Source organism: Streptomyces longispororuber, from assembly GCF_014656095.1.
GTDB classification, from domain to species: Bacteria; Actinomycetota; Actinomycetes; order Streptomycetales; family Streptomycetaceae; genus Streptomyces; species Streptomyces longispororuber.
This window is the reverse complement of record NZ_BNBT01000036.1, coordinates 1-56,305: the sequence shown is the minus strand read 5'-3', so window position 1 is coordinate 56,305 and position 56,305 is coordinate 1. Positions and strand designations below refer to the sequence as shown.

Here is a 56,305-nt window from a genome sequence, read left to right as displayed (position 1 = left end):
CAGCGGCGGACAGCCGACGACGGCGGGACAGCGCTCCGCGTCGGGGCCGCGCCTGGAGGCGGGGTGAGACGGGCGGGGGGTGGGCAAGCATTGCCGCGCAGCGGCGGCGCGGCCCCGCCCAGCGGCGGCGCGGCCCGGCCCCGCCAAGGGCCCGCGCTCGGCGGCAGGCCCGGCTGGGCAGGCCCCGCCGAGGGTGCGCGGCCAGGGGTGGCCGCGCTAAGCCTCGCCGTCGCGCCGTGGCGCGGCCGCGTCGTGCCAGCGTGGGTCCCCCTCCCACTCCAGGTTCCGCTCCGCCGCGATCTCCATCGCATGCGCCGCCTCCTCGCGGGAGGCGTACGGACCGAACCGGTCCTTGCCGGGGCAGTCGGGCCCTTCCTCGACCTTCCGGTGCTCCAGGCAGTAGTACCACTCGCCCGGCTTGCCGGTGGTCCGCCGCTTGAACAGGGGCATGTCGGCTCCTTCCTTCCCCGCCATGCTGCCCCGTCCCCGCTCGTTAGACTCGCTGGCATGTCTGGCCAGTCACTGCTCGTACCAGGGGAGCTCTCTCCCACCCGTTCCGTGCCCGGGAACATCCGGCGTCCGGAGTACGTCGGCAAGCCCGCGCCGACGCCGTACACCGGGCCGGAGGTGCAGACCCCGGAGACCGTCGAGCTGATGCGCACGGCGGGCCGCATCGCCGCGCGGGCGATGGAGGAGGCGGCGAAGGCCATCGCGCCCGGCGTGACCACCGACGAGCTCGACCGGATCGCGCACGAGTACATGTGCGACCACGGCGCCTACCCCTCGACGCTGGGCTACCGCGGCTTCCCCAAGTCGCTGTGCGCCTCGGTCAACGAGGTCATCTGCCACGGCATCCCCGACTCGACCGTGCTGCGCGACGGCGACATCGTGAACCTCGACGTGACGGCGTACATCGGCGGCGTGCACGGCGACAACAACGCGACGTACCTGGTCGGCGACGTGGACGAGGAGTCGCGGCTGCTCGTGGAGCGCACCCGCGAGTCCCTGAACCGCGCCATCAAGGCCGTCAAGCCGGGCCGCCAGGTCAACATCATCGGCCGCGTCATCGAGTCGTACGCCAAGCGCTTCGGCTACGGCGTGGTCCGCGACTTCACCGGCCACGGCATCAACACGTCCTTCCACTCCGGGTTGATCATCCCGCACTACGACAGCCCGCACGCGACGACGGTCATGCAGCCGGGCATGACCTTCACGATCGAGCCGATGCTGACGCTCGGGACGCACGAGTACGACATGTGGGACGACGGCTGGACCGTCGTGACGAAGGACCGCAAGCGCACCGCGCAGTTCGAGCACACGCTGGTGGTGACGGAGAGCGGGGCGGAGATCCTCACGCTGCCGTGAGCCCGCGGGGCGGGTAACGTTTTTGCCGACAGGGTGTCGGGAACCAGTTGACTTAGGTAAGCCTAACTCGGATGATCGGTACGGCCACACTGGTTCCCCGCCCTTCTCGGCACCCGGAGGTCCGCATGGACTCGGCGATCCCCCAGCCCACCGCACCGTCCCCCTCCCCGTCCTCCCCGTCCTCCCCGGCCTCGTCGTCCTCGTCGGTCCCGTCGCCGTTCTCGGCCGTCATCCGTACCGCCTCCCACGAGCAGCACACGGAGGCGGAGACCTCGACGTTCATGAGCGATCTGCTGGGCGGCCACCTCGGCGTGGAGGCGTACGCGCGGTACACCGAACAGCTCTGGTTCGTGTACCGGGCGCTCGAGGACGGCGTCGAGGCCCTGCGGGAGGACCCCGTCGCCGGGCCGTTCCTCAAGGCCGAGCTGGAGCGCGTCGCCGAGCTGGAGCGGGACCTCGCCCACCTGCGCGGCGCGGGGTGGCGCGAGCGGGCCACCCCGCTGCCCGCGACGGCCGCGTACGCGGCGCGGATCGAGGAGTGCGTGCGGACCTGGCCCGGCGGCTACGTCGCGCACCACTACACCCGCTACCTCGGCGACCTCTCCGGCGGGCAGATCATCCGGGGCCGGGCCGAGAAGGCGTGGGGCTTCGCGCGCAAGGGGGACGGCGTGCGGTTCTACGTCTTCAAGGGGATCGCCAACCCGGCGGCGTTCAAGCGGAGTTACCGGGAGCTCCTCGACCGCCTGGACGTGGTGGTCCCCGACGAACTGGAGCGGCACCGGATCGTGGACGAGTGCAAGCGCGCGTTCGCCCTGAACACGGCCGTCTTCCGCGCCCTGGGCGAGGAGTTCCCCCGGGCCGCCTAGGACCGGCCGCCCCGGGCCGGGCCCCCGTTCACAGGGCCGGATGCCCGGGCAGGGCCACGCGGCCGCCCACCTCGATGAGCCCGCCCGGCCCGGGCGCCGTGAGGATCTGCGAACCGCGGCCCTGCGTGATGTTGAGGGCGCGGCCCAACTGGTGGGTGAGGAGCAGGGCCGCCGCCCCCGTGGCCTCGTCCTCGGCGACGCCGTCGTTCCGCCCGGGGAAGCCGCGCGCCCGCACCCGCCCGGCCGCCTCGTCCTCCCACGCCCAGGCGTAGACCCACTCCCCGGCGGGCGGCACCGCGAGCGCCTCCACCTCGGCCGCGGAGGCGTACGCGCGCAGCGTCCGCGCCGGGGCCCACCGCGCCCGCGCGGCGATCCAGGTGAACTCCCCGTCGTGGCGCGCCGCGACGACCCCTGCCGGGGTGACGAGCTCCGGCAGGTCCAGGAGCCACGCGGCGCCGACGCACGGGTGCCCGGCGAAGGGCAGCCGCGTGGTGGGGGTGTAGATGTCGATGTGCCCGCGCTCGGGGTCGTCGACGAACACCGTCTCGCTGAAGCCGAGTTTCCCGGCGAGGGCCTGCCGGGCCGCGCGGCCGGGCACGCGGCCGCCGTCGCGGACGACGCCGAGCTCGTTGCCGTACCGCCCGTCGGGCCCGCGGAAGACCCGCAGGACGTCGACCCCTTGGTGCACGTCGGGGACGCCGGGGGCCTCGGGAACGCCGGGGCCGCCGGAGGTGCCGGGGACATCAGGTGCGCGTTCGGTCACGCGGGCATTCAAGCACCTGGCGCCGCGTGGACCCGCGGCGCCAGGTGGGGAGTAAGGGGTGTCACACCCGGGCCGCGTGGCCCGGGCCCCACCGCCGCGCCGCGTACACGGCGCCCGCGCCCGTCGCGACGACCGCGCCCGCGACCCCGAGCAGCGCGCCCGAGGGCGCCCCGGTACCGGTCCGCGCCAGGGACCCGGCGCCGCCGCCCACGGACCCCGCCGGAGCGGTGCCGCCGGTGGTTCCGCCGGTGCCGGTCGACGCCGCACCGGCGCCGCCGGAGCCCGCGTCGTCCGGGGCGGACGCGGTGCGCGCCCCCGCGGACAGCTTGAGCTCGACCGTCACCGGGTCGATCCGGTCGCCCGCGCGGTAGGGGGAGCCCATGGTGTCGTTGGCGAACTGCTCGGCACCGGCCGCCGTGAACTTCGCGGGCACCTTGCTCAGCAGCACCACGTCGTTCTTCGCCGCGTACGACACCCGGGAGAGGTCGAGCGTCGCGAACTTCACGTCGCCCGCGGTCCGGCCCTGCGCCTTGACGTCGGCGTACAGCGTGCCCTTGGCGCCCCTGGCCTTGATCCTGAGGTCGCTGAAGGTCATGTCGATGCCGTGCGCCCGGTACCGGAACCGCACGCTGCCGCCGAAGGAGGCGTCCACCGTCTTCGCGCGCGCGTTCCACGTGGCCTTGGCGTACGGGAAGACGTAGCCGTTGGCCTTCTTCTTGGCGCCGCCGGCCGTGGTGACCGTGCCCCCGGCGGCGATGTACCGGCGGAAGCTCTCCTTCAGGCCCCAGGACAGGGTGCCGCCGACGACCTTCTTCGGCCTGGCCGGTGCCGTGGTCGGCCCGGCCGTCGGGGTGGGCTTCGCGGTCGGGGTCTTGGTGGGGCGCGGCTTCGCCGGGGTGCTCGGCGACGGCTTCGGGTCGGGGTCGGGGACGGGCGCGCCGGGCTTCACGGTGAGGGTGGCCGGGTCGAGCACCTCGCCCTCCTGGTACATGCCGTCGAAGGCCTTCGCCCCGGCGGCGGTCAGCTTCGCCGGGATGTCCTTGAGTACGGTCGTGCCGCCCTCGCCCTGGCCGGGGCGGACGCCGGTCAGGTCGAGCGTGGCGAGGTCGATGTCGTTCTGCCGGGCGCCGTTGAGCGCCACGTCCGCCTGGATGGCCCCGGTCGTGCCGCGGGTGCGCACCTTCACGTCCGCGAGGGTGATGTCGAAGCGGTGCGCGGTGGAGGTGAAGCGGACACCGCCCTGGAAGGCGGCCGTCAGGGCGTGGCTGCCGAGGTCGTACGTGCCCTTGGCGCCGCCGAAGGTGAACGCGCCGTTGCCCGGGGCCTGCGTGGCACCGCCGCTGGTGGTGATCTCACCCGCGGCCACCCTCTTCACGTACGTGCGGAACGACTTCTTCAGCCCCCAGTCCAGGGTGCCGCCCGCGAGGCTGAACACGGTCGGCGCCTGCGGGGCGCGGGCGGCGGGCTCGTCGGCCGCGGACTTGTGGGCCGCGGGCTTCTCGCGTGCGGACTTGTCGGCCGCGGACGTGTCGGGGGTCGCTCCGGCGGTGGGCTCATCGGCCGCGAACGCGGGCAGCGCGAGGGCGCTCGCGCCGAGCGTGGCGGCCGTCGCTATGGCGGCGGCGCGGATGAGGGGGCGGCGGATGGCTGCCATGGTCGGTCTTCTCCTCGGGGGACGGAGGGATGGGGTGGGGGTGGGGGTGGGGGCGCGAGTACGAGTGCGGGTGCGGATGCGGGTGCAGGAGTACGGGTGCGGGTGCGGGTGCGCGAGGGTGTGCGGGGCGGAGGCGCGGGCCGCGGGCGTCGCCGGGCGGAGACAGCCCCGTCCCGCGCGGCCGCCCCCGCGAGGGGGCCGCTACTCCCGTGGCGGAGCCGGAGCCCCGTCGCCGGGCTCAGCCACCCCGCCCGCCACAGCCGCCCCGTCAACGCCAGCCCCGGCCCCGGCCCCGGCGTCGGCCCGGCCCGCGCCCCGGCGCCGCGTGACGCCGAAGCCGAGCGCGCCCGCCACCAGCAGGGCGGCGACGGCCGTGAGCGTGATCGGGAGGGCGGGTGACGCGTCGTCGGCGGAGGCCTCCCCGGCGGCGGCCTCCTCCGACCGCGGCTGCCCGGCCTTGTCGGGCGCGGCCTGCCCGGATCCGGCCCGCGCGGACGAGCCGAGGTCCGGCAGCGCGGGCAGCTCCGCCTTCTCGTCGACGGCGACGGCCAGCGAGACGGGGTCCATCGCGGTGCCCGCCTTGTAAAGGGAGCCGAAGGCCCTGGACCCGTCGGCGGTGAGCTTCGCGGGCGCCTCGGTGACGGCGATCAGGCCGTCGCGGGGCGTGAGCCGGGCGAGTGCCGGGCCGGTGAAGGTGACGAGCGGGGCCTTCTTCCGCGTGAAGTCCGCGCTGGTGACGTCGGCGTAGAGGGTGCCCTTGCCGTCCTTCACGCCGACGGCGACCCGGTCGATGCGGAGGTCGAGCCCGTGGCGGCCGGTGAAGCGGACGGCTCCGGCGAAGCGCGCGTCGAGGGTGCGCCTCTTCGTGTCGTACGTGCCCTCGCCGCGCGGGAAGCGGAAGAGCGCGCCGCCGTCCTGGGCGCCGCCGGACAGCGTCCACCCGCCCTTGGCGAGGGAGCCGGAGTCGTACTCGCGGAACGTGCGGCGCACGCCCCAGTCGACGACGGCGGCGTCCTCGAAGCGCCCGGCCGCCCCGGTCCGCCGCCCCTCGGTGCCGTCGGTGCCGTCGCGCTTCTCCCCCGCGGACTTCCCGGGGTTCCCGGGCTTCCCGGACGGCTCGGCGCGCGGCTCCGTGGCGGCGCGGGCCGCGAGGTCCGTCGACAGGCTCACCGGGTCGAGCTTCGTGCCGGCCGGGTAGTAGCCCGCGAAGGCCTCGGCGCCGCGCGCGGTGAGCGTGGCGGGGACGTTCGTCAGGGCGATCGGTCCCGTGCCGCCCTTCATGGCGATGCCGGACAGGTCGAGCGAGGCGAGCGGCACCTGCCGGGCCGAGGTGAGCTTCCCGGTGGCCTTCTCCTTGCTGACCATGTCGGCGTAGAGCGTGCCGGAACCGCCGGAGACGGCGACCGTGGGCCGGCTGACCGTCAGGTCGAGCTGGTACGCCGAGCCCTTCTTGTGCCCGGTGAAGTGGACCCCGCCCGAGAAGGCGGCGCGGAAGGCGCCGCTCTCCGGGTCGTAGGAGCCCGTCGCCGAGTGGAAGCGGAACTGGCTGCCGCCGACGGTCGCGGCGCCGCCCTGCAGGCTCCAACTGCCGCGCGCCACCGGCCCGGTGACATAGCTCTGGAAGGAGGACCTGATGCCCCAGTCGAGCCTGCCGCCCTGGACGTCCCGGGCGTCGGCGCGGGCCGCGGCCGCCGGGAGCAGGGCCCCGGCGACTCCGGCGAGGGCGGCGACGACGGCCAGGAGACCGCGTGCGCCGGTTCCGGCGCGGGCGCCGCGGTGGCGCGGACGCGACGGTCTGGACGACGGCATGGGGATCCTCCAGTGCTGGCGGGCTAGATCCTTAGGTAAGGCTAACCTAAACTACCCTTGCCTCAGGGGGAACCACGGCAACCACACGACAGGACGGTGGACTTCGGTGCGCAGCCCGCGCAGACCGCGCTCACTCCGGACGGCCGGCACTTCGGCGGCCCTGCTCGCCCTCACCCTCGCCCTCACCCTCACCGGGTGCGGAACCTCCGGTGACGGGGGTTCAGGGAACGCCGGGCCACGGGCGGAAGGCGTCCGCGCCGACCGTGTCGAACCCCTCGCGGACCGGCCGCCGACGGCGCGGCTCCCGGTGACCGTGGACTCCGCCGACGGCAGGAGGGTCACGGTCGAGGACACGCGCCGCGTGGTGCCGCTCAGCGGCGGCCTGAACGAGATCGTGTTCACCCTCGGCCTCGGCGGGCGCGTGGTGGCGCGCGACATCACCGCCACCTTCGACCAGGCCAGGCACCTGCCGGTGGTGACCCGCGCGCACGACGTGTCGGCGGAGAGCGTGCTCTCGCTGAAGCCGGGCGTCGTCCTCGCCGAGACCACCACAGGCCCCGCCGAGGCCCTCGACCAGATCCGCGACGCGGGCGTCCCCGTCGTCGTCCTCGCCCCGGCCAAGGGCCTGAAAGACGTCGGCCCGCGCATCGAAGCCGTCGCCGAGGCCCTCGGCGTACCGAAGGCGGGCCGGGCCCTGACGGCCCGTACGGAACAGCGGATCGCCACGGTGCGCGCGTCCGCGCCGAGCCGGGGGAAGAAGCCGCGCGTGGCCTTCCTCTATCTGCGCGGCTCGGCCTCCGTCTACCTGCTCGGCGGCCGGGACTCCGGCGCGAGCTCGCTCCTGGAGGCGGCGGGCGCCGTCGACGCGGGCGAGGCGTCCGGCCTGCGCAAGGACTTCACGCCCCTCACCAGCGAGGCCCTCGCGAAGGCCGCGCCCGACGCGATCCTGGTGATGTCCAAGGGGCTCGACTCCGTCGGCGGTGTCGACGGCCTGGTGAAGATCCCGGGCGTCGCCGAGACGCCCGCGGGCATGGACCGCCGCGTGGTGTCCGTGGAGGACGGGGTCCTGCTGAACTACGGCCCGCGCACCGACCGGGTGCTCGCCTCGCTCGTCGAGCAGCTCCACGGGAAGGACGCCAGGTGACGGTCGCCGCCGGGCCCGTCGATGCGGCTCCCCCGCAGGACACGGCCGGGGCGCCGCGCGGACGCCGCCGGGCCCCCGTGCTCCTCGCCGCCGCCCTCGCCGCCGCGCTCGCCGTCCTGTGCCTGCTGTCCGCGGGCCTCGGCGCGTACGACATCCCGCTCGGCGACGTCCTGGCCTCCGTCCGGCACCGCGTGGGCCTCGGCGGGCACGCCCTCGACCGGGTGCCGGAGAGCGTGCTGTGGAACGTGCGGCTGCCGCGGGTGGTGCTCGCGCTGCTGGTGGGCGCCGCGCTGGGGTGCGCGGGCGCGCTGACGCAGGGCGTGTTCGGCAACCCGCTCGCCGAACCGGGTGTCATCGGCGTCTCCTCCGGCGCGGCCGTGGGCGCGGTCGCCTCGATCGCGCTCGGCCTGACCTTCCTCGGCACCTGGACGGTCACCGTCTTCGCCTTCGTGGCCGGTCTGGTGACGGTGCTGCTCGTGTACGTCCTGTCCCGCGAGGGCGGCCGTACGGACGTGGTGACGCTGATCCTGACCGGCATCGCCGTGAACGCCTTCGCGGGCGCGCTGATCGGCCTGTTCCTGTTCTTCGCCGACACCGCGCAGGTCTCGCAGATCACGTTCTGGCAGCTCGGTTCGCTCGCCCAGGCCACCTGGCCGAAGGTGCTCGCCGTGCTGCCGTGCGCGGCGGCCGGGCTGCTCCTCGCGCCGCTGTCCGCGCGGAAGCTGGACCTGCTGGCGCTCGGCGAGCGGCCCGCGCGCCACCTGGGCGTGGACGTGGAGCGGCTGCGGATGGTCCTGGTGCTCGTGGTGGCGCTGCTCACGGCCGCCGCCGTGGCGGTGGCCGGGGTCATCACGTTCGTGGGGCTGCTCGTGCCGCACCTGCTGCGGATGGCGGCCGGGCCCGGGCACCGCTTCCTGGTGCCGGGCAGCGCGCTCGGCGGGGCCGTGGTGCTCGTCGGCGCCGACCTCGCGGCCCGGACCGTGGCCGCGCCCGCCGAGCTGCCGCTGGGCGTGCTCACCGCGCTGCTCGGCAGCCCGTTCTTCTTCTGGCTGCTGCGCAGGACCCGCCGCGGGCAAGGGGGTTGGGCATGACCACCGTGATCGGCCGGGCGGGCAGGCGGCTGTTCGGGGCCCGGGAGCGCGCGCTGCCCGAGCCGGCCGCGCCGGGCGACGTCCTCGCCGAGGCCGCCGGCGTTCGGCTCGACCTCGGCGGCGGCGCTGCCCTCCGGGGCGCCTCGGTGGCCGCTCGCGCGGGCGAGGTCCTCGCCCTCGTCGGCCCGAACGGCGCGGGCAAGTCCACGCTGCTGGCCGCGCTCGCCGCCGACCTGCCCGTCGCCTCCGGTGCCGTACGGATCTGCGGCCGGGCCGCCGGTGACTGGTCCGCGGCCGACCTCGCGCTGCGCCGGGCCGTGCTGCCGCAGGCGGCGACGCTGTCGTTCCCCTTCCCCGTCGAGGACGTGGTCCGGATGGGGCGCGCGCCCTGGGCCGGGACGCGCCGCGAGGAGGACGACGACGCGGCCGTCCGCGCGGCGATGGCGGCCACGGAGACCGGCGCGTTCGCCCGGCGGCCGTTCTCCGCGCTCAGCGGCGGCGAGCGGGCCCGGGTCGCGCTGGCCCGCGTCCTCGCCCAGCGGACGCCGCTGCTGCTGCTCGACGAGCCGACGGCCGCGCTCGACCTGCGCCACCAGGAGCTGGTCCTCGGGATCTGCCGGGAGCGGGCCGCCGCGGGCGTGGCCGTGGTCGTCGTCCTGCACGACCTGGGGCTCGCGGCGGCGTACGCGGACCGGGCGGTGGTGCTGTGCGCGGGCCGGGTGGCGGCGGACGGCGCGCCCGGCGACGTCTTCGAGGAGACCCTGCTCTCCGACGTGTACCAGCAGCCCGTCGAGGTGTTCCCGCACCCCCGCACGGGGGCCACGCTGGTCGCGCCCCGGCGCTCCGCCTAGATTCACCTCGTGCGCGCGTTCGACGCCGGGCCGCACGGTCCGGCTCCCGGCGGCGCTGTTCACGGGGGAGGCACGGGGCGATGTGGGGGACGTACGTGACCGGGCTGCGCGGCGGGCTCGAAGCGGCGGTGGCCGTGGGCCTGCTGCTCGCGTACGCGGCGGTGGCCCGGCGGCGGGACGCGCGCGGCCCGGTGGCCGCGGGGGCCGGGGCCGCGGGGGCGCTCTGCCTCGGCTTCGGCTGCGCGTTCACCTTCGGCTCGCGGGAGTTGACGTACCTCGCCCACGAGACCCTGGGCGGCGTCCTGTCGGTGCTCGCGGCCGGGGCGCTGACGTGGCTGGTGGTGCGGGCGCGGCGGGACGCGGCGCCGTGGGCCGCGGCGGCCTTCCTGGGCGTGGCCCGCGAGGGCCTGGTGACCTCCGAGTCCCTGTGGGAGTCGGTGCGGGCGGCACGCGAGGGCACGGGCGCGCCGTCGGCGGGGCTGCTGCTCGGCCTGTTGACCGCGGCGGTGCTCGCGGCGCTGCTCGCCCGCGGGGCGGCCCGCCTGCCCGGGGCCTGGGCGGGGGTGCCGCTCGCCCTGGTGGCGGCGGGCGGCCTGGCCTCCGGGGTGCGCCACCTCCAGGAGGCGGGGCGCGTCGGGGGCCTGGAAACCCGGGCGTTCGACGTGGTGGCCGCGGTCCCGCCGGACAGTTGGTACGGGGCGCTGCTGCAGGGCGTCTGCGGCTTCCAGCCGGGCCCGACGGCGCTCCAGGCGGCGGTGTGGGCGCTGTACCTGGTGCCGGTGCTCGTGCTGGCGCGCTCCCGCATGCTCGCGCCGGACGGGCCACCGGTAGGGTTCGGGCCCGGTAAGGGGTAGGTGAAGGGGTCCCATGATCAGGGTTCGCAGGCTCAGGCGGCTCGGCACCTCGGCGGCAGCGGTGGCCGCCCTGTCGGTGACGGCGAGCGGGTGCGTGACGGTGCACGGCGAGCGGGAGGTCGTCCCCGCGGCGACGAAGCCCGAGGCCGCCCGCGCCGTCAAGGACTTCCTGCGCGCCTACAACGCGGCCGACAAGGCGTACGACCCCGCCCTGGACGCGGCCCGCGTGACCGGTCCGCTCGGGGCCATCAACCAGGCGGGTCTGAAGGCCCGGCAGGCCCAGCACCCGGGCGGCAACCCCCGGCACGTGCCGCTGGCGTTCACGGACGTGCGGTACTCCATCCCCAAGAAGGCGGGCTGGCCCCGGTTCTTCGTCGTGGACGCGCTCGGCAACCGCAAGCCGCACGGCTACCGCTGGCTGATGGTCTTCACCCGCGGCGGCAACGACCAGCCGTGGGAGGCCGCGTACCTGAACCTGGTGCTGCCGGAGCGGATCCCCGCCCTGAAGAAGGACGAGGACGGGTACGCGGAGCCGGTCGCCGCCGGCAGGGCCGGGCTCGCGGTGGCGCCCCGGCGGCTCGGCAAGGAGTACACGGCGTATCTGCGGTCGGGCGGCGACACGTTCGCGCCGGGCCCGCACACCTCGCAGTGGAAGGCGGCCCGTGACCGGAACAAGAAGCGGCTCGGCCTGGCCGTGCAGTACCTGGACCAGCCGCAGAACACCGGCGCGTTCGCGCCCGTGGGGCTGCGCACCCGTGACGGCGGCGCGCTCGTCTTCTTCTCCACCCACCACTACGAGAAGCAGACCGCGTCCAAGGGCCTCACGGTGCCCGTGCAGCCGGACGTCAAGGCCCTGATGAAGGGCGAGGCGAAGCAGTCGGTCACGCTGGAGCGCGTCTCGAACCAGGTCTCCCTGACCCCCGAGGGGTCGGGCGAGGTGAAGATACTCAGCCGCATGCAGGGCCTGGTGGGCGCGACGGGCGAGTAGGCGCACGGACCCGGGAGCGCCGGGGGCTCAGCCCCGCAGCGGCCAGGCCGCGACGTCCTCCCGGGGCTCCCCCGCGTACCGCGCGCACTCGTCCGTGAGGATCTCCAGGAGCGTCAGCGGGTCGGGCAGCGGGAACTCCGGCCCCCGCACCCAGCGGACCCCGAGGTCACCCGGCAGCCGCGCCGGCGGTACGAGCACGTAGGACCCGCGGCAGTGCCAGCGCAGCCCCGGGTGCTCGTCCATCGTCTCGGGGTGGCAGTCCAGCTCGCACGGCCACCACTCGTCCTCGTCCTCCGGCGTGCCCCGCGTCGCCGTGAAGAAGAGCATCCGGCCCTGGTCGTGCGCCCCGTCGGACTCGGCGACGGGCCCCACCTCGACGCCCTGGGCGAGCAGCCGCTCCAGCGCGGCGCGCCCGGCCTCCAGGGGCACGTCGAGGACGTCGTGCACCATGCCGGTGGCGGTGATGAAGTTGGCCTGCGGCTGGTGCCGGGCCCAGCGCTCGATCTGCGCGCGGTCCGTCGTGGACTGCGTCTGCCAGGCGAAGGAGACGGGGTGGCGGGCGGGCGTGGGACAGCCGATGCGGTCGCAGGAGCAGCGGTACCCGGCCGGGTGCGCGGCGGGGGCGAGCGGCAGTCCCGCGGCGGCGACGGCGAGCAGCAGGTCCTCACGGCGCGCGCCCTCGGCCTCACCGTCCGCGTCCGCGCGGGAGCGCCGGCGAAGCCACTGGGAGATCCTGCTCTGCGCGCCGGACGTCCGGCCGAACTCTGCGCCCATCTATCCCCTCACCTCGCCGTCGTGCGGAACAGCATGACCTATGGTCGCACCATCCTGCTCCTCGGGGGGCCGTAGCCCACATCCGGGGTAGCTGGGGTGATGCAAGGCGGTGGGTGACATACCGCGTCAATACGGGCGAAGAGCCGTTTTCCACTCCTACGGTGGTCGCCATGGTCACACGGACTGTGCTGTCAGGCGTCACCGCCCTGGCCCTCACCGGGCCCTCCGCGTTCCTGGCCCCGCTGGAGTGGGGCGGCGGCCCGCTCACCGTGGACGCGCTGCCGCCGCTCGTCTACACCGCCCACCGCGGCGGCGCCCTGGAGGTGCCGGAGAACAGCATGTCGGGCCTGGTCGCGGCGGTCGAGCGGGGCACGGCGCAGGTCATCGACGCCGATACGCGGATGCTGCGCGACGGCACGCTGGTGGTGATGCACGACGCGACCCTGGACCGCACGACGTACGCCCGGGGCCCGGTCCGCGCGCTGACCGCCCGGGACTGGGAGCGCGTACGGCTGCGGCCGCCCGCGCACGTGCCCGGGCGGTGGCGTGAGGAGCGGCCGCCGACGGTGGCGGAGGTCCTGGACCGGTTCGGCGGGCGGGTCATGCTGATGCTGGAGGCGAAGGACCCGCGGAGCCTGTCCCGGCTGAGCGACATGATCCACGCGCGCGGCCTGGCCCGGTCGGTGTTCGTGAACTCCAACCGGCCGTGGGTGGCCCGGCGCGCGCACCGGCTCGGGCTGCTCGCGCAGCTCTGGCGGTCGAGCAGCCAGCTCCGCACGGACCGCCCGGAGCGCTGGGCGCCGTTCGTCGACGTCCTGGACGTGGACTACAAGGCGCGCGACGAGGACCTGCGGCGGGCGGTCAACTCCGGCATCCCGCGCGTGTGGGCGCACACGGTGACCACCCCGGCGCAGCGCGACCGGGTGCTCCGGCTCGGCTGCGACGGGGTCATCACGGACGCGCCCGGGCTGCTGTCCCGGACGCCGGTCGCGGGCGGGGCGAAGGCGGAGCGGCGCCCGCCGGGAAGGGCCGCCGCGGCGGGGGCCGCGCCGCCGGGTGAGCGCGCCGGGCGGCGTCCGCTCAGCGGGGCGTGATCCCGTACAGGGCGTACTCGACGAGCCGGTCGGCGTAGGCGTGGCTGAGCGGGCCGGTGCGCTGCATCCAGCGCTGGGCGAGCGGGCCGGTCCACAGTTCGAGGGCGATGCGCACGTCGACGTGGGGGGCGACCTCGCCGCGCTCCTGGCCGGCGCGCAGCCGCCGCACGTAGTGCTGGAGCTGCGGTTCGAGGAGCTTCTCGACGAAGTCGGCGCCGAGCTGCTCGTTGACGACCCCCTCGGCGGCGAGCGCGCGGGCCGGGGCGTCGAACTTGGGGTCCGTCATCTCGTCGACGGTGGCGCGCAGCACGTACTTGAGGTCGGCCTCCAGGTCACCGGTGTCCGGGATGTCCTGCGCGGGCTCGGCGAGGCCGGCCTTCTCGCTGAGCTGGGCGTTGGCCTGCTCGGCGAGGTCGAGGAAGGCGTCGAGCAGCACGGCGCCCTTGGAGGGCCACCAGCGGTAGATGGTCTGCTTGCCGACGCCGGCGCGGGCGGCGATGGCCTCGATGGTCATCTTGCCGTAGCCGACCTCGCCGACGAGTTCGAGAGCGGCGTCGTAGATCGCGCGGCGCGAACGCTCGCTGCGGCGCGTGGAGTCAGGTGCGGTCTTCTGGGCCATGCCGTCGAATGTAGCAGCGCCACGAGACGCCGCGTCTCACCATGCCCCGCGCGCCTCGGAAATGACTGGACTAGACGATACGTCTCGGCTATCTTCGATGTACGACGAGACGCCCCGTCTCGTCGGTGACGCCCCTACGATCACGGAGGTACCACCATGGCGCGAGGCGGATCCGGCATGCTCGGCGTCGGCGGCACGCGCAGCAACCTGTCGCGCAAGGCACTGCGCGGCGGCAGCGGCGCGGGGCGCCCCGGCGGCGGGCTCAGCCCCCAGGCGCAGAAGCGCGAACTGCTGCGCAGACTCCAGGAGAACCGGGCGGCGGGCGGCGGGTCGTGAGCCCCGGACGTCCCCGCCCGGGCGGGCAATCGTCCGCCGGAACGTTCGATTCGTGAGCAATTCTCCGCCCACACCGCAGTTGGACAGCGACAGAACACTGCGCGAAGGCTCCTCAGACCTCACCATGGGCAGCAACAGCCCCTGCGGTTCGTGAGGAGCCTTCGTTGGATCACGTCGCCCGGCGCGCCACACCCCGGCGCTACCTGATGTGCCCACCCGTGCACTTCAAGGTCACGTACTCCATCAATCCGTGGATGGACCCCGCCAAGCCCGTGGACGTCCCGCTGGCCGTCGCCCAGTGGGAAGACCTGCGCGACCGCTACCGCTCGCTCGGCCATACCGTCGAGGAGCTCGAACCCCGCCCCGACCTGCCGGACATGGTCTTCGCGGCCAACGGCGCCACCGTGGTCGACGGCCGGGTCCTCGGCGCGAGCTTCGCCTACCCCGAGCGGCAGCCGGAGGCCGCGGCGCACCTGGAGTGGTTCCGCGCCCACGGCTTCCGCCACGTCCACGAGCCGACCCACATCAACGAGGGCGAGGGGGACTTCGCCGTCACGTCGTCGTACGTCCTCGCGGGCCGCGGCTTCCGCGCCAGCCCGCTGTCGCACGGCGAGGCCCAGGAGGTCTTCGGCCGCCCCGTCATCGGCCTCGACCTCGTCGACCCGCGCTACTACCACCTGGACACCGCCCTCGCGGTCCTGGACGACGCGACGGACGACGTCATGTACTACCCGGGCGCGTTCTCGCCCGGCAGCCAGGCCGTGCTGCGGCGGCTGTTCCCCGACGCGCTGATCGCCGAGGAGCCGGACGCGGTGGCGCTCGGCCTGAACGCGGTCTCCGACGGCCTGCACGTGCTGCTCCCGCAGGCCGCCGTCGGTCTCTTCCAGCCGCTGCGCGACCGCGGCTACGAGCCGATCGGCATGGACCTGAGCGAGCTGCTCAAGGGCGGCGGCAGCGTCAAGTGCTGCACGCAGGAGCTGCGGCAGCACTGACCTTGCCCGCGCGGGCGGCCCCCGGCCGCCCGCCTCCCCCTCGCCCGGCCGGCGCGGCGGCGCCCTCAGGACCCCAGGTCCGCCGGGCACAGGCGGCGCGGGCGGCCGTCGCCGCGCAGCCTGGCGTCCACACAGCCCCCGGGCAGGCCCCCGCGGGCCTTGCTGCCGAAGTTGGCCGTGACGGTCAGGACGCCGTCGCCGAAGACCGTGCGCTGCAGGGTCCGGTCGGCGGTCAGCCACCGGAAGGACGTGAGGCGCTCGGTGCCCGCGGCCCGGTGCAGCGGCGCGAAGTACCGCTGGAGCGCCGCGAGTTCCCGCCCCTGCCGCGCGCTCTCCGTACCGTCCAGGACGTAGTTCAGGGGCCGGTTGGAGAGCATCGCGAGCAGCGCGCGGCGGGTCTTCTCGGCGGGCAGCTTCCCGTACGACAGCTCCCAGCGCTCGACGCTGACGGTGGAGCCGTGCAGGGCTGTCCCGTACAACGGGACGCGGTAGCGCGGGTCGTACATCGCCGTGGCGAGCGCGGCCGGGAGCCGGACCGGCGTGAAGAAGGCCTTCGGGGCGCCCTCCGGGTAGTAGCCGCCCCATTCCTCCCGGTTCTTCTCCAGTGCCCACAGGCCGTCGGCGGCCGGGGTCGCGCTGCCGTGGTCGAAGGCGAGGACCCGGTTGGCCCACGCCTACGCGGTCTCGGAGCCGAGCACGAGGCCGGAGCCGGTGAGGCGGCGCATCCGGGCCAGGCGGTGGGCGCGGTCCTCGGCCTTGGTCATGGGGTGGCGCGGGGAGTGGTCGCGGAACAGCTCGCCGGTGGCGTCCACGTCCAGGAAGTAGCTGTCGGCGCCGTTGCGCACCATCGCACGGGTGCGGTCCGCCAAGTGGTGGCGCGCGGGCTCGGCGCGCTCGAACGCGGCGGAGCTCAGGTAGCAGCCCCGGCCGCCGAACCCGGTGCGGGGGCGGCCGTCGGCGTCGCGGACGCAGAAGTCCGGGTACACCCGGTCCGGCCACACGGACGTGGGGCTGTCGGCGCCCTTCGGGTCCTGCCCGTTGGCGAACGTGTCGTAAGGGCCGACGAGGTACCCGGCGGCCTTCGCCGCGGCGACGGCCCGCGCGTCCATGGGGCGCGGCCCGGCGTCGTACCCGAGCCACATCCGGTCGACGCCGAGCGCCCGCAGCCGCCGGACGCCCCCGGCGGTGCGGGCCTTCCCCCACACATAGGCGTGGAAGGCGCCGAGCAGCTTGCGGGCGGCCGGGGTCCTGCGGAACTTCTCGCGCAGGCTGCCGAGTTGCCCGCGCTCGGCGAGGTACGCGCGGTAGTCGGCGGCGGGCGCGACCGGGTTGCCGTCGGTCAGGGCGAGGGTGACGGTGTAGGCGCCGGTGCCGTCGGCGCGGCGGAAGTCGTGCCGGGCGGTGGCGCGCAGCCGCCCGCCCGCCGCGGTGAGGGCGAGGGAGGTGCCGAGGTCGGTCGGGGTCAGGTAGCTGACGCCGTACCGCCCGGCGGACCAGCCCCACAGCGGCAGCGTGAGGTCGCCGCCCACGTCGAGGTCCGTGCCCGCGAGGCGGCCCCCGCCGGTGACCCAGAACGGGTCGGCCACCGGAATGTCGAGCCCTTCCCCGCGCGGCAGTTGCAGGCTCGCCGACCGCGGCGCGCCCACCCCGGTGACGGGCCAGCGCAGTGAGGTGTCGCGGCGCGCGCCGAAGCTCAGCGAGAGCCGCCCGTGGTCGGCGCGGGCCGTGACGTCGAGCCCGCGCGCGGGGTAGCTCCAGCGCACGAGCCCGCCGGCCCCCCGGCGCACCGGCCCCGGCTTCCCGAGCGGCGTGGCCGCGGCGGCCGAGAGCAGCCGGTCGTGCCCGCCCCGGGTGCGGGCGCGCACGGCGAGCGTGGCGGTGTCGACGAGGGCGGTCCCCCCACGGACGGCGACCGCGACGGTGCCGCCGCGCGCCACCTCCGGCACGGCGGCCCGGGCGGTGGCCCCGCCGGCGAGGAGCACGAGGGCCAGGCCCAGGGCTGTGGTGGCGGTGGCTGTGGTTGTGGGTGCGGTTGTGGTCGGCATGGTGACGTGGATAGTCGCCGGCCCTAAGGGAGTTATAAGAGGAGGCAGTGGTTCCGCCCCGTCCGGCGCCCGGGGGCGAGGTGCGAAGTGTCCGGCCCGCCTTCCGGCCGCCACCTCCTCGGAAGATTCACAGCATGGTCTAGACCAAGAGGGGTACGCTTCCCTCGCCACGCATGACGACCCCACTCCCATGCGTGACATCGCTTGTCATGTGCATGCTTGTCCGTTTCGTACGGACAAGAACCCACCCCCACGGAGGAGTTGGCATGAAGAGCAAGAAGACGCTGGCCGTCGCCATCGGTGCGGGCATCGCCCCGCTCCTGGCCGTGACCCTGCCCGCCGGCAGCGCGAGCGCGCACGGCTACATCTCCTCGCCGCCCAGCCGGCAGGCCCAGTGCGCCTCCGGCGTCGTCTCGTGCGGCGCCATCAAGTACGAGCCGCAGAGCGTCGAGGGCCCCAAGGGCCTGACCAGTTGCAGCGGCGGCAACGCCGCGTTCGCCGAGCTCGACAACGACGCCAAGGGCTGGAAGGTCACCCCAGTCAGCAGGACGACCAGCTTCAACTGGCGGCTGACCGCCCGCCACGCCACCAGCACCTGGCAGTACTACGCGGGCGGCCGCAAGATCGCCGAGTTCAACGACGGCGGGGCGCGGCCCGGCGAGACCGTCACCCACCAGGTGAACTTCGGCAGCCTCACCGGCAAGCAGAAGGTTCTGGCCGTGTGGAACATCGCCGACACCCCGAACGCCTTCTACGCCTGCGTGGACGTCAACGTGCGCTGACCCGCCACCGCACCACAGCACCACCGTTCCACCGCACCACAGCACCACCGTTCCACCGCATCACAGCACCACCGCACCACCGCACCACCGTTCCACAGCACCACCGTTCGATGCGCACGACCCGGCTCCGCCGGTGCCCGGAGCGGGCGAGCACCGTCCGCTCCGGGCGCCCCCCGGCCCCCGGCCCCCACCGAGATGAGGTCCCATGAACCGCCACCCAGTCACCGCCCGCGCGGCCGCCGTGGCCCTGCTGGCCACCGGTCTCGCCGCAGGTCTCGCCGCAGGCCCTGCCGCCGCGGCTCCCGCCGCCTCCGGGGGCAAGGCTCGTGTCGGCGCCGACTGGGCGACGCAGTCCCTCACCTTCACCGCGGCCCCGGGGCAGGTCAACGACCTCCACGTGGTCCCGATGGATCAGGGCGACGGGGTCCGGCGCATCGGCTTCCGCGACGCGGTCCCGCTCCAGCCGGACGACCACTGCGCGTACCTGGAACCGGGCGACGAGACGTACGTCGTCTGCGAACTGCCCACCGACGGCGCCCGGCCGGACCGGATCGACGTCTTCCTCGGCGACGGCGACGACGAGATCGCCACCAGCGACGCCGGGGTCGCCACCGTCAGCGGCGGGCCCGGTGACGACACCCTGCACGCCCACACCGCCCACACGGTCCGGGGCGACGGGGGAGACGACATGGTCATGGGGCGCGTCGTCCTGGACGGCGGCGACGGCGCGGACCACCTGATGGGCGACGACGGCGACCAGCGGATGTGGGGCGGCCGGGGCGACGACATGGTCGAGGGGTACGGCGGCAAGGACCTCGTGCACGCGGGCTCCGGCCGCGACCACGTCATGGGCGGCGACGGCGACGACGGCCTCCTCGGCGGCTCCGGCGACGACATGCTGCACGGCGAGGGCGGCGACGACCTGATCGTCGGCGGCTCCGGCAAGGACACCGTCCAGGGCGGCCCGGGCCGGGACGTCGTCCTGCCGTAGGCCGGGCCCGGGACGCCCGCCCCGCAACCGGGGTGGAGCCGCGCTAGACCTCCGGCCAGGCATCGCCCCAGTCGGCGTCCCGCGCCTCCCGGTACAGGGCTCCGTGCCGCTTCGTCACCGTCGCCTTGCGCAGGGCCACGTCGGCGTCGCAGAGGTCGAGGAGGACCTGGCCCTTGCGGATCTGGGGCCTGCGGACGACGCGGCGGGCGGCGGGCGCGAGGCCATCGGCGGCGGGGCCGGGGTCGCGGACGGCGGCGACGTAGGAGAACTTCTCGTCCTCGTAGGCCAGGGAGCCGCCCTTGACCCGGCGGTGCAGCGAGGAGCGGCTGACCCGGGCGGAGAAGTGGCACCAGTCGGTGCCCGGCACGATCGGGCAGGTGTCGCTGTGCGGGCAGGGCGCGGCCACGCGGAACCCGGCGGCGACGAGCCGGTCGCGGGCCGCGATGACGCGGGCGTAGCCGTCGGGGGTGCCGGGCTCGACGACCACGACGGCGTCGGTGGCGGCGCGCGCGGCGACGTCCACGACCCGGGCCCGGTCGTCCTCGGTGAGCTCGCCGAGGACGTACGAGATGGTGACGAGGGCGGTGGGCGCCACGGTGAGCGAGGCGTCGATACGGGCCCGCTGCCACCGGGCGCCGGTCAGCCCGGGGTGGTGTGCGGCGAGCTCGCGGCCGAGGGCGAGCGCGGGTTCGGCCCAGTCGAGGACGGTGACGGGCCGCTCGCCCGGCCAGGTGGCGCCGACCGCCCAGGTGGCGGCGCCCGTGCCGCCGCCGATGTCGGTGTGCGCGGCCGGGGCCCAGCCCGCCGGGGCCGCGGCGGCGAACGCCCGCAGCGCGGCGTGGACGGCCTCGAACGTGGCGGGCATGCGGTAGGCCGCGTACGCGGCGACGTCGGCGCGGTCCCGCAGGATGGGGGCCCCGGTCGGGGTGTCGCCCCGGTAGTTCGCGATGAGCCGGTCCACGGCGGTGGCGGCGGCGCGGGGCGGCAGGTCCTCCAGGAGGCCGGTGAGGGCGGCGCGGAGGGTGTCTGCGGGGGAAGGGTGGTCGTGCACCTGGCGATTTTAGACGGCCGGGGGCCGGGCTCCGGCGGGGCGCCCCTTTCCCGGGGCCGGGGGATGCCACCCCTGGAGCCCGTTCTCCCGGCGCTCCGCGCCTCGTCCGCAAGCGCCGGACGGGCTGGGCTACCTCAGCGGACGGCGCGCGCCAGCATCGTGGCGGCCCGGGCGCGAGGTCCGTTGTCCGGCGGGCGCCGCCGCGGGTGCACCGTGTTGGCCAGCAGGATCAGGAACGTGTCCGTGGCGCGGTCGAGGACCAGGGACGTGCCGGTGAAGCCGGTGTGGCCGGCCGCCCCGCGTCCCGCGAGTTCGCCCATGAACCACTCCTGGTCGACGTTGAAGCCGAGGCCGGGCGGCCGGAGCATCAGGTCGACGTGGGCGGGGCCCAGGACCCGGGCGGAGCCGTAGGCGCCGCCGCACAGCAGGGCCCGGCAGAACACGGCCAGGTCCCGGGCCGTGGAGAAGATCCCGGCGTGGCCCGCCACGCCCCCGAGGGCCCACGCGTTCTCGTCGTGGACCTCGCCGCGCAGCATGCCCCGGTCGGCCTTCGCCCAGGGCCTGCGCTGGTCCTCGGTTGCGGCGGCGCCCGGCCGGGGCCCGAAGCCGGTGGCGGTCATGCCGAGCGGCCGGGTGATGCCGTCGCGGACGAGCGCGTCGAGGGGCCGCCGGGTGACGCGCTGGAGCACGTGCTGGAGCAGGAGCAGGTTCAGGTCGGAGTAGCGGTACGTGCCCGGCGGGCCGGACGGCGCCTCGGTGCGCAGCGCGCGCAGCCGCGCCGCCGCGTCCGGCAGGTCGTACAGCGGCAGCTCGGGGCGGAGGCCGGAGGTGTGGGTGAGGAGCTGGCGCACGGTGGTGCCGTGCGCGGCGGCGGCCGTGAACTCCGGGACGTACGCCGCGACCGGCCGGTCGAGCGCGAGGGTGCCGCGCTCCAGTTGCTGCACCGCCGCGACGGTCGTGAACAGCTTCGTCAGCGAGGCCAGGTCGAAGGGCGTGTCCACGGTCGTCGGCACGCGCCGCCCGGGCGGCAGCTCCACCCCGGCGTCGGCCCGCTCGTCGTACGCGGCGTACCGCACCGCCCAGCCCGCCGCCTCGGCCACGGCCACGACGGGGCCCCGGCCGACCAGGACCACGGCGCCCGCGCACCAGGGGCGGGGGCCGCGCGTCGCCTCCCGTACGCCGTCGACGAGGCCGGCCAGCGCGTCGGCGTCGAGTCCGGCGCGGTCGGGCGTGGCCGGACGCAGGGTCCGAGGTGGCGGCGTCAGCGGGGCGTCCCCTCCGACTCCGGCCCCGTTCGGGGCTCCGGTCGCGTTCCGGGTACCGGTCGCGTTCCGGCCACCGGTCCCGCTCCGGGTACCGGTCCTGCTCCGGGCTCCGCCTCCGTCCCCGACTCCGGTTCCGGTTCCGTTTCCGGTCCCGACTCCGTTCCCCTTTCGGGTCCGCTCTTCGTCACCTGCTGCTCGGTGCCGGTGTTCCGCTGCCACGGGCGGCACAGTCCCACGAAGCAGGCGAGGGCCGCCACCCCGCAGACGAGCTGGACGACGGCCATCGGCACGGCCGTGTCCTCGCCCGCGATGCCGACGAGCGGCGAGGCGACGGCGCCGATGAGGAAGGAGGAGGTGCCGAGCAGCGCGGAGGCGGAGCCCGCCGCGTGCCGGGTGCGCATCAGGGCGAGCGCGTTGGTGTTCGGCATGGCGAGGCCCATCGCCGACATCAGCACGAACAGCGCGACGGCGATCGGCGCGAGCCCGATGTCGTCGCCGAAGACCCCGCTGGTCATCAGCAGCAGCGCGGTCGCGGCGAGGGTGATCACGGCGAGGCCGAAGGCGAGGGCCTTGTCCAGGCTGACCCGGCCGACGAGCAGCTTGCCGTTGATCTGGCCGACGACGATCAGGCCGACGGAGTTCACGCCGAAGAGGAGGCTGAAGGTCTGCGGCGAGGCCCCGTAGATCTCCTGGATGACGAAGGGGGACGCGGAGATGTACGCGAACAGCGCGGCGAAGGCGAAGCCGCCCGCGACCATGTAGCCGGTGAAGACGCGGTCCGCGAGCAGCCCGCGCATGGTGCGCAGCGCCTCCGCGGTGCCGCCGTCGTGCCGGTCCCGCGGTGCCAGGGTCTCCGGCAGGCGCCGCCACACGAGCAGCGTCAGGGCGACGCCGACGACCGTCAGGACGACGAAGATGCCGCGCCAGTCCGTCACGCGCAGGACCTGGCCGCCGATGAGCGGCGCGACGACCGGGGCGACGCCGGAGATCAGCATCAGCGTGGAGAAGAACCGGGCCATCTCGACGCCGTCGTACAGGTCGCGCACCACGGCCCTGGCGATCACGATCGCGGCGGCGCCCGCGAGGCCCTGGAGCAGGCGGAAGGCGATGAGCAGCTCGACGGTGGGGGCGAGGGCGCAGATCGCGGTGGCGAGGATGTAGACGAGCAGGCCGGTGAGGAGGGGGCGGCGGCGGCCCCACTTGTCGCTCATGGGGCCGACCACGAGCTGGCCGAGGGCCATGCCGGTGAGGCAGGCGGTGAGGGTGAGCTGGACGGTGGCCGCGGGGGCGTGCAGCGCGTCGGTGACCTCCGGGAGGGCGGGGAGGTACATGTCCATGGAGAGCGGGGGCATGGCGGTGAGGCCGCCGAGGACGAGGGTGACGAGGGCTCCCGTCGCCACGTGCAGGGCCCCGCGGTTCGCGGGGCCCTTGGGGTCGGCTCCCCCCGTGCCGGTGTCCGCCTCTGTCGGTGTCCCGACCCCACGCTCGGCCATCGCGCCCCTCCCGGTAGTTGTCATGTCCCTCTATCGTCGCAGGCGCTGGGGGGTGCCTTCGCCGGGGGCGCCCCAGGCCCACCCCTTCCCCGAAACCGGTGGCTGCCGCCCCCGGCCCCCCGCCGCTCCCGTATGGGGCTCCGCCCCTCTCCCCCGTCATTGGCGCTCCGCGCCTCGTCCTCAAACGCCGGACGGGCTGAATTCCCCCCGACTCGCCGTCGTCGGCCGCCCGCCAGCCGACGACGGCGCCCGGCGGACCATCTCAGCCCGTCCGGCGCTTGAGGACGAGGCCGCCAGGCCGATGAAAGGGCGGGCGGGTGGGGGAACATCCGCCGCGAAGCGGTGGATCACCGGCACCCGACAACGGCGCCGCAAGCCGCCAGGCCGGGGCCGCGGCCCGGCCGCCGGGGCCGTGCGGGTGGGCGGGTGGGAGACACCCACAGCGGAGCGGCAGGACACGGACGGCCCGCGGGGCGGGGCGGGCCTGGCCGGCGGGGCCGCGCGGGTGGGCGGGTGGGCGGCATCCGCCGCGGAGCGGCGGGACAGGGCCCGGGCCCAGGAGGCTAGGCCGGGTGGAGGCCCGGCTCACCCGCGGCCGTACGGAAGGACGCCGCGACCCGCAGCGGAGCCCCGGGCGTCGTCACCGCCGCCACGGTCTTGAAGTCGGCCCGCGCCTCCTCCCGCCCGAGCCGCACGGTCACATAGCCCCGCCGCCCGTTGTAGAACTTCAGGTGCGGGTTGGCCCGCATGTAGGTGTCCCAGTTGGCGGGCTTCTCCGCCCCGTCCTTGCCGCTCGCGACGGACGTGGCCACGATCTCCGTACCGACGGTCCTGGAGGAGGGGTCGTCGAAGTCGGCCTTGATGTCGAAGGCGTACCCGACGTGGACGTCCCCGGTGAGGACCATGAGGTTGTCGACGCCGGCGGCCTTCGCCCCGGCGAGCACCCGGTTGCGGGAGGCCACGTAGCCGTCCCAGGCGTCCATGCTGACCTTGGCGACGGGGTTCAGGTCGAACTTCCGCTGCGAGAACGTGACCTGCTGCGGGACGACGTTCCACAGGGCGCGCGAGCGGCGCCAGCCGTCGATGAGCCACCGCTCCTGCGTGGCGCCGGTGATGGTCCGCTTCGGGTCGAGGGTCTCGGGCCCGGGCACGTGCGCCCCGTCGCCGTACGCCTGGTCGGAGCGGTACTGCCGGGTGTCGAGGATGTCGAACTGCGCGAGGCGCCCCCAGCCGAGGCGCCGGTAGAGCCGCATGTCGGGCCCCGAGGGGCGCTGCGGGCGGCGCAGCGGCTGGTTCTCCCAGTACGCCCGGTACGCGGAGGCGCGGCGCAGCAGGAACTCCTCCGGCGGCACGTCGTTCTCGGGGATGTCGTCCGCGTAGTTGTTCTCGGTCTCGTGGTCGTCCCAGGTGACGACGAAGGGGTGTGCGGCGTGGGCGGCGCGCAGGTCGGGGTCGGACTTGTAGAGCGCGTAGCGGCGCCGGTAGTCGTCGAGGGTGAGCGTCTCGCGGTTGAAGACGTCGGGCAGCACGCGGTCGGTGTACTTGCGGGCGCCGCCGGCGGAGTTCACGGCGTACTCGTAGAGGTAGTCGCCGAGGTGGAAGACGACGTCGACGTCGTCGTCGGCGAGGTGCTTGAGCGCGGTGAAGTAGCCGTCGTGGTACGCCTGGCAGGACACGGCGGCGAGGGTGAGGGAGCCGACGCGGCCGTACGCGGACGGGGCGGTGCGGGTGCGGCCGGTCCCGGAGGTCCACCGGCCGGTGCGGAAGCGGTAGTAGTAGACGCGGCCCTCGTCGAGGTGGTCGACCTGGACGTGCACGGCGTGGTTGAACTCGGGGTGGGCGACGGCGGTGCCGCGTCTGGCGACGCGGCGGAAGCGGGCGTCGTGGGCGAGTTCCCAGTGGACGGTCACGCGCCGGGCGGGCAGGCCGCCGTTCTCCTCGTACGGGCTGGGCGCGAGCCGGGTCCACAGCAGGACGGAGGTGGGCTGCGGGTCGCCGGAGGCGACACCGAGGGTGAACGGGTCGGCGGCGACACGGGCGGCGTCGAGCTCGGCGGCGCCGGCGACGCCCGCCGTGGGCAGGTTGGTGGCGAAGGCGAGCGCGGCGGCCGCGCCGGTCCCGGTCAGGAACCGGCGGCGGCCCAAGTGGCGTGCCGCGGCGCGCAGTTCCGGTGCGTGCTGTCCTGAAGCTGTCATGTGCCCCTCCCCGGACGATGGCTGTACGGTGCATTGGAGTGGCGGGGGACGACGTGGGACTGTCGCGTACACAACAGCCACATGGCGGGCAGATGATGTCCGTGTTGCGGACCCTCCCGTACGCTGCGGGCCCATGAACGCTGAGCGAACAGCATCTCCGCGGGACCCGGGGACAGCCCCGGAAGCGGGCCCGGGGACCCCCTCGGAGATCCCCCGGACGGCCCCGGAGGCGGCCGCGCGGGGCACCTTCGGGGAGGCGGCCGCGCGGGGCGCCACGAGGACGGCCGTGGTCACCGGCGCGGGCTCCGGGATCGGCCGGGCCGTCGCCCTCGAACTCTTGCGCGAGGGCTGGTCGGTGGCGCTCGCGGGACGCCGCGAGGAGCCCCTGCGCGAGACCGCGGAGCTGGCCGCGCGGCAAGCGGCCGAGCGAGCCGCGGAGCAGGCGGGGCCGGGCGGCGGACCTGGCGGTGGACCCAAGGGTGGACCTAACGGTGGGCCTGAGGGTGGACCTGGCGGGGGCGGCCCCGGCAGTGGACCTGCGGGCGGCCCCGCTGCCGGGGAGCGGACGCTCTGCGTGCGTACCGACGTCTCCGCGCCGGACGACGTCGCCGCCCTCTTCGCCGCCGTGCGCGAGCGGTTCGGGCCGCTCGGGCTGCTCTTCAACAACGCGGGCACGTTCGGCCCCGGTGGCGTCCCCGTCGAGGACCTGCCCTACGACGCCTGGCGCCACGTCGTCGACACGAACCTCAACGGCGCCTTCCTGTGCGCCCAGGCCGCGTTCCGGCAGATGAAGGAGCAGCAGCCGCAGGGCGGGCGGATCATCAACAACGGCTCCGTCTCGGCCCACGCCCCGCGCCCGCACTCCGTCGCGTACACCGCCACCAAGCACGCCCTCACGGGCCTGACCAAGTCGCTGTCCCTGGACGGGCGCCCGTACCGCATCGCCGTCGGGCAGATCGACATCGGCAACGCGGCGACCGACATGACCGCGCGGATGCGGTCCGGGGTCCTCCAGGCCGACGGCGAGACGGCGGTCGAGCCGGTCATGGACGTGGCGGACGTGGCCCGGACGGTGCGGCACATGGCGGAGCTGCCGCTGGAGGCGAACGTCCAGTTCGCGACGGTCCTCGCGACGACGATGCCTTACATCGGACGCGGCTGACCGCCTCCGGCCCCCTCTCTCGGCCGCTCCGTCTCCCTGACGAGCGCCCCGGCTCCCCCACGACCACTCCGGCGCACCATCTGCCGCACCGCGGAGCGCACTTGGGCCGGAGGCAGGGCCCGTGACCACCCGGCGTCGTACGGATGACGTACGGCGCCGGGGGCGAATTCCGGTCATGCGCCGGAGTCCCGCCCGGAGCCGGTGGCGCCCGGCTATGCTCAGCAGCTCTCCACACGAACTTCACACATGGAGCACATGTTGCGCATTCGTTCCGCGGCCACGGCCGTCCTCGCCGCCACCGCCGTCACGGCCCCGCTGCTCGCCGCCGCCCCGGCGTCCGCAGCGCCGCGCCACCAGGGTGGCCTGCACATCGGCTACGTCCAGTACGACAGCCCGGGCCGGGACAGCAGCTCCCGGACCTCGGTCAACGGTGAGTGGGTGAACATCCACAACAACGGCCGGAGCGCGATCCAGCTCAAGGGCTACAAGCTGAAGGACAACACCGGCTACACGTACACCTTCGGCAGCTACAGGATAGGCGCGGGCAAGACCGTGAAGGTCCGCACCGGCAAGGGCACCAACGCCTCCGGAGTGCGCTACTGGGGCCGCTCCTGGCACGTGTGGAACAACACCAGCGACAAGGCCCGCCTGATCAAGCCGAACGGCTCGCAGCTCGACTCGTGCGCGTGGACGACCCGCGACCGCGGCTCCAAGAACTGCCACTGAGCTGCCGCCCGCACGACGGCCGCACCACTGCTGTGTGACCGCCGTGCGGCCGCCGTACGACCGCCGCGCCGCCGGGAATGCCCCCGGCCGCGCGGCGGTTGTCGTCCGGCATGACCCACACCGCTGACCAGCACGCCACGCCGCCCGAGGTCCTGCGCTACACCGCGTTCGCCACCGACCCCGCGGGCGGCAACCCGGCGGGCGTCGTCCTCGACGCCACCGGGCTCGACGACGCGCGGATGCTCGCCGTCGCCGCCGACCTCGGCTACAGCGAGTCGGCGTTCCTCACGCCCGGCCCGGCCGGGACCGGCGAACGCGCCTACACCGTCCGGTACTTCAGCCCGAAGGCGGAGGTCCCCTTCTGCGGCCACGCCACGGTGGCGACGGCGGTCGCGCTGGCCGAGCGCGACGGGCCCGGCGACCTGGTGTTCACCACCCCGGCCGGGACCGTCCCGGTGACCGTCACCAAGGCCGACGGCGCGCTGCGCGCCACCCTGACCAGCGTGGAGCCGTACGTGGCCGAGGCCGAGGCCGCCGACGTCACCGAAGCCCTGGCCGCCCTCGACTGGGCGGCGGCCGACCTCGACGCGGCGCTGCCGCCGCGCGTCGCCTTCGCGGGCGCCCGCCACCTCGTCCTCGCGGCGGCGACCCGCGCCCGGCTCGCCGACCTGTCGTACGACTTCGAGCGGCTGAGGGCGCTGATGCTGCGCCTCGACCTGACGACGGTGCAGTTGGTGTGGCGGGACGACTCCCACGCGTCGGGGACCGTCTTCCACGTGCGCGACCCGTTCCCGGTCGGCGGCGTCGTCGAGGACCCGGCGACGGGCGCGGCGGCGGCCGCGTTCGGCGCCTACGCGCGCGAGCTGGGCCTCGTCCCCGCCACGGCGGAGCTGACCCTGCACCAGGGCGCGGACATGGGCCGCCCCGGCCTGCTCACGGTCACCCTGCGCGAGGGCGACGCCCGGGTCCGCGTCTCGGGCACGGCGGTACGCATCCCGGGGTGAGCACACCGGCTCCCCGGGAGGCCCGGTCCGGCCGGACCGGGCTCAGGCCTGGCCGGTCTCGAAGCGGGTGACCTTCCCCTCGGCCACCGTGAACCGCCACCGCGTACGCATCTCGCCCCAGGTGTCGTTGCGGTACCGGGCAATCAGCGTCCGGCCGTCGTCCGACTCCGACTCGACGTCCATGTGGCCGCCGGACGACAAGACCTCGCGCTCCAGCCACTCCTGGAGGTTCCGGTCGGAGCCGTCGTCGGACATGGTGGCGCCCGGCGCGAGCACACGGTGCAGGCCGGACCGGTCGCCGCCGTTCAGGGCGGTGACGAAGTCCCGGACAGCGGGGTCGGCGAGCTGGTCGACGGGGACGGTCATGGCTCCACGGTCACACCGAGGGGCCCGTCCCGCCACCGGCCCGCGCACGCTGCGTGACCGCTCACCCGGACGGCGGGCCGCACCGCGTGCTCGGGCCGGGCCCGGTGGACCGTTGAGGGCGGAGGGGGACGCGCCCCCGCGTCCCCGCTGACCCTCCTGACTCCGAGTCCGCCCGGGAGCTGCCGTGACCTGTCGTCGTCGTACCCCTCAGTCCGCCTGCCGCGGCCGGCAGGACGTCGGCCTGCTGCTGCTCCGCACGGGCGTGGGCGCGGTGCTCGCCGCGCACGGGGCGCAGAAGCTGTTCGGCTGGTTCGGGGGCGGCGGCCTGGAGGGCACCGGCGCGTGGTTCGAGTCCGTCGGGTACCGCCCCGGCCGGACCAACGCCCTGCTCGCGGGGGCCGCGGAGGCGGGCGGCGGGGCGGTGCTCGCGCTCGGGCTCGCCACGCCCGCGGCCAGGGCCGCGGCGGCGGGGGCGATGGCCGGGGCAGCGCCCGTGCACGCGCCGAACGGCTTCTTCAACCAGAGCGGCGGCTTCGAGTACCCCGCGGTCCTCGGCCTGGCCGCGGCGGCCCTGGCGGTCACCGGGCCGGGGCGGCTCTCCGCCGACCACGCGCTCGGCGACGTCCTCAACCGCCCGTGGATGGCCCCGGCCGCCCTGCTCGCCACCGCCGCGGGCACGGCCGCCGTCCTCACCGCCCGCGCCCGGGCCCTGCGCGAGACGCCGCCGTCGGCCTGACCCTGCCGGGGGCCTCCCCACACCCGCCCCTTCCCGGAACCAGGGGCTGCCGCTCCTGGGCCCCGCTCTTTTCGGCGCTCCGCGCCTCGTCCTCAAACGCCGGACGGGCTGATTCCCTGCCGGCGGCGAGACGCGAAGATTTTCAGCCCGTCCGGCGTTTGAGGACGAGCGCGCAGCGCGATCCGGGGGTCCAGGGGGCGGAGCCCCCTGGTTACGGGAAAGGGGCGGGACTGGGGCGCCCCCCGCGAGGGCCACCCCGGCGAAAAACCCAAGGCGCACCACCCCCCGCCGCAGCTACCGTCCCACCCCATGACCGCCACAGACGCCCCACCCCGCCTCACCCACCTCACCTTCCACGGCCCCCTCTCCGAAGCCAGAGCCACCCGCCTCGTACAGCGCGCAGCACACCCCCTGCGCCACGGCGGCACCGTCCTGGACCTCGGCTGCGGCTGGGCCGAACTCACGCTGCGCCTCCTCGCCGCGGCCCCCGCCGCCACCGCCACCGGCGTGGACCTGCACGCCGAGGACCTGGAGCGCGGCCGCGCCGAGGCCCGCGCCCGCGGCCTCGCCGACCGCCTGGAGCTCGTCGCGGAGTCCGCGACCGACACCACCCGCGGCCCCGCCGACGTCGTCCTGTGCCTCGGCGCCGCCCAGGCCCTGCGCCCGGCGGACGCCGAACCCCCGCACACCGCCGAGGCGTTGGCCGTCCTGCGCCGCCTCGTACGGCCGAACGGCCGCGTCGTCCTCGGCGAGGGCTTCTGGCAACGTACGCCCACCCCCGAGGAGTTGGGAGCGATGTGGCCCGGCGCCCGCGTCGGCGAGCACCTGAGCCTGGGCGACCTCGCCGACGCGGCGGTCGCGGCGGGCTTCCGGCCGCTGTGGGTGGAGACGGCGAGCGAGGAGGAGTGGGAGGAGTTCGAGTCCGGGTACCGGGCGGACACCGAGGAGTGGCTGGCCACGCACGCCACGCATCCCCGGGCCGCGGAGGTGCGCGAGCGCGCCGACCGGCACCGCGCGGCCTGGCTGCACGGCTACCGCCGCGTGCTCGGCATCGCCTACCTGACCCTCGTACCGGTGGACTGACCGGACCGAACGGACCGAACGGAGCGAGCAGACCGAGCAGACCAAGCGGATCAATCGGATCGAGCGGCCTGAACGGCCCTACGCCCGTCCGAACCAGCACTCGGCCAGCGCGTCGAGCGTCGGCTCGGGCGGGGCGGGCAGCTCGCGCAGGTACCAGGGCAGGTTGCTGTAGACGTGCAGCAGGGTGTACGCGAGCAGCAGGCGCGGCTCGAAGGTGCGGCCGTACGCCGCCATGAGGCGGGCGAGCAGGCGGGGGTCGGCGCGGGTGACGAAGAGGCCGACGCCGACGAAGTCGTACGCCGGGTCGCCGATCATCGCGGGCTCGAAGTCGAAGAGGCCGGTGAGCTCCCAGCCACCGCCGCCGGGCGCGGGCGCGGCCAGCAGGTGGTCCCGCATGAACTCCGTGTGCAGCAGCGCGCGACGGCCCGCGACGGCGGGCAGCGGCACGGAGGCCAGGAAGTCCGGGATCTGCTCGAGCCAGTGCTCCGGCAGCCCCTTGGCGCGCTGCCGCTCGACCGCGTCGGCCCGCTGCCGCGCGGTGAACGCGGCCCAGTCGCCGGGCCCGACGGCGTCCGCGAGCGGCGCGTGGTCGAGGGCGTGCAGCGCCGCGAGCACCTCACCGGCGCGCGCGACGAGCCGCTCCCGGCCGCCCTCGGGCACGCGCGGCCAGGCGTGGTGCAGCCCCTCGCCGGACAGCCGGGACATCAGGACGTAGCGCCAGCCGTTCTCGTACGCGCCACTGGCGTGCACCTCGGGCGTGGCGACCGGCAGCCTGCCGTGCACATGGGCGAGGACCCGGGCCTCCGTGGCGGCGTCGTCGGCCGCCGCGCCCGGGAAGAGCTTGAGGACGAGGGCGTCCCCGACGGCGTACACCGGCTGTGAGCCCTCTCCGAAGCGGGTCAGGGGCGCCCCGGCGTGGCCGAGCCGCGCGCACAGGTCCTCCGTCCCCGGGAGCATCACGGTCTCGTCCGGGACGACGGCGTCCCATTCCTCGTCGGTGTACACGGGGGGCAGCATGAGCGGCACCGTAGGCGGGCCGCCCGGCGGCGGCAACGGGATTTCGTACGGGGCGGGGGCGTCAGAAGACGAACGGCCCCGGCTTCTGCTCCGACGTGGCGTTGCAGGTCACGGTGATACCGAAGACGACGATCCTGAGGGACTTCGCCGAGAGGCTGTCGCCGGGGGCGACGGTGCCGTTGAGCGGCCCGGTGGAGACCGGACTGCCCGCGGGCAGGGCCGGGTTGGCGTTGCCGGTGAAGGTGGTGGTGCCGGTGCCGTTCTTGGTGAGGGTGAGGGTGGAGTTGACGGCGCCCGCGCCGATGGGGATCGGCGCGGTGATCGCGGCCGTGGAGAGCTCTATGGTCGCGCCGGTGCCGTTCTGGGCGGCCTTGAGCGTCGCCGAGCCGGAACCGTACGAGCCGCACTCGAAGTCGAGGGTCGCCGTCTGCGGGTCCACGGCGCCCGCGGCGGGGGCGAGGACGAGGGCGCTCACCGCGAGCACGCCGGTGCCGAGTGCGGAACGGAGCGCGAGTCTGCCGTGCCTCATGAGGGCCTGCCTTCAATGGGGGGAGTGTGGGGTACCGGCTCGCTCAACGCCCCGCCAGGGAACGCCACCTGACGAAACGTCAGCGAGTCGGGTCGGGGGCATTGAGGCACGGCCCCCCGCAGGCCGCAAGGACCGCCTCCATGATTTTTGTCATGTCACGACCAAAATTGGTCACGGCCGGAACTGGTCACGGCCGGCACACGTCGTGCGCGCGGGGCCGCGCGGGCGGGACGGGCGTCGCCCGGCGGCGAAGGCCCGCTCCCCCATCCGGCGCAGACACCGGAGCCGGTGCCATGAACGAGCCCCGTCATACGATGAACACACCGGTGAACGGCTACGATCTCGGGGACCCCCGTTCCGTCGCACCGCACGGCACCACCACGGCGCCACCACCACAGCACCACCACGGCGCCACCACCCCGGCGGCAGCGGCAGCACGACGACTCGACACCCGACCACGACTCGACCACGACCACGAATCGACCACGAATCGACCTGGAGGCCTCCCCGTGTCCGAACCGCGCCTGGGTGTGGCCATCGTGACCATGGGCAACCGCCCCAAGGACGTCGACGCCCTGCTGGAGTCCGTGGCCAAGCAGGACGTCCCGCCCACCCGCGTGGTCGTCGTGGGCAACGGCACCGAGCTGCCGGACTTCCCCGCCTACCCCGGCGAGGTCACCACGATCGAGCTGGACGAGAACCTGGGCTGCCCCGGCGGCCGCAACGTGGCCCTGCGGCGGCTGCGCGAGTTCGGCGACGTGGACGTGGCCGTCGAGCTGGACGACGACGGCCTGCTCGTCGACCCCGACGTGTTCCGTACGATCCAGCGGCTGTTCGCCGAGGACGCGCGCCTCGGCATCGTCGGCTTCCGCATCGCCGACGAGCACGGCGAGACGCAGCGTCGCCACGTGCCGCGGCTGCGCGCCAAGGACCCGATGCGCCGGGGCCTGGTCACGTCCTTCCTCGGCGGCGGCCACGCCTTCTCCATGGAGATGCTGGCGCGGACCGGCGACTGGCCCGCCGAGTTCTTCTTCACGCACGAGGAGACGGACCTGGCCTGGCGCGCCCTCGACGCGGGCTGGAAGGTCCTCTACGAGCCGGCGCTGCTGCTCCAGCACCCCAAGACGTCCCCGGCCCGGCACGCCGTCTACCACCGCATGACGGCCCGCAACCGCGTCTGGCTCGCCCGCCGCCGCCTGCCCGTCCCGCTCGTCCCCGTCTACCTCGCCGTCTGGACCCTCCTCACCGTCGCCCGCACCCGCTCCCTCGGCGGCCTGCGCGCGTGGGCGGCGGGCTTCGTCGAGGGCGTCCGCACCCCGGCGGGCGAGCGCCGCCCGATGCGCTGGCGGACGGTGTGGCTGATGACCCGCCTGGGCCGCCCGCCCCTCATCTGACCGGCGGCCGAGGCGAGCAGGCGGCCCGGGGGGCCGAGGTGACCGGCGCGGCTACGGCCAGTAGACCCAGCCGGAGCAGCCCTTGTGGTCCTCGCAGGCCCGGAACTGCTTGATGCGGCTGGGGAAGTCGGTCCAGGGCCCCCAGTTCCCGTCGCTGCCGTTGCCGTCCCAGACGTAGGCGTGCCCGCCGGCCTCGGTGTAGACCTCGGCGTACACGCCGTTGCCGTCGCGCTCGCCGTCGTAGGCGCGTGCGCCGTGCGCCCACGCCTCCGCCTGGTCGTCCCCGTGGGAGACCGTGGCGGCCGACGCCGACGTCGTGGTGGCGAGCCCGATCAGACCGGCCGCCGCCAGCACGGTCGCGGACCTGGCGAGCATCCTCGGACGAAATCTCATGACAGTCCTTCCTGTGGCTGTGACCCGGGACCTGCGCCCCTCGGGAGCGCACGGACACCTGCGACAGGGCGGAACGGGCCCGGCACCGTGCGGCGCCGGGCCCCTGGCCCCCCTTGCTCCCCCATCGTTCCGCGCGCCGCCGGCCGCGCGTTGCCTACGCGTGCGACGTCGCTTGACTCTCCGCGCGGCGCGCCTCGCCCCCGGCGGTCCCCGCGCCCGCCGACGGGCCCGATCGCTCCAGGGCGGCCCTGCGCCACTGCCCGGGCGGCGTCCCGTACGCGGCGAGGAAGGCACGGCTGAACGCCGACGGGCTGTGCAGGCCCCACCTGGCGGCGATCGCCTGCACCGTCGACCCGCGCAGCGCGGGGTCCTCCAGGTCCGCCCGGCAGCGCTCCAGGCGGCGGTGGTGGATCGTGGCGGCGACGCTCCGCTCCCGCTGCCGGAAGAGCGTGTGGAGCGTGCGTACGGAGATGTGGTGCCGGGCGGCGACGGCCGAGGGGGTCAGCTCGGGGTCGGCCAGGTTGGCGTCGATGAAGGCGTCGACGCGGGCCAGCAGCATCCGGGTGCGGGCCTCCGGCGGCGCGTACGCGTGCGCGTCGAGCCGGTCCGCGAGGAAGGCGACGGCCAGCTCCCACACGGCCGGGCCCAGCCGCTCCCGCTGCTGGTCCGTCATGCCCGGCGCCTCGGCCACCAGGTGCCGCAGGAACCGCGCGAGGACCGCCGCGGTGCCCCGGTGCGTCGGGGTGGAGGTCGCCAGGAGCCGGTCCGTCGTGGAGTCGAGGAAGGGCAGCTCCGTCCTCGGCAGGTGCACCATCACGGCGCGCGAGCAGCCGTTGTCCGCCCTCTTCAGCCCGCGCCCGTCGAAGGGGCGCGAGGTGTTCCACACTCCCAGGTCACCGGCGCCGAGCCGGGCCTCGCCGCGGGCCTGGGTGATCCACATGTCGCCGCCCGTGTTGAGCGCCAGCTCGTACACGTCGGGGTCGGACCGCCTGATGAGCGCGGGCGTCCGCTCGGACCTGATGGGAGGGAAGGACAGCGTGGTCACCTGGACGCGCCCCAGCCCGATGGCGCCCGCGGTCGCGACGAAGTCGTCGGTGTCCTCGCTGGTGATCCGGGTGGGTGCGACATCCTGGGTGATCAGGTCGCACCACCAGTCGAATCGCTGCTCGGGCGGTACGCAACTGCTGTGGAGCGCCGAGAAGCTCACTGGTCCTCCCCCTGAGAGACAGCACCCACCACACGCGCTGCCCTCCAGTCTCATCGGACCCCCGGCGGGCACAACGCGGCGCACGGACAAAGGCAGAACGCTTCCGGCACCCGAGCGGACCGGGCCGCGGGCGCGGTGCGGCGGACCGGTCCCGCCGTCTTCCTCACGGGCCCCGCGGTGCCATGGTCACAGGGTGAGCAGCCGCCCGAGCACCACCGCCGCCGTCCCCACGGTGAGCACCGTCCCCAGCGCGAGGAACAGCCGGTCGACCACCGTCGAGTCCCAGCCCTCGATCACGAAGCGGTGCGGGGCCTTCGGGTCGTAGCGGACGGTGACGTACGCCCCCACGCCGAACCGGCCGCCGACGGTCCCGCGGCCGAACCGGGACGCGTACGCGCAGGCCGTCCCGTCCCGGGTGGTCCAGGCCGCGACCGGGTGGTGGAACCGGGCGCCTTCCTCGCCCCGCCGGATCTCGTGCCGGACGATCCGGGCGCGGGCGGTCACACCCACGCGGCCGAGCACCCGGGCGCGGCGCAGGCCGTGGGCGCCGAAGCCGAGGAAGGCCGTGCCGATCACGAAGGGGACGAGGGAGAAGAGCCAAGCGCGTTCCATGGGGGAGGCGACGCGTGCGCGGGGGGTGCCGGTTGCGCGAAAGGGCAGGCGGGAGCCCCGGACGGCACATCCGGGCCGTCCCGGCCCCGGGCCGCGGCGCCGGGCTCAGGCGTCGGCGTCCACCAGGCGGCGCTCCGGGGCCGCGGCCGGGGCGCCGGCGCGCTCGGACTCGTCCTGCACGAGCAGGGAGAGCAGTGAGGCCACGGAGAGCCCGGCTTCGGCGGGGTGGCGCAGCACCTTGTCCGGATCGATGCGGTAGGTGTTCGTACGCCCCTCGCGGGTGTGCGACAGGTACCCGTCCTGCTCCAGGTCGGAGATGATCCGCGACACGGCCCGCTCGGTGAGCCGGCAGTGGGCGGCGATCTCGCGGATGCGGATGTTCGGGTTGTCGGCGATGGCTGCCAGCACGCGCGCGTGACTGGTGATGAACGTCCATCCGGTGTGGGACTCAGGTACTCCGGCCATGCCCGGCATTTTAGGGGACGGTGGTTGCCGGAAGTCTGTTACATGACATACTTTTCCGGTAACCGACGACGTGCTCCCGTGCGGGAGCACCACAGAAGGAGCCCGAAGGTGCCCTGGGACAAGGACGCCCTGCAGACGCTGACGAGCACCACCAGCGGGTCACCGGTGCCCGGCCGGGCCGCGGGGCACTCCCCGTACGGTCCGGGGGTGCGGCAGTACGCGTGCGGTGAGGCGTGGGTCGTCGCCGCGGACGGCGAGTACGACATGGGCTCGATCACACCGCTGCGGGAGGCGCTGGAGACCGCGGCGCGGCAGTACCGGAAGGTCGTCCTGGACGCCTCCGCCGTCACCTTCGCCGACTCGACGTTCCTGAACGTCCTGCTCCAGGCCCACCGGACGGGCACGCTGCGCGTCGTCGCACCGTCGCCCCAGGTACGGCGCCTCTGCGAGATCACCGGCGTCGACAGCGTCCTGGACATCCGGCGGACGGTCGAGGAGGCGGCGGCGTCCTGACGCCCCCGGCGCCGGACCGACGCCCCACGCCCCCGGGCGGCCTCGCGATGGGGGCCCGCGAGCGCCCTCGCGGTGACGGGGGCCACGAGCGCCCTCGGCCACGGGGCCCACGCCCCCCCCCGGCGGCGCGTCCCGCGAGCGCCCTTCAAAACACCTTCGAGTGCCCTGAAGTAACGCGGGTATTCCCGTGACGCATGTCACTCCCCGAGGGACGGCCGTGGATGCTGAGCGAGCCCTTGTCCCGTCCCGCCCCTTTGGCCCCAGGGAGCACTCCAGGGCACGGATTCGAAGGCAGATGTCGACCGAATCCGTTCGATGACGAGGCGTCAACTCCCTTACGCAACGTGGTCGATGCACGGAATCACACAGTCCGCGCGACCTCACCGAGATGATGCGAAGGCGCATCGATGAATGCGCCTTTCATTCATGTGGCATGGAACGGCAACCGCTGTTCGATTCCGCATGCCCAGGGGAGGGATCGCACGTGAAGCGTGCTCACCGCATGCTGTCGCTCGCGGCGGCAGGATTCGCAACGACACTGGCCTGTGCGGGTACGGCGGTCGCGGGCACGGGCCCGACGCCCGCGCCGGACCAGCGGCCTCCCGTGTCGACCGTGCCGTCCGAGACGGGGAACCCGCTGACGGCGCGTGCGCAGGCCGCCGGTGTGTGCTCGGACGCCTACCAGATCGGCACCACCTCCTACGCCTACCGGGGCACCGAGAAGATCGCTTCCGTCAAGCAGTTCTACTCGCCCGCGTGCAAGGAGAACTACGGCTACGTGTGGGTGTGGAAGTCCTTCCTGGACAAGGACATCACCTTCGACCTCCAGGTCGGTGTCTGGTCCTACGACCGCGAGTCACTGATCGGCGTCCGCCACGAATTCGACACGCACCAGCAGGAGTTCTGGGGCAACGGCGCGGACACCGTCAACGACTGCACCTCCGGTGACGGCGCGCTGACCATCGCCGGCGAGCAGGGCACCTACGCCGCCAGGACGTCCAAGCGCTGCTGACCCGTCCCCGGCACGGGCCCACCGCACGCCGGTGCCACGGCCGGGGCCGCGGCCGGGGCCGGGGCCCGCAAGGTGCTCGGAGATCAGACGGAGATCCAGGCAGAGGTCCAGCCAGAGACCCCGGCAGAGATCCAGGCAGAGATCCGGCCGGAGACCCTGGCGGAGATCCAGCCAGAGACCCCGGCGGAGATCCAGGCAGGGACCCAGCCGAGACCCCGGCAGAGGTCCAGCCGGAGACCCGGGCGCGGTCCGCCAGGAACGCGGCCCGGGGCGGCCACCCACCGGCTGCCCCCCGCCGAACCCCGGTCATCGCGGCCGGCCATGAGAGTCCGAACGATCCAAGGAGAGTCCCTCGTGCACTTCGTCATGCCCAAGAACAGGCGCATCGGACGCCGCAGACGCTCCGCCACCACCGCCGCGGTCGCCGCGGGAGCGGGCGCCGCCCTGCTGGCCGTCTTACTGCCCGCCCAGGCGTCGGCGTCACCCGGCGCCGGGAAGCGGCCCGTGCCGCCGCAACCGGCCTCCCCGGTGGGGCAGACCAGGGCACCGGCCAGCACTCCCATCGGAGTACCGGGTGAGGACCGGGAGCTGGTGACGGCGGGCATACTGCAGTCCACCTTCCAGGGCCTCGGCATCGGTCAGGTCCCCTGGTCCGAGTTCTACAAGGCGGCGCTGTCGGACAGCGTCGGCGCCCAGGTCAACTACGGCAACGGCAACCTGCTGGTCAGCGTGCACGCCTTCGACATCGCCGACGCGGGGCCCGGCCTGTCCCTGGGCCACGCGTACAACGGTCTGAACACCGGCTGGAAGGCCACCACCGGCAGCGACCACCTGATCCACGAGCCCAACAGCAGCTCGGTCTACGTGCAGGGGCCCTCCGGCACGATCGCCGTGTTCGAGCGCGACGGCTCGAAGTTCACCCCCGCCCCCGGCTACAAGCAGGACCTGACCGAGTCCTCGGACAAGAAGTCCTTCACGCTCACCTCGCGCAAGAACGGGCAGAAGACGACGTTCTCGAGGTCCGGCACGACCGGGGACGCCCGGGTGAGCAAGGTCGAGGACAGGAACGGCAACGCCACCACCGTCACCTACTCCGGCGCCTTCACCGCGAAGGTCACCGCCGCCTCCGGGCGCACCCTGACCTTCGACAACGACGGCAAGAAGATCACCAAGGTCACCGACAACACGGGGCGGTCCGCGTCCTACACGTGGTCCGGTGACGACCTGGAGAAGTTCACCGACACCGACGGCAGGACGACCGCCTTCGACTACGACGCCTCGCACCGCATGACCAAGGTGGTCACGGCGGAAGGCCGCGAGACCCGCTTCACCTGGGACACCAACCGGCTGGCCTCGATCACCCGGGTCGTCGACAGGACGGCCGGCACCGGCGCCACCACCGCCTTCCGCTACATCCTGCCGCAGCCCGGCAGCGAGGCCGAGGGCGTCGTCCGCATCACCGACCCGCGGGGCAAGCACACCCAGAAGACGGTCGACTCCCGCTGGCGCGTCACCAAGACCACCGACCCCCTCGGCCGGGAACGCTCCAGGACGTGGGGGCCGGACAACAACGTCACCAGTGCCGTCGACGGCATGGGCGTGGGCTCGACCCCGGGCAACACCGTCAAGTTCGACTACGACGACGCCTTCAACCCCAAGACCGCCACCCAGCCCACCGGCGCCCAGTCCACGATGGCCTGGACCCAGAAGAGCGGCGGCCACTACCCCGAGACCCTCACCTCCGCCAGCAGCGAGAAGGTCACCAACGGGTACGACACCTCGGGCAACATGACCTCGCAGACGGACACCACCAGCGGCTCCGACGGCGCCAAGTGGACGTACGACCACAACCCGAGGTCCGGCGCCATGGACTGCGGCGGCCTGCCCGGCCAGCGGTGCTCGGCCACCGACCCCGAGGGCAACAAGACGTCCTTCACCCACGACTCCAAGGGCAACCTGACCAAGGTCGACCGGCCCTCCGCGCAGGGCGATCTGACGTACACCTACGACGCCCTGGGCCGCACCGAGACGGTCACCGACGGCCGGGGCGTCAAGACGGTCCACACCTACGACAAGCGCGACCGGCTCAAGACCCGTACCAGCGACGGTACGACGGCGACCTTCACCTATGACGCCGACGGGAACATCAAGACCCGCACCACCCCCGCCGGCACCAGCAGCTACACCTATGACGAGCAGAACCGTGAGCGCACCCGCACCCTGCCGGCGGGCGGCGGCAGTTGGGTCACCTACGACGCCTCCGGCAACGTGAAGACCGCTGCCGACGCCGGCGGCACCCTCACCTACGACTACAACGACGCCAACCAGCTCACCGCCCTCACGCAGCCCGGCGGCGCCAGGACCACCTACGACTACGACAAGAACGGCGACCGCACCACCACCACCTACCCCGGCGGCACGGTCCAGAAGACGGACTACGACAAGTCCAGCCGCACCCAGAAGATCGAAGTCAAGAACGGTTCGACCGTCCTGTCCACGATCACCTACGACTACGACAAGTCCGGCAAGGACAGCGACAAGATCTACCGGCGGACCACCGACGGCGCCGCCCTCGCCTACACCTACGACACCAAGGGCCGTCTGACCAAGGCGGTGGAGACCAAGAACGGTTCGACCACCGCGGGCTGGGCCTACTGCTACGACAAGGCGGGCAACATCACGGGCCGCTCCACCGGAACCAGCCTGCCCGGCTGTGACAACGCCCAGTCGGTCCGCGAGTACAACAACGCCAACGAACTGACCTCGCTCGGCGGCAACAGCGGCTTCACCTACGACGGCGACGGCAACGAGACCTCCGCCGCCTCCCCCACCGGCACCCGCTCGGACGCCCGGTGGACCCCCTTCACCCAGGTGTCCGACCTGACGGCCTCCGGCACGGCCTCGGCCTACACGTACGCCGGCACGGACCACAACGACCGCCTCACCCGCGGCGGTTCGACCTTCACCAACGCCGCCATCGGCATGACGCGGGAGAACACCACCGGTTTCGTCCGCGAACCCACGGGCACCTTGACAGCCATGACGACCGGCGGAGCGAGCCAGTACTACCTCACCGACGTCCAGGGCAGCGTCATCGGCCTCGTCGACGCCGGCGGCAAGCGCACCGCCACCTACAGCTACGGGCCCTACGGCGAGGCCCGCACCACCACCGGCACCAACCAGCCCTACCGCTACACCGGCACCTACCTCGACCCGAGCGGGCTGTACAAGATGGGCGCCCGCTACTACGACCCGCAACTGGGCCGGTTCACCCAACCCGACCCGTCCGGCCGGGAGAGCAACCTGTACGCCTACGCGGCCGGCGACCCCGTCAACCGCGTCGACCCCAGCGGCCTCGACTTCCTCGGCCTGGACAAGAAGCAATGGGGCAACGCCCTGGGCGTCGCCGGCACCGTGGTCGGCGCGGCCGCGCTGCTCCCCGTCGGCGGTGTCGGCGTAGCCGTCGGCGCGTCGGCGCTGAGCACCGGCCTCGGTGTCGCCGGAGGAGCGCTGGAGGGGGATTCCGCCGGCCAGATCGCGGCGACGGGCATCCTGAGCGCGGCCAGCGGCGGCACCGGCGTGGCCATGAAGGCCGCGGGCGTCGGCGGCAAGGCCGCCGCCGCCACCGACATCGGCTACGAGGTGGGCAGCTACGTCGGGGGAGCCGCGATCGGCGGCTGGGACTGGACCTGAGCACCTGCTGACGAGAAAGGGCTATTCCCGTGGAGCACCTCTACTTGGCCGCCAAGGGCGACGGCAGCTTCTGGCCCACCGGCGTCATCATGATCATCGTCATCATCGCCATCAGCGGATCGGTCTGGATGTGGCGGGAGCGCAAGCTCAAGAAGGACAAGTAGAAACCCTGCCCTGACCACGCGAGGGGGGCCTCACCGTCCGCAGACGGCGAGGCCCTCCCCCCCCATCGGCAGACGCCCGGGCCGGGCGGGCCCCCGTGCGGAAGACCGGGTGCGCCGTGCCCGTGTCCAGATCTCAACATCCTCGGTCTCCGCGAAGAAGACCGTTTCAAGCGCCTTCCTGTCACGGGCGTGAAGCGTCGCCCACATGGCGCCAGCCTCTACAACAACGGCAGCCACAACCCCCGCAGCCGTCAAGAAGGTGTCAGGCTCGTACCACTCCCCGCCATCCACATGGCCAACGAGCGAAGCAGGCCCTTCCCGTCCCCACCACATGGCCTCGTGCCACCGTCTATGCAAGGCAGATCGGCCAGGTCCGCAGGCGCGGCGTTCCTGGATCGGCAGGACGAGGCTTGCAGGTCAGTCACGAAGGCCCTGCCGGTACGCGGCCCAAGTTCGGGCAGCCGCCAGGTTCCTCGCCGTCCACGGATCAGGGTCGCTCCCGGCGATCTCCTCCCAGAGGTGCGCCGTGGCCCTGGAGAAGGCGTCAACTCCAGGCGAAGGCGCAGTACGCCACACGGGAATGCTGCCCGCCCAGAGCTCGGCGCCTCGGGGGTCATGACCCCCGGCAGCAATCAGCCAGACGACCCAATAGGCAGCATCCAACCAAGCCGCTCCGCGCGACGCCCAAGCCCAGTCAACGAGATAGGCCCGGGAATCTGTCACGATCACGTTTTCATTGTTCAGGTCCGTATGGACCAAAGACGCCCCTGAGAAGTAGTTCACATCGCCTGGGTCTGTCACATAGGCTTTCAGCCGCTCTTCGACGAGCTTGAGCCCTTCGACAGGACACGAGACATCTGCCAACCGACTCAACAGGTTGGCGACCCGCGGAAGGTCGCAGGACCCGGGCGAGTAGTCCGCGTGATGCCCGTTCAGCGATTCGAAGCACAGGAGTACCCAACCTGAGTCGACGAGCTGCCAGAGCAGCGCGGGGGCAATGCCGCTCAGGAAAGGGTTCACATCTGCTTCGCGCTGCTGTGTCCATACCCGCTTGTGGTCGGCAGGCAGCCCCTTGATGAAACACGTGTCCCCGGTCGATGTGTGGACGAGTGCGGCAATCTCGCTGTTGAAGCCGCTGCTTACGGTTTCGGTCCTAGTGATCGGTCCTGTGCGGCGTTCGACAGCAGCACGCACGGCCTGAGGGAGGTCACCGAATGTGATCCGCGTTGTCACGGTCCCAGAGTCTCACGCATGAGCCCGCGCGGGCTTGCGACGCGTCAACGCCGCGGAGCCCGCGCGGTGTTAGTTGATACCTACCGATACGGGTTGTCGTCGTTGCAGCCCGATGCGCTGTCCTCGGCAAGGGCCTCGATGTCGTCCACCAGGACGACGCCTTCAGGCTCCGGTGAGGCCGCCGCCGGGGGCGGGGTGATCTCCACGGGTATGGCCATCATCTGTCTCCTCCTTGAATCCGTGTCGGCAGTAACTCTGAAGTGGCGCTCTCGCCTCTTGGCGAGCCTTCGCGACGGGTCGGCACACCGCGCACCGTTGTGAGAGTGCACAGCCGCTACAGCCGCCGACGCGAAGCATTTGAGCATCTGCGACGGCAGGCAGACGCAGAAGGCCGTCCAGGCCCTCACTCATCAGCGGGATGGGGTTCTCACGGCCCACTTTGCACATGGTTGCGAATCCGTGCGGGTCGACGTGGAAGAAGGTATGACCAGCCGGGCAGCCTGTGAACACGGAGGACTTGTTCAGGAAGCCCGGTGCTTGAGCGGCAAGCGGCTCAGGGTTGCCGTCGTAGGTCGGGGAGATGCTCGCATACTCGCTGTGCCCCGTTCCGAACTCCGCCGCTATCGACCGCATAGCTGCCAGCTCATGCGCGTTATGCTTCGTGATGATCAGCGCAAGCTCGACAGGCACCCTGTTTTCTTTGGTTGCCGTTAGCCCTTTCATCAGCAGCTTGAACGCGCCCGGCCTGCGAGTCAGAGAGTCGAAGCTCTCGGCGGTGGCACCGTAGAGGGACACCGTGATCTTGTGCGGCGGCATCGAAGTAAGCAGCTCGATGATCTCAGGCCGGTGCAGCCGGGAGCCGTTCGTTAGAACCTCGATCAGCATCCCGCACCCGTATGCCAGGCGGTAGGCGTGGACGAAGTCTCCGTCGATGGTGGGCTCTCCGCCTGTGATCTGTAGCCACAGAATCCCTGCATCGCGCAGAAGGTGAAGGAGTCGTTCCTTCTCCTCTCGCGGCAGGCCCGCGAATTGGCGGCTTGCAAGGTAGCAGTGCTCACAGTTGAAGTTGCAGCCCTTGTTGATCTCCCAGGTTGCGCGGCTGTAGTTGAGTCGGGTGACGGGACGGACCAGCACGGTTTCCAGCGCCGGGCCGCCTCCCAGGGAAAGCCCCCACGCCTGGGCGGCGGCATCAAGTAGCCACCGCGGTGCCGGCTGGCCGCCTTCGACCGCTTCGGCTAGGTCGTCGTACATCGCGCGGGGAATCTGCATCCCCCCGCGTGCACCAGGACGCACAACCACGTACTTGTCCTGCTGTGGACTCGCAATGATCTGGTGCATGTGCCCTCCATATCCTGAGTGCTGACGCGCACCGCACCTTCTTGCCGTTGGGGCCCCGGCTGACGTCCCGTCGTTACGCATCAGCCGGGGCCTGCCCGCTCCGTTGCCCGAGCGGAGCGGGCGGGAAGCTCTCCCCCGCCTGGGTCTGGGGCGGCCCTGATGGAGAGCTGGGCTGGTTATTGGCTTGTTGCTCTACTCGTGCTCTGGCACTCGCACGACTCGGAGCGGCATCGTCTTTTCGCCTTTGTGATACCGCCTCGCCTGTGCCGAGCTAATACACGGCCAAGGCCGCGTCCACGGGCTTTCCGGCAGCGTTCCATTCGCCGCTATGCAGTTGGCTCCGCGTGGTGCCGGTATAGGCCGCGAAGGCTTGCGTAGACGTTTCAGGAGCTGTGCCAATCTCCGCCGCAGCCCAGCCGCCATAAGTCACCACCGCGAGCTGTGGGAAGATATCGGACGCAGGACAGGCGATTGTCCGGTTACGTACAGGTGAAACCCGGCCAGCGCTTGAAGCTGACGAACCTCGTAATCTGTTGGCGGCCGCAGCTTCATCCGGGGTGTCTTCCACCGCATCCCGGATGGCCGCGACAGCGTAACCATTATTGGGTCTGCAAGAGACGCTATGTAGCCCGGCAGACCTCTCCCTTTGTCGAAGACAGCCATGTCGGGGCGCAGCATGATGTCAGCCATATCCGGCTCCCTCACTGCTGCCCAGAGCAGGAGCAACGGCATAAAGCCACTGGCCCCCATATCCATAACAGGTACATGGCCGACATCGGCCAGGCGCAGACGAAACAACTGCGCTTCTGCACTCTCTTCGTTTTCCACCATGTTCCCAGCCGCTTGCTGATGTGCCTCAACTGAGGACCGCTCCGTGATTCATGGGTACGTTTCTGGCTGGCGGAGCCCCGGCCCCCGTACCGGGGCCCCGCGGATGGCCCGTAGGTCATGACGGGCTTAGTGAGCCCCGCCCTCTGCGCGTGGTCCTCCGGGGGAGATCCAGGCAGGAGCACAGCAGAGAGCGGAGCCCGGCCGCCCGGGTGCACCCCACCGTCGGGGCACAGCCGGGCGGGGATCAGTGATGTGCCGGCGCAGGCACGCCGTGCTGATGAAGCGGCGCCCTCATCCCTCGCTCAGCGGCGGAAAGCGCCCGTTCGATCCGTTGCTTCTGGCAGGCGAGAGTGAACTCTCCGAGTTCGTATCGGTGAAGCCATTGGAGGATCCACCCCTTCGGAGGCGTGGCCACCGCTATATCCGTCTCGCCAGGGAGAACGGTCCCCGCGTGGACGACGACGATGAGTTCCGCAGGCTTGTCCTGGCCGTCGTTCGCGGGGGTCTGGTCGATGAGGACCGCGTCCGAGACCTGCCGCGACAGACCGGTGAACTCCTTCGAGCACCGAACCGCGGCGTCAGCGATGGACTCCTCTTGTCCCACTACGCCGCCGGGAAGGTGCCAGCCCATCGAGTCGACGTGTCGGGCGACTAGGAAGCGGCCGTGTCGGTCGTGAAGCAGGAGATCGACCAGCAGGATTGTGCGTGCCGGACTGCTGTCCGTGGACATGTCTTCTCCGTGTTCGATGGGGGTCAGGGGCGGAGGTAGGCAAGGACGAGGAGCGCCAGGCCGCCGACGATGTAGCAGGCACCAACGACCGCGACGCAGCCGCGGGGTTCGGAGCTGTGTGAGCGCGTCATCAGGTCTGCCCCCACAGCTCGAAGGCGCTGAGGTCGATCCGTTCGGCCACGGCCAGGTCGCTGACCGAGACAGCGGGGCTCAGGTTCCTGCGCTCGGCGTCCCATGCCAGCCCGTCACGGGACCGGAGCTGAACGAACGGCCCCTCTGCGTCCACGACTCTGCCCACTGATCCCTTGGCCGCGTCGTAGACCATCTGTCCTTGCCGCGGGTTCACAGGAGGCTCCTGAGGCCGGTCTCAACCGTCTTCAAGACCTCTGGCGTCGGAGGGGTGTAGGTGCGAGGGACCCATAGTGGGGCCTGACCCCAGAACCCGCCCGCCCTTATCAGGTCCTCCAACATGCCCAGGTCGGTCGCGAAACCATCAGGCGGTCGGCCGGGATGCGCGGGCCGCGAGTCACGGCCAGTCGGTTCCATGCGTCAACTCCTCGCGTGATGCGCCTTGTTGTTGCGACTAGGGAACCGCTCAGGGCAATACGGGGGTACCGTCTGAGGGGGTGTCAAAGGGTGTCACTTTCAGTACCGCGCTCGGCTGAGGGATGAGGGCAAGCATGAAGACGCCAAATGGGCAGTTGGCCGACTGGTTGGCGCGAAGCGGTCTGAGCAACAAGGAGTTGGCTCGCCGCATCAGGAAGGTTGCCGAGACACGACGACAGGCCCACGTACGCCCTACCGCCACAACCGTTCGGCGCTGGCTCGCAGGCTACGAACCACGGCGGCCGGCACCGGAAATCCTCGCCGACGTGGTCTCTGCTGAGCTTGGTTACCGAGTGACGACCTACGACCTCGGGCTCGGAGAGGAGCAAGTCTCTGAACGCTCACTCCGCTACTGCCGGTCGTTCGCGGCTACCGTGGAAGTAGTTGCCGACTTGGGGAGAGCAGACGTGGACCGCAGGCACTTCATGGCAGCAGCACCGTTTGCCGCCGTCGCAGGCGTAGGGCCGTCACGCGACTGGCTACTGAGCACCCTTGATCAGGAACCACAGTCGCGGCACGCCGTGCGTCTTGAGGACGTTGACGCGGTGAAGAAGATGTTCGCCGAGTTTCAGCGGATGGACGTGCTACAGGGAGGAGGCTCCGGCCGCCTCATCTTGGCTGAGTACATGACTCAGCATGTGTTGCCGCTGCTTCGTCGGACCAACGCCGAGCCAGTGCGCCGCGCCCTGTGCGAGGCCGCAGCGGAGCAGACGTATCTTCTTGGGTGGATGGCGTACGACAGCGGTGAACAGGGCGCTGCGCAGCGGTACCTGATTCAGTCGCTGCGTCTGGCAGAGGAGTCGAAGAACACTGCTCTAGGCGCGCACGTCCTCGCAGGTATGGCCGACCAAGCTACGCTGCTCGGCAACCCAGAGGAAGGCCGCAGCCTGGCACAAGCGGGCCGTGCAGGCCTAGGCAAGAAGGCGTCCCCCGCATGCCTGGCTGACCTCTGGGCTTTGGAGGCCAGGGCCCTCGCCAAACTTGGTGCCAAGGCAGAGGCAGCTCACGCGGTCGTGCAGTCGGAGGCGGCATTCGAGCGGGTGCGGGTCGAGGAAGAGCAGGAGTGGGCCACCTTCATTGATCCGGCCTACCTGCACGGCGAGCACGCCAACACCTTCCGAGACCTGGGCATGCCGAAAGAGGCCAAGCTTCACGCCCGGAAGTCGATCGCGCACGCCCGCGAGCAGGAGCGAGCCCGCCGCGGTGCCATGTCCCACGCGGCACTAGCAGCATCCCACTTGCAGAGGGACAACCTCGAAGCGGCGTACTCCGCAGGTCTCCGCACGCTGAAGCTGTCGAAGCAAGTGAAGAGTTCCCGATGCGTTGAAGCCGTCCAGGATCTACAACGCCGAATGAACCGCTTCGGCAATCACCGGCTCGTGGTCGACTTCAAGGACCGTGCGCGGGAGCTTGTCACCGCTGCCTAACGATGCGCGGGAGGGGGCTCCGACCACCACGCGTCACAGGCCCCTCAGGCAGCCTCGTACTCATGCGGACGGCCCCGCGCCACTCGACCCATCGGGGGTCGTCCAGCAGGCTCTCAGCGTCCGGCAGGGCGGCCCGGCGCAGGAACTCGATCACGTCCGCATTGTGTGCGAGGCCCAGGATCTGACCGCGGACCGTCACCCGTCGCCCGCCGGACGGCGACGGGCGATGCACGACTATCGGCGCGTCCATACGACCACCATGCGGCACGGGCGGCCGACTCGCGACAGCGCCGACGCCTCATCGGCCGCCACAGGATCGCCACACACCACCGAGAAACACTCAGAAACAGTCACTAAGAGTGAGGAAGCCGGGACGGACCTTGACGGACGAGGAAGGGCCCCTGACCAGGCGTTTTACCTGTTCAGGGGCCCTACCTCACGTAACCGACAGACGAGTCGGGCTGTACGCCGGGTTCTGTTCCCCGGGCGCCTCGCGGCGGTCGGGGCGACGGCCATCCATCTAGGGCCGGCATTGCTGCCGGCCTCGTGCGGTCTACCCGCGGACTCGGGCGGGCAGCCCTCGGTCGTCCGCGCAGAGACACCGGGGTGTCCCCTCTTGACCTTGCTCCAGGTGGGGTTTACCTAGCCGCCTGAGTCACCTCAGGCGCTGGTGGTCTCTTACACCACCGTTTCACCCTTACCGAGGATCGAGATCCCCGGCGGTCTGCTTTCTGTGGCACTGTCCCGCGGGTCACCCCGGGTGGCCGTTAGCCACCACCTTGCCCTGTGGAGCCCGGACGTTCCTCGGGGAGGTCCACCAGGGCCTCCACGCGGCCGTCCGCCCGGCTCGTCTGCCGTGCCGACCATGGTACCCGCCGCGCCGGGCCCCCTCGCCCGGAGGCCGCCGTGGCCAGGAACGAGCCCGCCAGGATCAGCGTGAAGGCCGCCCAGAACGACGCGGTGAGGTGTTCGGAGAGGAACGCCATGCCCGCGAGCGCCGCCACCGCCGGGTTGATGTACGTGAAGACCACCGCGCGCGTCGGGCCCGCCTCGTGGATGAGTTCCAGGAAGACCACGAAGGCCAGCGCCGTGCAGATGACGCCCAGGCCCGCCAGCGCCGCGAGGGTCTTGCCGTCGGGGACCTCGGCGGGCCACGTCGCCGCCGCCGCGGGGGCGTACACCAGCGCCGCCAGCGTCAGGCACGGGGCGATGAGCTGGAGCGTGGGCACCTTCTTGAGGTGGCGGGCCACGATCAGCGGGGCGGTGGCGTAGCCGAGGGCAGTGATCAGGACCTCGGTGAGCGACCAGGCGTCGCCGCCCGTCAGGTGCGGCACGGTCAGCACCGCGACCCCCGCGAAGCCGAGGGCGAGGCCGGTGAGGCGGCGCCCGCCGAGGCGTTCGGTGTCGCCGAAGAAGCGGGCGAGGACGGCGCCGATGATCGGGACCGCGGCGATCAGCAGGCCCGCCGTCGAGCTCGACAGGTGGCGTTCGGCGTCGGTCAGGGTGTACCAGGGGCCGAGGATCTCGACGCAGGCGAAGGCCAGCATGGGGCGCCAGTGCGTCCGCAGGACACCCCCCATTCCGCCCTGGCGCAGCGCGAACGGCAGCAGCAGCACCGCCCCCAGCGCACAGCGCGTGAACACCACCATCGACGGCGACAGGTCGCTGTCGACCGCCACTTTGATCATCAGGTACGGGATGCCCCACAGGACACCCATGAGCGAGAACAGGAACCAGCCTCGTGCCGTCATGCCCGCAGTGTGGGCCCGGTCAGGGGGCGGTGTCTTGAACGCTGTTGCGCCCCTCGGGAACGCTGTTGCGCCCCTCGGGGGCGGGCCCGCCGGGGTGCACGCTGGTGCGGTACGCCGCCGGGGTCACCCCCGTCACCCGGCGGAACCACCGCGTCAGATGCGCCTGGTCGGCGAAGCCCACCAGGCCCGCGACCTCCGCGGGCCTGCGCCCCGCCTCCAGGAGGCCGCGGGCCCGCGCCACGCGGTGCTGGGCCAGCCAGGCGTAGGGCGGCATCCCCATCGTCGTACGGAAGGCGCGCAGCAACTGGTACCGGGACAGGCCCGTCTCGGCGGCCAGCTCGGCGAGGGTGGGCGGGGTGCGCAGGTCCGCCGCGAGCCGGTCGCGCACCGCGAGGGCGATACCGGCCGCGCCCGGGACCGCGTCCGGGGCCGGGCGCGCGCTGCCGTGGCGGCGGGCGAGGGTGCTGAGCAGCCAGGCGAGGCGCGACTCGGCGGTGAGGGCGGCCAGGGGGTCGGCCGCCGCGTCCCCGCTCAGCGCGGTGTGCGCCGCGTACAGGGCCGACGCCAGTTCCCTGTCGTCCACCACCGCCTCCCTGAAGTGCGGCAGGCCGCGGGTGGCCTCGGCGAGCAGCCGGGGCGCCGGGTAGATCGCGCGGTACGCGTAGCCGTCCTCGCCCGGCGCGGGGCGGCCGGTGTGGGTCTCCCCGGGGGCGAGGACGACGACAGCGCCGGCGCCTATGTCCAGGCGCCCGCCCCGGTAGTCGATGATCTCCCTGCCCGCCACGCAGACCCCGACCGTGAACTCGTCGTGGCAGTGCGGGGCGTAGCGGTGCCGGTCGAAGCGGGCGGTGAGCAGGTCGAGCGTCGCGCCGCCGCCGAGCGGGGCCCGGGTCCACACCGCGCGTTCACCACCCGCGCCCGCACCCGCCCTCGCGCGTGCGCCCCCCGCCCTCGCGCGTGCGCCCCCTTCGCCGTTCATCCCCGGTCCCCCTTCACCGTGGCCAGGCGGTACGCCGTCCATGGCCGGAGGCGCGATCGTACGAGATGGGGGCGGGCCAGGCGCACAGAGCCGCGAAGGCGGGCCGGGGGGCCTCGCGGGCCGCCCCGGTCCCGCCCCTTCCCCGGAACCAGGGGGCCGCGCCCCCCGGAACCCGCGGCAGCGGGCGGAGGCGGATGGGAGCCGGACCGCCCCAGGTCGTCGCGCTTGACCTTGCCGCGGCGTCAACGTTTCTACTGAAGGGCATGCGCATCGGAGAGATCGCGGCCGCCGTCGGCCTGACCACGCGGGCCATCCGCCACTACCACCACCTCGGGCTGCTGGCCGAGCCCGTACGGCTGCCCAACGGGTACCGCTCGTACGGGCTCCGCGAGGCCATCGCGCTGGCCCGGATCAAGCGGCTGACCGAGCTGGGGCTCGGGCTCGACGAGGTGCGGGACGTGCTCGCGGACGACGCCGGGCGGGAGCTGACCGAGGTGCTCGCGGAGCTGGACGAGGACCTGGCGCGGCAGGAGGCGGCCATCAGGGAGCGCCGGGCCCGGCTGGCCGAGCTGCTGCGGCTGTCCCGGGAGGGGCTGCTGCCCGACGACGGTCCGGTCTCGCCGGGGCTCGCCGAACTGTTCGCGCGGCTGTGGCCGGCCGACTCCGCGAGCGCCGCCAAGGACCTGGAACACCTCGCCCTGTTCGACACCGTGGCCGACGACGGCGTTCGCGAGCGCCTCTACGAGGTGCTGCGGCAGCTCGCCGACGACCAGGACCTCACCGCCCGGCTGCACCAGGCGTACGCGCGGCTCGACGCACTGGCCGACGCCCCGGTGGACGACCCCCGGGTGGAGCCGCTCGGCCAGGAACTCGCCGACCTCGTACCACAAGACATCCTGGCGGTCCTCGTACACGGGGGCGAGGACCGCCAGGATCCACAGGGGCGCACCGCCCCGAGCACCGCCTTCGGCGACGCGTTCCTCGACGACTTCTCGCCCGCGCAGGCGGCGGCCGTACGGCACATGCTCCGGCAGCTCACCGGGAAGGCGGGGTGGTCGGTGTGACACGGGACGGGGTGCGCCTGCTGCGGCGGCTCACGGGCTGCGAGCTGCGGGGGTTCCGGAGCCTCGGGCTGTGGGTGGCGCGGCGGCGCCACGGCGTCGGCGACGGCGGCCACGCGGCGGCGTACACCGGACCGCAGACCGCGACGCTGCTCGCCTTCACCTTCCTCTCCGTCGTCGAGACGGTCGTGCTCGCGCTCGTCCTCCCCTGGCCGCTGGTGCACGGCGCGCTGCTGTTCGTGGACGTGTACACGGTGGTGCAGTGCCTCGCGCTGCACGCCGCGTGCGTCACGCGGCCCCACGTCGTGGCCCCGGACGGGTCGCTGCGGGTGCGCTACGGGCACCTGCTCGACGTACGCGTCCCCGCCTCGGCCGTCGCCCACGCACGCGTGGACCGCCGCTTCCCCGAGGGCCGCGCGATCCGGATCGACGACGACGGCACGCTCGACGTCGCCGTCGGCAACCAGACGACCGTCACCGTCGAGCTCACCCACCCGGTGGAGTTCGTACGACCGCTGGGGCGCCGGGCGTGCGCGCGCGTGGTACGGCTGCACGCCGACGATCCGCGGGGTGTGGTCGAGGCGCTGCGGCGGCCGCGGGCGGAGGCGTTCGCGGCCTGAGCGGGACGCCGACGCGGGCGCCCCTCGCGCGGGGACACGTCACACGGGGGCTCGTTATGCAGGTACTCGTTATGCGGGGGCTCGTTATGCGGGGGCTCGTTATGCGGGGGCGAACAGGACCGTCGCCTCGGTGGGGTCCGCCCGGGTGAGGCGGACCCGGAGGTGCTCGCCCAGCGGGAGTGGGTCCGCGGTGGACTCGACGCGGGCGACGACCGCGGGGGCGGTCAACTGGACGGTGCCGATGGCTGGTCGGCGCTCGTGCACGTCGACCACGACCGCGTCGAAGACCTCGCCGACGCGGTCCTGGAGCAGCGCGGCCTCGACGAGGTCCACGCAGGCGCGCTCCACGGTGTTGGCGCGGCGCGCGCCCTCCGCCATCTCCCCGGGCAGCTCCGGCAGCGCCGCGAGCACCCACTCCGGCGGCGCGGTGTCCGCGCACGCGGCCAGGCACAGCTCCCCCGCGTACCGGTCGACGAGGCGGCGCAGCGGCGCGGTGCAGTGCGCGTACGGCGCGGCCACGGCGGCGTGGGTCACCGGGCCGGGGACCCGGCCGCCGCTGAAGACCGTGTACCCGGCGCCGCGCAGGAGCGTCGTGCACTCCTGGAGGAACGCGGCGTGGTGCGGCCTGCGCGGGTCGAGGGAGCGGACGAGTGTGGCGTACGGCAGGTGGCGCGGCCAGTCGACGCGCAGGGCCCGCGCGGTGCGGCGCAGGCGGCCGACCGCGCCGTCGGGGGCGGTGGGCAGCGTCCGCAGCACGCCCGTGCCGGAGTCGAGCATGATCCGCGCGGCGGCCATGCCGGTGAGCAGGGAGAGCTGGGCGTTCCAGCCGTCGGCGGGCAGGGGCGCGCGGTAGGCGAGCTCGTACGCCCCGCCGTCGGGGCTGCGGACGATCTCCTGCTCGGGCACGTCGAGGGAGATGCCGCCGCGCTCGGCCTCCAGCCGCTCGCGCAGTCGCCCGACCTCCGCGAGCAGCGCGAGGGGCTCCTCGGCGGTGCCCGTGTCGACGGCCCGCTGCACGCCGTCGTAGTCGAGCTTGGCGCGGCTGCGGACCAGGGCGCGGCGCACGTCGGCGGACTCGGTACGGCCGTCCGCGTCCAGGTCGACCGTCCACAGGAGCGCGGGGCGGGTCCGGCCGGGCAGCAGGCTGGCCGCGCCCTCGCTGATCGCGGCGGGGTGCAGCGGGACCTTCTCGTCGGGGAAGTACAGGGTGGTGACGCGGCGGTGGGCCTCCGCGTCCAGCGGGCCGTGCGGGGTGACGTACGCCGCCACGTCCGCGATCGCGTACCGCACGCGGTAGCCGCCGCCCGCCCGCCGCGACAGGTGCGCCGCCTGGTCGAGGTCGACGGAGGCCGGCGGGTCGACCGTGAAGAAGGGGATGTCGGTCGCGTCCGCCCCCGGCAGGCGCGGGGCCGCCACGGCCCGCTCGGCCGCCGCGAGCACCGCGTCCGGGAACGCCTCCGGCACCCCGAGCCGCGCCCGCAGCTCACGCAGCGCGCCCCGCAACGGGGCCTCGGCCGCGCCGGACACACGAAGACGACGCCGTGGCATGCCACCGAGCGTAGGCCCACCCCCGCAACGCGGCACCCGCACACCACCCCGCCAAGCACCCCGCCCCCCCGGCCCCCGGCCCCCGGCTGGAGCATTCAGCCCGTCCGGCGTTTGAGGACGAGCGCGCCAGCGCGATGCGGTGACGGACGCCCCACTCGGCACAGGAGTCTCCAGCCCGCCCCGGCAGGGGCACCCAGCCCGTCCGGCGCTTGAGGACGAGCGCGCCAGCGCGATGCGGTAACAGAAACCCACCCAGCGCTCAGCAGACAACGGCGAGGAGTACCCAGCCCGTCCGGCGTTTGAGGACGAGCGCGCCGGCGCGATGCGGTGACGGACGCCCCACCCGGGGCAGGACCATCGGCGGAAGGGGCCCCCGGGGCCGCGCCCCGGTACCCCGTACGCTGTCGCCGGGGCCGAGCCCCACCCGCACCACCGTAAGGAGAAACCGTGCTCGTCCTGCTGCCACCGTCCGAGGGCAAGGCCGACTCCGGGCGCGGAGCACCGCTCGAGCTCGCGTCGCTGTCGCTGCCGGGGCTGGCCGAGGCCCGCGCCGCCGTGCTCGACGAGCTCGTCGACCTGTGCGCCGCCGACGAGGAGAAGGCGCGGGAGGTCCTCGGCCTCAGCGAGGGGCTGCGCGGCGAGGTCGCCAAGAACGCCGCGCTGCGTACCGCCGGGGCCCGCCCGGCCGGGGAGATCTACACCGGCGTCCTGTACGACGCGCTCGACCTGGCCTCGCTCGACGCCGCGGCGAAGCGGCGGGCGGGGCGCTCGCTGCTCGTCTTCTCCGGGCTGTGGGGCGCGGTCTCCGTCGCCGACCGCATCCCGTCCTACCGCTGCTCGATGGGCGTGAAGCTGCCGGGCCTCGGCGCCCTGGCCGCGCACTGGCGCGGCCCGATGGCCTCCGTGCTGCCCGAGGCCGCCGGGGACGGTCTCGTCCTGGACCTGCGGTCGGCGGCGTACGCGGCCGCGTGGAAGCCGAAGGGGGAGGTCGCGGGGCGGACGGCGACGGTGCGGGTGCTGCACGCGCGGATGGTGGACGGCGTGGAGAAGCGCTCCGTCGTCTCCCACTTCAACAAGGCCACCAAGGGCCGCCTGGTGCGGTCCCTGCTGACCGCCGGCGCGGCCCCGGCGTCCCCCGCCGAGCTGGTGGAGGCCCTGCGGGACCTCGGCCACACGGTGGAGGCCGGGCCCCCGTCGAGGCCGGGGCGCCCCTGGGCCCTGGACGTGGTGGTCCGGGAGATCCACTAGACCGGTACGGCCCGGGCGGGCGGACGCCTGTTGCAGGCGGCGCAACGGCCTTTGCGGAGGGTGGTGGCCGGAGGGCACCATGCCTGCATGAACTCCCCCGTCGCCGCCGCCAAGGGCTCCGCCCTGGACCTGGCCCCCGTCATCCCCGTCGTCGTCGTGGACACGGCCCACACCGCCGTACCGCTCGCGCGCGCGCTCGTCGCGGGCGGCCTGACCGCCATCGAGGTCACGCTGCGGACCCCCGCCGCGCTGGACGCGATCCGGGCGATCGCCGCCGAGGTCCCGGAGGCCGTGGTGGGCGCGGGCACCGTCACCTCGGCCGGCCACGTCGAGGACGCGGTGGACGCGGGGGCGCGGTTCCTGGTCAGCCCCGGCTGGACGGAGTCGGTCCTGGGCGCGATGAAGGACTCGGGTGTGCCGTTCCTGCCGGGCGTCTCGACGGCGTCGGAGGTGCTGGCGCTGCTGGAGCACGGCGTACGGGACATGAAGTTCTTCCCCGCGGAGGCGGCGGGCGGCATCGCGTACCTGAAGTCGCTCGCGGGCCCGCTGCCCGCGGCCCGCTTCTGCCCGACGGGCGGCATCACGGCCGCGTCCGCCCCCTCGTACCTGCGACTGCCCAACGTCGCCTGTGTGGGCGGCAGTTGGATGCTGCCCGCCGAGGCGGTCGGCGCCGCCGACTGGGCCCGCGTCGAGTCCTTGGCCCGCGAGGCGGCGGCCCTCGGCTGAGGGGCCCTGCCTGCGGGGCCCCCGGCGGTCAGCGCAGGTGGCCGGTGTCGTTCAGGAGCCGCACGCTCGCGTTGCCGTCCGCGTAGTACGCCACCGCCGACAGCGACGCCGCCGCGAGTTCCATCCGGAACAGGGACTCGGGCGGCGCGCCGAGCGCGAGGCGTACGAGGGTCTTGACCGGCGTGACATGCGTGACCAGGAGGACCGTACGGCCCGCGTACGCGGCGAGCAGCTTGTCGCGCGCGGCCGAGACGCGGCTGGTGACCTCGGCGAAGGACTCGCCGCCCGGCGGGGCGACGTGCGGCGAGGCGAGCCAGGCCGTCAGCTCGTCGGGGTGGCGCTCGCGCACCTCGGCGAAGGTCAGGCCCTCCCAGGCGCCGAAGTCGGTCTCGCGCAGGCCCGGTTCGAGGTGGACGTCGAGGCCGAGCCGGGCGGCGACGGTGCGGGCGGTCTCCTGGCAGCGCAGCAGCGGCGAGGAGACGACGGCCTGCACGGTGCCGCGCGCGGCGAGCGCGGCGGCGACGCGGACGGCCTGCTCGCGGCCGATGTCCGACAGGGAGGGGTCGCTCCCGCCGCTGCCGGAGAACCGCTTCTCGGGCGTCAGCGGGGTCTCGCCGTGCCGGAGCAGGACGAAGGTGGCGGGGGCGCCGAGGTCGGCGGGCGCGGCCCAGCCCACGGGCGGCGCCCCGGTGGCCACAGCACGCCCGGGCGTACCTGGCACGCCGGGCGTCCCCTGCGCCCCGGGCACTCCGGAGGCCCCGGAACCGGACATCCCGGATGCCCCGGGCACCCCGGCCACCCTGGAGGCCCCGGACCCGGACGCCCCGGATGCGGACGCCCCGGATGCGGACGCCCCGGACTCGGGTGTCACAGCCCCGGACGTCACGGAGCCGGGCGTCACGGGCGGCCGGGAGGTCCCGAGCCCGGACGTCCCGAGCGCTGACGTCCCGAGCCCGCGCACGCCGGTCCCGGTCCCGGCCCCGGTCCCGCCGGGACCCGCCGCGTCCAGCTCGCCCGCCAGGGCGGTCGCGCCCGCGCCGGACACCCCGGGCCCGTTGCCCGTGAAGCCACCGCTGCCGCCGGGCGTGGTGCCGCCCGCCGCGACCGAC

52 protein-coding genes, 1 other RNA gene and 3 pseudogenes are annotated in these 56,305 nt (G+C 73.6%); 27 read left to right on the top strand and 29 right to left on the bottom strand.

Annotated features, from left to right (window positions below):
* Positions 1-216: 216 nt before the first annotated feature.
* Positions 217-450 carry a hypothetical protein gene (locus tag IE330_RS14565; protein WP_190136402.1) on the bottom strand — a complete coding sequence of 78 codons (234 nt, stop codon included), beginning with the start codon at positions 448-450 and terminating at the stop codon, positions 217-219.
* A 57-nt stretch (positions 451-507) separates the two neighbouring features.
* On the opposite strand from IE330_RS14565, the gene map reads away from it, so the two are divergent.
* Together map and IE330_RS14555 are read left to right on the top strand one after the other, a co-directional pair.
* Positions 508-1,365, top strand: a complete 858-nt coding sequence (gene map, locus IE330_RS14560) for a type I methionyl aminopeptidase (RefSeq protein WP_190136401.1) — start codon at positions 508-510, stop codon at positions 1,363-1,365.
* Between the two features lie 125 nt (positions 1,366-1,490).
* Positions 1,491-2,231 carry a biliverdin-producing heme oxygenase gene (locus IE330_RS14555; protein WP_190136400.1) on the top strand — a complete coding sequence of 247 codons (741 nt, stop codon included), beginning with the start codon at positions 1,491-1,493 and terminating at the stop codon, positions 2,229-2,231.
* A 28-nt stretch (positions 2,232-2,259) separates the two neighbouring features.
* On the opposite strand, the gene IE330_RS14550 is transcribed toward IE330_RS14555, so the two are convergent.
* The 3 genes from IE330_RS14550 to IE330_RS14540 form a co-directional block, all read right to left on the bottom strand.
* Positions 2,260-2,919: a PhzF family phenazine biosynthesis protein gene (locus IE330_RS14550; RefSeq protein WP_190136414.1), complete on the bottom strand. Its 660-nt coding sequence runs from the start codon at positions 2,917-2,919 to the stop codon at positions 2,260-2,262.
* A gap of 136 nt (positions 2,920-3,055) precedes the next feature.
* On the bottom strand, positions 3,056-4,648 hold the full coding sequence (locus tag IE330_RS14545) for an HtaA domain-containing protein (RefSeq protein WP_190136399.1): 1,593 nt from the start codon (positions 4,646-4,648) through the stop codon (positions 3,056-3,058).
* A gap of 201 nt (positions 4,649-4,849) precedes the next feature.
* Positions 4,850-6,457, bottom strand: a complete 1,608-nt coding sequence (locus IE330_RS14540) for an HtaA domain-containing protein (RefSeq protein ID WP_190136398.1) — start codon at positions 6,455-6,457, stop codon at positions 4,850-4,852.
* A gap of 106 nt (positions 6,458-6,563) precedes the next feature.
* Between IE330_RS14540 and IE330_RS14535 the strand changes: the two genes are divergently transcribed.
* The 5 genes from IE330_RS14535 to IE330_RS14515 all read left to right on the top strand — a co-directional run bounded on the left by IE330_RS14535 (position 6,564) and on the right by IE330_RS14515 (position 11,385).
* Positions 6,564-7,601 carry a heme/hemin ABC transporter substrate-binding protein gene (locus IE330_RS14535; protein WP_229925639.1) on the top strand — a complete coding sequence of 346 codons (1,038 nt, stop codon included), beginning with the start codon at positions 6,564-6,566 and terminating at the stop codon, positions 7,599-7,601.
* Positions 7,598-8,692, top strand: a complete 1,095-nt coding sequence (locus IE330_RS14530) for a FecCD family ABC transporter permease (RefSeq protein ID WP_190136396.1) — start codon at positions 7,598-7,600, stop codon at positions 8,690-8,692. The genes IE330_RS14535 and IE330_RS14530 overlap by 4 nt, the downstream gene beginning before the upstream one ends.
* Positions 8,689-9,543, top strand: coding sequence for a heme ABC transporter ATP-binding protein (locus tag IE330_RS14525; protein ID WP_190136395.1), 855 nt, complete (start codon positions 8,689-8,691; stop codon positions 9,541-9,543). Before IE330_RS14530 ends, IE330_RS14525 begins: the two co-directional genes overlap by 4 nt.
* A gap of 80 nt (positions 9,544-9,623) precedes the next feature.
* Complete coding sequence (locus tag IE330_RS14520; protein WP_190136394.1) at positions 9,624-10,397, top strand: FTR1 family protein; 774 nt, start codon at positions 9,624-9,626, stop codon at positions 10,395-10,397.
* 13 nt (positions 10,398-10,410) lie between these two features.
* Positions 10,411-11,385, top strand: coding sequence for an SCO2278 family lipoprotein (locus tag IE330_RS14515; RefSeq protein ID WP_190136393.1), 975 nt, complete (start codon positions 10,411-10,413; stop codon positions 11,383-11,385).
* Positions 11,386-11,412: 27 nt separating this feature from the next.
* Here IE330_RS14515 and IE330_RS14510 read toward each other — a convergent pair whose 3' ends face one another.
* A complete protein-coding gene (locus tag IE330_RS14510; RefSeq protein WP_190136392.1) occupies positions 11,413-12,159 on the bottom strand; it encodes a bifunctional DNA primase/polymerase in 747 nt (248 codons plus the stop codon).
* A gap of 170 nt (positions 12,160-12,329) precedes the next feature.
* Between IE330_RS14510 and IE330_RS14505 the strand changes: the two genes are divergently transcribed.
* The gene (locus IE330_RS14505; protein WP_190136391.1) at positions 12,330-13,253 is read left to right on the top strand and encodes a glycerophosphodiester phosphodiesterase; all 924 of its coding nucleotides are present in this window, start codon (positions 12,330-12,332) and stop codon (positions 13,251-13,253) included.
* On the opposite strand, the gene IE330_RS14500 is transcribed toward IE330_RS14505, so the two are convergent.
* Positions 13,240-13,872 carry a TetR/AcrR family transcriptional regulator gene (locus IE330_RS14500; RefSeq protein WP_190136390.1) on the bottom strand — a complete coding sequence of 211 codons (633 nt, stop codon included), beginning with the start codon at positions 13,870-13,872 and terminating at the stop codon, positions 13,240-13,242. The two genes, IE330_RS14505 and IE330_RS14500, sit on opposite strands and share 14 nt — an antisense overlap.
* A 156-nt stretch (positions 13,873-14,028) precedes the next feature.
* On the opposite strand from IE330_RS14500, the gene IE330_RS14495 reads away from it, so the two are divergent.
* Together IE330_RS14495 and ddaH are read left to right on the top strand one after the other, a co-directional pair.
* Positions 14,029-14,208, top strand: a complete 180-nt coding sequence (locus IE330_RS14495) for a DUF6243 family protein (protein WP_190136415.1) — start codon at positions 14,029-14,031, stop codon at positions 14,206-14,208.
* Between the two features lie 164 nt (positions 14,209-14,372).
* Positions 14,373-15,200, top strand: a complete 828-nt coding sequence (gene ddaH / locus IE330_RS14490; protein ID WP_373314650.1) for a dimethylargininase — start codon at positions 14,373-14,375, stop codon at positions 15,198-15,200.
* A gap of 65 nt (positions 15,201-15,265) precedes the next feature.
* On the opposite strand, the pseudogene IE330_RS14485 reads toward ddaH, so the two are convergent.
* Positions 15,266-17,245: pseudogene (locus IE330_RS14485) on the bottom strand (glycoside hydrolase).
* Positions 17,246-17,511: 266 nt separating this feature from the next.
* Here IE330_RS14485 and IE330_RS14480 point away from each other — a divergent pair.
* Both IE330_RS14480 and IE330_RS14475 read left to right on the top strand, forming a co-directional pair.
* Positions 17,512-18,027, top strand: coding sequence for a lytic polysaccharide monooxygenase auxiliary activity family 9 protein (locus tag IE330_RS14480; RefSeq protein WP_190136389.1), 516 nt, complete (start codon positions 17,512-17,514; stop codon positions 18,025-18,027).
* Positions 18,028-18,232: 205 nt separating this feature from the next.
* Entirely contained in the window at positions 18,233-19,018 is a 786-nt protein-coding gene (locus tag IE330_RS14475; protein ID WP_190136388.1) for a calcium-binding protein, read from the top strand.
* A gap of 43 nt (positions 19,019-19,061) precedes the next feature.
* On the opposite strand, the gene IE330_RS14470 is transcribed toward IE330_RS14475, so the two are convergent.
* The 4 genes from IE330_RS14470 to IE330_RS14455 form a co-directional block, all read right to left on the bottom strand.
* The gene (locus tag IE330_RS14470) at positions 19,062-20,069 is read right to left on the bottom strand and encodes a small ribosomal subunit Rsm22 family protein (RefSeq protein WP_190136387.1); all 1,008 of its coding nucleotides are present in this window, start codon (positions 20,067-20,069) and stop codon (positions 19,062-19,064) included.
* Positions 20,070-20,203: 134 nt separating this feature from the next.
* Complete coding sequence (locus IE330_RS14465) at positions 20,204-21,268, bottom strand: serine hydrolase domain-containing protein (protein ID WP_229925641.1); 1,065 nt, start codon at positions 21,266-21,268, stop codon at positions 20,204-20,206.
* 62 nt (positions 21,269-21,330) lie between these two features.
* The gene (locus tag IE330_RS14460; protein WP_373314649.1) at positions 21,331-22,827 is read right to left on the bottom strand and encodes a Bcr/CflA family efflux MFS transporter; all 1,497 of its coding nucleotides are present in this window, start codon (positions 22,825-22,827) and stop codon (positions 21,331-21,333) included.
* A 563-nt stretch (positions 22,828-23,390) separates the two neighbouring features.
* Positions 23,391-25,022 (bottom strand): alkaline phosphatase D family protein, encoded by a 1,632-nt coding sequence (locus IE330_RS14455; protein ID WP_190136386.1) that lies wholly within the window; start codon positions 25,020-25,022, stop codon positions 23,391-23,393.
* 286 nt (positions 25,023-25,308) lie between these two features.
* Between IE330_RS14455 and IE330_RS14450 the strand changes: the two genes are divergently transcribed.
* The 3 genes from IE330_RS14450 (at position 25,309) to IE330_RS14440 (ending at position 27,914) form a co-directional block, all read left to right on the top strand.
* Positions 25,309-26,184 carry an SDR family oxidoreductase gene (locus IE330_RS14450; protein WP_229925638.1) on the top strand — a complete coding sequence of 292 codons (876 nt, stop codon included), beginning with the start codon at positions 25,309-25,311 and terminating at the stop codon, positions 26,182-26,184.
* Positions 26,185-26,442: 258 nt separating this feature from the next.
* The gene (locus tag IE330_RS14445; protein WP_190136411.1) at positions 26,443-26,910 is read left to right on the top strand and encodes a lamin tail domain-containing protein; all 468 of its coding nucleotides are present in this window, start codon (positions 26,443-26,445) and stop codon (positions 26,908-26,910) included.
* A 110-nt stretch (positions 26,911-27,020) separates the two neighbouring features.
* Positions 27,021-27,914: a PhzF family phenazine biosynthesis protein gene (locus IE330_RS14440; RefSeq protein WP_190136384.1), complete on the top strand. Its 894-nt coding sequence runs from the start codon at positions 27,021-27,023 to the stop codon at positions 27,912-27,914.
* A 42-nt stretch (positions 27,915-27,956) separates the two neighbouring features.
* Here IE330_RS14440 and IE330_RS14435 read toward each other — a convergent pair whose 3' ends face one another.
* Positions 27,957-28,280: a nuclear transport factor 2 family protein gene (locus IE330_RS14435; protein WP_190136383.1), complete on the bottom strand. Its 324-nt coding sequence runs from the start codon at positions 28,278-28,280 to the stop codon at positions 27,957-27,959.
* 184 nt (positions 28,281-28,464) lie between these two features.
* Here IE330_RS14435 and IE330_RS14430 point away from each other — a divergent pair, with 184 nt between their 5' ends.
* Both IE330_RS14430 and IE330_RS14425 read left to right on the top strand, forming a co-directional pair.
* On the top strand, positions 28,465-29,016 hold the full coding sequence (locus IE330_RS14430; protein WP_190136382.1) for a DoxX family membrane protein: 552 nt from the start codon (positions 28,465-28,467) through the stop codon (positions 29,014-29,016).
* Positions 29,017-29,325: 309 nt separating this feature from the next.
* Entirely contained in the window at positions 29,326-30,099 is a 774-nt protein-coding gene (locus tag IE330_RS14425; protein ID WP_190136381.1) for an SAM-dependent methyltransferase, read from the top strand.
* A 78-nt stretch (positions 30,100-30,177) separates the two neighbouring features.
* Here the strand turns inward: IE330_RS14425 and IE330_RS14420 are convergent, their stop codons facing one another.
* Positions 30,178-31,116, bottom strand: a complete 939-nt coding sequence (locus IE330_RS14420; RefSeq protein ID WP_190136380.1) for an aminoglycoside phosphotransferase family protein — start codon at positions 31,114-31,116, stop codon at positions 30,178-30,180.
* Between the two features lie 61 nt (positions 31,117-31,177).
* Positions 31,178-31,645, bottom strand: a complete 468-nt coding sequence (locus IE330_RS14415) for a hypothetical protein (protein WP_190136379.1) — start codon at positions 31,643-31,645, stop codon at positions 31,178-31,180.
* A 509-nt stretch (positions 31,646-32,154) separates the two neighbouring features.
* On the opposite strand from IE330_RS14415, the gene IE330_RS14410 reads away from it, so the two are divergent.
* Complete coding sequence (locus IE330_RS14410) at positions 32,155-33,039, top strand: glycosyltransferase family 2 protein (protein ID WP_190136378.1); 885 nt, start codon at positions 32,155-32,157, stop codon at positions 33,037-33,039.
* A 51-nt stretch (positions 33,040-33,090) separates the two neighbouring features.
* Here IE330_RS14410 and IE330_RS14405 read toward each other — a convergent pair whose 3' ends face one another.
* The 4 genes from IE330_RS14405 to IE330_RS14390 all read right to left on the bottom strand — a co-directional run bounded on the left by IE330_RS14405 (position 33,091) and on the right by IE330_RS14390 (position 35,716).
* Complete coding sequence (locus IE330_RS14405; RefSeq protein WP_190136377.1) at positions 33,091-33,432, bottom strand: hypothetical protein; 342 nt, start codon at positions 33,430-33,432, stop codon at positions 33,091-33,093.
* Between the two features lie 154 nt (positions 33,433-33,586).
* Positions 33,587-34,639, bottom strand: a complete 1,053-nt coding sequence (locus IE330_RS14400; protein WP_190136376.1) for an AraC-like ligand-binding domain-containing protein — start codon at positions 34,637-34,639, stop codon at positions 33,587-33,589.
* A 186-nt stretch (positions 34,640-34,825) separates the two neighbouring features.
* Positions 34,826-35,251 carry a DUF3592 domain-containing protein gene (locus IE330_RS14395; protein ID WP_190136375.1) on the bottom strand — a complete coding sequence of 142 codons (426 nt, stop codon included), beginning with the start codon at positions 35,249-35,251 and terminating at the stop codon, positions 34,826-34,828.
* A 105-nt stretch (positions 35,252-35,356) separates the two neighbouring features.
* Entirely contained in the window at positions 35,357-35,716 is a 360-nt protein-coding gene (locus tag IE330_RS14390; protein WP_190136374.1) for a helix-turn-helix transcriptional regulator, read from the bottom strand.
* Positions 35,717-35,824: 108 nt separating this feature from the next.
* On the opposite strand from IE330_RS14390, the gene IE330_RS14385 reads away from it, so the two are divergent.
* The 4 genes from IE330_RS14385 (at position 35,825) to IE330_RS39670 (ending at position 41,098) form a co-directional block, all read left to right on the top strand.
* Positions 35,825-36,229, top strand: coding sequence for an STAS domain-containing protein (locus tag IE330_RS14385; RefSeq protein ID WP_229925637.1), 405 nt, complete (start codon positions 35,825-35,827; stop codon positions 36,227-36,229).
* A gap of 613 nt (positions 36,230-36,842) precedes the next feature.
* Entirely contained in the window at positions 36,843-37,241 is a 399-nt protein-coding gene (locus IE330_RS14380) for a hypothetical protein (protein ID WP_229925636.1), read from the top strand.
* A 354-nt stretch (positions 37,242-37,595) separates the two neighbouring features.
* Positions 37,596-40,934, top strand: coding sequence for an RHS repeat-associated core domain-containing protein (locus tag IE330_RS14375; protein WP_229925635.1), 3,339 nt, complete (start codon positions 37,596-37,598; stop codon positions 40,932-40,934).
* A 29-nt stretch (positions 40,935-40,963) separates the two neighbouring features.
* Positions 40,964-41,098, top strand: a complete 135-nt coding sequence (locus tag IE330_RS39670) for a hypothetical protein (protein WP_268257291.1) — start codon at positions 40,964-40,966, stop codon at positions 41,096-41,098.
* A gap of 417 nt (positions 41,099-41,515) precedes the next feature.
* Here the strand turns inward: IE330_RS39670 and IE330_RS14370 are convergent, their stop codons facing one another.
* From IE330_RS14370 to IE330_RS14350, 5 genes are all read right to left on the bottom strand, one after another.
* Positions 41,516-42,331, bottom strand: a complete 816-nt coding sequence (locus tag IE330_RS14370) for a BUD32 family EKC/KEOPS complex subunit (RefSeq protein ID WP_190136371.1) — start codon at positions 42,329-42,331, stop codon at positions 41,516-41,518.
* 162 nt (positions 42,332-42,493) lie between these two features.
* Positions 42,494-43,669 carry a radical SAM protein gene (locus IE330_RS14365; RefSeq protein ID WP_190136370.1) on the bottom strand — a complete coding sequence of 392 codons (1,176 nt, stop codon included), beginning with the start codon at positions 43,667-43,669 and terminating at the stop codon, positions 42,494-42,496.
* Positions 43,670-44,095: 426 nt separating this feature from the next.
* Positions 44,096-44,500 (bottom strand): hypothetical protein, encoded by a 405-nt coding sequence (locus tag IE330_RS14360; RefSeq protein ID WP_190136369.1) that lies wholly within the window; start codon positions 44,498-44,500, stop codon positions 44,096-44,098.
* A 244-nt stretch (positions 44,501-44,744) separates the two neighbouring features.
* Positions 44,745-45,230, bottom strand: a complete 486-nt coding sequence (locus tag IE330_RS14355) for an NUDIX domain-containing protein (protein ID WP_190136368.1) — start codon at positions 45,228-45,230, stop codon at positions 44,745-44,747.
* Between the two features lie 130 nt (positions 45,231-45,360).
* Positions 45,361-45,576, bottom strand: a complete 216-nt coding sequence (locus tag IE330_RS14350; RefSeq protein WP_190136367.1) for an H/ACA ribonucleoprotein complex subunit GAR1/NAF1 — start codon at positions 45,574-45,576, stop codon at positions 45,361-45,363.
* A 334-nt stretch (positions 45,577-45,910) separates the two neighbouring features.
* Between IE330_RS14350 and IE330_RS14345 the strand changes: the two genes are divergently transcribed.
* On the top strand, positions 45,911-47,263 hold the full coding sequence (locus IE330_RS14345; RefSeq protein WP_190136366.1) for an NsdA family TPR-like regulatory protein: 1,353 nt from the start codon (positions 45,911-45,913) through the stop codon (positions 47,261-47,263).
* A 44-nt stretch (positions 47,264-47,307) separates the two neighbouring features.
* Here the strand turns inward: IE330_RS14345 and IE330_RS38940 are convergent.
* The 4 genes and pseudogenes from IE330_RS38940 to IE330_RS14325 form a co-directional block, all read right to left on the bottom strand.
* Positions 47,308-47,513, bottom strand: a pseudogene (locus IE330_RS38940) (hypothetical protein).
* 198 nt (positions 47,514-47,711) lie between these two features.
* Positions 47,712-48,113, bottom strand: an RNA gene (gene rnpB, locus IE330_RS14340) — RNase P RNA component class A.
* Positions 48,114-48,231: 118 nt separating this feature from the next.
* Positions 48,232-49,014: pseudogene (locus IE330_RS40040) on the bottom strand (DMT family transporter); the annotation flags it as partial.
* Between the two features lie 19 nt (positions 49,015-49,033).
* The gene (locus tag IE330_RS14325) at positions 49,034-49,993 is read right to left on the bottom strand and encodes an AraC family transcriptional regulator (RefSeq protein WP_190136364.1); all 960 of its coding nucleotides are present in this window, start codon (positions 49,991-49,993) and stop codon (positions 49,034-49,036) included.
* A gap of 263 nt (positions 49,994-50,256) precedes the next feature.
* On the opposite strand from IE330_RS14325, the gene IE330_RS14320 reads away from it, so the two are divergent.
* The gene (locus IE330_RS14320; protein WP_190136363.1) at positions 50,257-51,057 is read left to right on the top strand and encodes a MerR family transcriptional regulator; all 801 of its coding nucleotides are present in this window, start codon (positions 50,257-50,259) and stop codon (positions 51,055-51,057) included.
* Complete coding sequence (locus IE330_RS14315; protein WP_308439008.1) at positions 51,054-51,674, top strand: hypothetical protein; 621 nt, start codon at positions 51,054-51,056, stop codon at positions 51,672-51,674. Before IE330_RS14320 ends, IE330_RS14315 begins: the two co-directional genes overlap by 4 nt.
* Positions 51,675-51,773: 99 nt before the next feature.
* Here IE330_RS14315 and IE330_RS14310 read toward each other — a convergent pair whose 3' ends face one another.
* Entirely contained in the window at positions 51,774-53,222 is a 1,449-nt protein-coding gene (locus IE330_RS14310; RefSeq protein ID WP_190136362.1) for an RNB domain-containing ribonuclease, read from the bottom strand.
* A gap of 447 nt (positions 53,223-53,669) precedes the next feature.
* On the opposite strand from IE330_RS14310, the gene yaaA reads away from it, so the two are divergent.
* The gene (yaaA, locus tag IE330_RS14305) at positions 53,670-54,470 is read left to right on the top strand and encodes a peroxide stress protein YaaA (RefSeq protein WP_190136361.1); all 801 of its coding nucleotides are present in this window, start codon (positions 53,670-53,672) and stop codon (positions 54,468-54,470) included.
* A gap of 87 nt (positions 54,471-54,557) precedes the next feature.
* Complete coding sequence (gene eda, locus IE330_RS14300) at positions 54,558-55,196, top strand: bifunctional 4-hydroxy-2-oxoglutarate aldolase/2-dehydro-3-deoxy-phosphogluconate aldolase (RefSeq protein WP_190136360.1); 639 nt, start codon at positions 54,558-54,560, stop codon at positions 55,194-55,196.
* Positions 55,197-55,224: 28 nt separating this feature from the next.
* On the opposite strand, the gene IE330_RS14295 is transcribed toward eda, so the two are convergent.
* Positions 55,225-56,305 (bottom strand): histidine phosphatase family protein (locus IE330_RS14295; protein WP_373314648.1); only part of this gene is annotated, 1,081 nt, incomplete at its 5' end.

Bases quoted from the DNA above. Each gene is read 5' to 3' on its own strand.
- IE330_RS14565 (WP_190136402.1), bottom strand. From the start codon at position 450: ATGCCCCTGTTCAAGCGGCGGACCACCGGCAAGCCGGGCGAGTGGTAC.
- map (WP_190136401.1), top strand. From the start codon at position 508: ATGTCTGGCCAGTCACTGCTCGTACCAGGGGAGCTCTCTCCCACCCGT.
- IE330_RS14555 (WP_190136400.1), top strand. From the start codon at position 1,491: ATGGACTCGGCGATCCCCCAGCCCACCGCACCGTCCCCCTCCCCGTCC.
- IE330_RS14545 (WP_190136399.1), bottom strand. From the start codon at position 4,648: ATGGCAGCCATCCGCCGCCCCCTCATCCGCGCCGCCGCCATAGCGACG.
- IE330_RS14540 (WP_190136398.1), bottom strand. From the start codon at position 6,457: ATGCCGTCGTCCAGACCGTCGCGTCCGCGCCACCGCGGCGCCCGCGCC.
- IE330_RS14525 (WP_190136395.1), top strand. From the start codon at position 8,689: ATGACCACCGTGATCGGCCGGGCGGGCAGGCGGCTGTTCGGGGCCCGG.
- IE330_RS14520 (WP_190136394.1), top strand. From the start codon at position 9,624: ATGTGGGGGACGTACGTGACCGGGCTGCGCGGCGGGCTCGAAGCGGCG.
- IE330_RS14515 (WP_190136393.1), top strand. From the start codon at position 10,411: ATGATCAGGGTTCGCAGGCTCAGGCGGCTCGGCACCTCGGCGGCAGCG.
- IE330_RS14510 (WP_190136392.1), bottom strand. From the start codon at position 12,159: ATGGGCGCAGAGTTCGGCCGGACGTCCGGCGCGCAGAGCAGGATCTCC.
- IE330_RS14505 (WP_190136391.1), top strand. From the start codon at position 12,330: ATGGTCACACGGACTGTGCTGTCAGGCGTCACCGCCCTGGCCCTCACC.
- IE330_RS14500 (WP_190136390.1), bottom strand. From the start codon at position 13,872: ATGGCCCAGAAGACCGCACCTGACTCCACGCGCCGCAGCGAGCGTTCG.
- IE330_RS14495 (WP_190136415.1), top strand. From the start codon at position 14,029: ATGGCGCGAGGCGGATCCGGCATGCTCGGCGTCGGCGGCACGCGCAGC.
- IE330_RS14480 (WP_190136389.1), top strand. From the start codon at position 17,512: ATGAAGAGCAAGAAGACGCTGGCCGTCGCCATCGGTGCGGGCATCGCC.
- IE330_RS14475 (WP_190136388.1), top strand. From the start codon at position 18,233: ATGAACCGCCACCCAGTCACCGCCCGCGCGGCCGCCGTGGCCCTGCTG.
- IE330_RS14460 (WP_373314649.1), bottom strand. From the start codon at position 22,827: ATGGCCGAGCGTGGGGTCGGGACACCGACAGAGGCGGACACCGGCACG.
- IE330_RS14455 (WP_190136386.1), bottom strand. From the start codon at position 25,022: ATGACAGCTTCAGGACAGCACGCACCGGAACTGCGCGCCGCGGCACGC.
- IE330_RS14440 (WP_190136384.1), top strand. From the start codon at position 27,021: ATGACCCACACCGCTGACCAGCACGCCACGCCGCCCGAGGTCCTGCGC.
- IE330_RS14435 (WP_190136383.1), bottom strand. From the start codon at position 28,280: ATGACCGTCCCCGTCGACCAGCTCGCCGACCCCGCTGTCCGGGACTTC.
- IE330_RS14425 (WP_190136381.1), top strand. From the start codon at position 29,326: ATGACCGCCACAGACGCCCCACCCCGCCTCACCCACCTCACCTTCCAC.
- IE330_RS14420 (WP_190136380.1), bottom strand. From the start codon at position 31,116: ATGCTGCCCCCCGTGTACACCGACGAGGAATGGGACGCCGTCGTCCCG.
- IE330_RS14415 (WP_190136379.1), bottom strand. From the start codon at position 31,645: ATGAGGCACGGCAGACTCGCGCTCCGTTCCGCACTCGGCACCGGCGTG.
- IE330_RS14405 (WP_190136377.1), bottom strand. From the start codon at position 33,432: ATGAGATTTCGTCCGAGGATGCTCGCCAGGTCCGCGACCGTGCTGGCG.
- IE330_RS14395 (WP_190136375.1), bottom strand. From the start codon at position 35,251: ATGGAACGCGCTTGGCTCTTCTCCCTCGTCCCCTTCGTGATCGGCACG.
- IE330_RS14390 (WP_190136374.1), bottom strand. From the start codon at position 35,716: ATGGCCGGAGTACCTGAGTCCCACACCGGATGGACGTTCATCACCAGT.
- IE330_RS14365 (WP_190136370.1), bottom strand. From the start codon at position 43,669: ATGCACCAGATCATTGCGAGTCCACAGCAGGACAAGTACGTGGTTGTG.
- IE330_RS14360 (WP_190136369.1), bottom strand. From the start codon at position 44,500: ATGGTGGAAAACGAAGAGAGTGCAGAAGCGCAGTTGTTTCGTCTGCGC.
- IE330_RS14355 (WP_190136368.1), bottom strand. From the start codon at position 45,230: ATGTCCACGGACAGCAGTCCGGCACGCACAATCCTGCTGGTCGATCTC.
- IE330_RS14345 (WP_190136366.1), top strand. From the start codon at position 45,911: ATGAAGACGCCAAATGGGCAGTTGGCCGACTGGTTGGCGCGAAGCGGT.
- IE330_RS14325 (WP_190136364.1), bottom strand. From the start codon at position 49,993: ATGAACGGCGAAGGGGGCGCACGCGCGAGGGCGGGGGGCGCACGCGCG.
- IE330_RS14320 (WP_190136363.1), top strand. From the start codon at position 50,257: ATGCGCATCGGAGAGATCGCGGCCGCCGTCGGCCTGACCACGCGGGCC.
- IE330_RS14310 (WP_190136362.1), bottom strand. From the start codon at position 53,222: ATGCCACGGCGTCGTCTTCGTGTGTCCGGCGCGGCCGAGGCCCCGTTG.
- eda (WP_190136360.1), top strand. From the start codon at position 54,558: ATGAACTCCCCCGTCGCCGCCGCCAAGGGCTCCGCCCTGGACCTGGCC.